The 57,671-nt window shown below is 66.8% G+C and carries 53 protein-coding genes (1 of these 53 running past the window's edge); 22 read left to right on the forward strand and 31 right to left on the reverse strand.

From position 1 onward, the window contains the following. Positions 1 to 1,772: hypothetical protein (locus VFZ97_03145; GenBank protein ID HEX6392409.1), on the reverse strand; the 1,772-nt coding region annotated here is incomplete at its 3' end. A gap of 97 nt (positions 1,773 to 1,869) precedes the next feature. Continuing rightward, positions 1,870 to 3,762, reverse strand: coding sequence for a penicillin-binding transpeptidase domain-containing protein (locus tag VFZ97_03150; GenBank protein ID HEX6392410.1), 1,893 nt, complete (start codon positions 3,760 to 3,762; stop codon positions 1,870 to 1,872). A gap of 57 nt (positions 3,763 to 3,819) precedes the next feature. Between VFZ97_03150 and VFZ97_03155 the strand changes: the two genes are divergently transcribed. From VFZ97_03155 to VFZ97_03175, 5 genes are all read left to right on the forward strand, one after another. Then, the gene (locus VFZ97_03155; protein HEX6392411.1) at positions 3,820 to 4,950 is read left to right on the forward strand and encodes an AI-2E family transporter; all 1,131 of its coding nucleotides are present in this window, start codon (positions 3,820 to 3,822) and stop codon (positions 4,948 to 4,950) included. Positions 4,951 to 4,982: 32 nt separating this feature from the next. Continuing rightward, a complete protein-coding gene (locus tag VFZ97_03160) occupies positions 4,983 to 6,053 on the forward strand; it encodes a hypothetical protein (protein ID HEX6392412.1) in 1,071 nt (356 codons plus the stop codon). Then, the gene (locus VFZ97_03165) at positions 6,050 to 6,973 is read left to right on the forward strand and encodes a histidine kinase (GenBank protein HEX6392413.1); all 924 of its coding nucleotides are present in this window, start codon (positions 6,050 to 6,052) and stop codon (positions 6,971 to 6,973) included. Before VFZ97_03160 ends, VFZ97_03165 begins: the two co-directional genes overlap by 4 nt. A 107-nt stretch (positions 6,974 to 7,080) precedes the next feature. Next, positions 7,081 to 7,320 (forward strand): hypothetical protein, encoded by a 240-nt coding sequence (locus VFZ97_03170; GenBank protein HEX6392414.1) that lies wholly within the window; start codon positions 7,081 to 7,083, stop codon positions 7,318 to 7,320. Between the two features lie 71 nt (positions 7,321 to 7,391). After that, the gene (locus VFZ97_03175) at positions 7,392 to 8,711 is read left to right on the forward strand and encodes a DUF222 domain-containing protein (protein HEX6392415.1); all 1,320 of its coding nucleotides are present in this window, start codon (positions 7,392 to 7,394) and stop codon (positions 8,709 to 8,711) included. 27 nt (positions 8,712 to 8,738) lie between these two features. On the opposite strand, the gene VFZ97_03180 is transcribed toward VFZ97_03175, so the two are convergent. Next, on the reverse strand, positions 8,739 to 8,969 hold the full coding sequence (locus VFZ97_03180) for a tautomerase family protein (GenBank protein ID HEX6392416.1): 231 nt from the start codon (positions 8,967 to 8,969) through the stop codon (positions 8,739 to 8,741). 202 nt (positions 8,970 to 9,171) lie between these two features. Between VFZ97_03180 and VFZ97_03185 the strand changes: the two genes are divergently transcribed. The 5 genes from VFZ97_03185 (at position 9,172) to VFZ97_03205 (ending at position 14,201) form a co-directional block, all read left to right on the forward strand. After that, complete coding sequence (locus VFZ97_03185; GenBank protein ID HEX6392417.1) at positions 9,172 to 9,864, forward strand: TIGR03086 family metal-binding protein; 693 nt, start codon at positions 9,172 to 9,174, stop codon at positions 9,862 to 9,864. 98 nt (positions 9,865 to 9,962) lie between these two features. Further along, complete coding sequence (locus tag VFZ97_03190; GenBank protein HEX6392418.1) at positions 9,963 to 11,615, forward strand: LuxR C-terminal-related transcriptional regulator; 1,653 nt, start codon at positions 9,963 to 9,965, stop codon at positions 11,613 to 11,615. Between the two features lie 268 nt (positions 11,616 to 11,883). After that, positions 11,884 to 12,552 (forward strand): response regulator transcription factor, encoded by a 669-nt coding sequence (locus VFZ97_03195; protein ID HEX6392419.1) that lies wholly within the window; start codon positions 11,884 to 11,886, stop codon positions 12,550 to 12,552. A gap of 235 nt (positions 12,553 to 12,787) precedes the next feature. Then, positions 12,788 to 13,063 carry a hypothetical protein gene (locus VFZ97_03200; protein HEX6392420.1) on the forward strand — a complete coding sequence of 92 codons (276 nt, stop codon included), beginning with the start codon at positions 12,788 to 12,790 and terminating at the stop codon, positions 13,061 to 13,063. Positions 13,064 to 13,502: 439 nt separating this feature from the next. After that, positions 13,503 to 14,201, forward strand: a complete 699-nt coding sequence (locus VFZ97_03205; protein HEX6392421.1) for a hypothetical protein — start codon at positions 13,503 to 13,505, stop codon at positions 14,199 to 14,201. 18 nt (positions 14,202 to 14,219) lie between these two features. Here VFZ97_03205 and VFZ97_03210 read toward each other — a convergent pair whose 3' ends face one another. Continuing rightward, positions 14,220 to 15,590, reverse strand: a complete 1,371-nt coding sequence (locus tag VFZ97_03210; GenBank protein ID HEX6392422.1) for a CHAP domain-containing protein — start codon at positions 15,588 to 15,590, stop codon at positions 14,220 to 14,222. A gap of 131 nt (positions 15,591 to 15,721) precedes the next feature. On the opposite strand from VFZ97_03210, the gene VFZ97_03215 reads away from it, so the two are divergent. Continuing rightward, a complete protein-coding gene (locus VFZ97_03215) occupies positions 15,722 to 16,087 on the forward strand; it encodes a VOC family protein (GenBank protein HEX6392423.1) in 366 nt (121 codons plus the stop codon). 1 nt (position 16,088) lies between these two features. Here VFZ97_03215 and VFZ97_03220 read toward each other — a convergent pair whose 3' ends face one another. Next, a complete protein-coding gene (locus tag VFZ97_03220) occupies positions 16,089 to 16,793 on the reverse strand; it encodes a class I SAM-dependent methyltransferase (protein HEX6392424.1) in 705 nt (234 codons plus the stop codon). Between the two features lie 82 nt (positions 16,794 to 16,875). Between VFZ97_03220 and VFZ97_03225 the strand changes: the two genes are divergently transcribed. The 3 genes from VFZ97_03225 to VFZ97_03235 all read left to right on the forward strand — a co-directional run bounded on the left by VFZ97_03225 (position 16,876) and on the right by VFZ97_03235 (position 19,278). Beyond that, a complete protein-coding gene (locus tag VFZ97_03225; GenBank protein ID HEX6392425.1) occupies positions 16,876 to 17,058 on the forward strand; it encodes a hypothetical protein in 183 nt (60 codons plus the stop codon). A 94-nt stretch (positions 17,059 to 17,152) separates the two neighbouring features. Further along, the gene (locus VFZ97_03230; GenBank protein HEX6392426.1) at positions 17,153 to 17,959 is read left to right on the forward strand and encodes a hypothetical protein; all 807 of its coding nucleotides are present in this window, start codon (positions 17,153 to 17,155) and stop codon (positions 17,957 to 17,959) included. Continuing rightward, positions 17,956 to 19,278 carry a hypothetical protein gene (locus VFZ97_03235; GenBank protein ID HEX6392427.1) on the forward strand — a complete coding sequence of 441 codons (1,323 nt, stop codon included), beginning with the start codon at positions 17,956 to 17,958 and terminating at the stop codon, positions 19,276 to 19,278. Before VFZ97_03230 ends, VFZ97_03235 begins: the two co-directional genes overlap by 4 nt. A gap of 6 nt (positions 19,279 to 19,284) precedes the next feature. On the opposite strand, the gene VFZ97_03240 is transcribed toward VFZ97_03235, so the two are convergent. Continuing rightward, complete coding sequence (locus tag VFZ97_03240) at positions 19,285 to 19,671, reverse strand: DUF732 domain-containing protein (GenBank protein HEX6392428.1); 387 nt, start codon at positions 19,669 to 19,671, stop codon at positions 19,285 to 19,287. Between the two features lie 86 nt (positions 19,672 to 19,757). Between VFZ97_03240 and VFZ97_03245 the strand changes: the two genes are divergently transcribed. Then, a complete protein-coding gene (locus VFZ97_03245) occupies positions 19,758 to 20,144 on the forward strand; it encodes a globin (GenBank protein ID HEX6392429.1) in 387 nt (128 codons plus the stop codon). Then, positions 20,141 to 20,971 carry an alpha/beta hydrolase gene (locus VFZ97_03250; protein ID HEX6392430.1) on the forward strand — a complete coding sequence of 277 codons (831 nt, stop codon included), beginning with the start codon at positions 20,141 to 20,143 and terminating at the stop codon, positions 20,969 to 20,971. The genes VFZ97_03245 and VFZ97_03250 overlap by 4 nt, the downstream gene beginning before the upstream one ends. 8 nt (positions 20,972 to 20,979) lie before the next feature. Here VFZ97_03250 and VFZ97_03255 read toward each other — a convergent pair whose 3' ends face one another. The 5 genes from VFZ97_03255 to secA form a co-directional block, all read right to left on the reverse strand. Continuing rightward, complete coding sequence (locus VFZ97_03255) at positions 20,980 to 21,588, reverse strand: hypothetical protein (GenBank protein ID HEX6392431.1); 609 nt, start codon at positions 21,586 to 21,588, stop codon at positions 20,980 to 20,982. A 391-nt stretch (positions 21,589 to 21,979) separates the two neighbouring features. Beyond that, on the reverse strand, positions 21,980 to 22,867 hold the full coding sequence (gene ftsX / locus VFZ97_03260) for a permease-like cell division protein FtsX (GenBank protein HEX6392432.1): 888 nt from the start codon (positions 22,865 to 22,867) through the stop codon (positions 21,980 to 21,982). A gap of 6 nt (positions 22,868 to 22,873) precedes the next feature. Further along, positions 22,874 to 23,560, reverse strand: coding sequence for a cell division ATP-binding protein FtsE (ftsE, locus tag VFZ97_03265; protein ID HEX6392433.1), 687 nt, complete (start codon positions 23,558 to 23,560; stop codon positions 22,874 to 22,876). A gap of 81 nt (positions 23,561 to 23,641) precedes the next feature. After that, positions 23,642 to 24,766, reverse strand: a complete 1,125-nt coding sequence (gene prfB, locus VFZ97_03270) for a peptide chain release factor 2 (GenBank protein ID HEX6392434.1) — start codon at positions 24,764 to 24,766, stop codon at positions 23,642 to 23,644. Positions 24,767 to 24,781: 15 nt separating this feature from the next. Then, complete coding sequence (gene secA / locus VFZ97_03275) at positions 24,782 to 27,586, reverse strand: preprotein translocase subunit SecA (protein ID HEX6392435.1); 2,805 nt, start codon at positions 27,584 to 27,586, stop codon at positions 24,782 to 24,784. Positions 27,587 to 27,749: 163 nt separating this feature from the next. Here secA and VFZ97_03280 point away from each other — a divergent pair, with 163 nt between their 5' ends. Continuing rightward, positions 27,750 to 29,255, forward strand: a complete 1,506-nt coding sequence (locus tag VFZ97_03280; protein HEX6392436.1) for a DUF2079 domain-containing protein — start codon at positions 27,750 to 27,752, stop codon at positions 29,253 to 29,255. A 23-nt stretch (positions 29,256 to 29,278) separates the two neighbouring features. Here the strand turns inward: VFZ97_03280 and VFZ97_03285 are convergent, their stop codons facing one another. From VFZ97_03285 to VFZ97_03310, 6 genes are all read right to left on the reverse strand, one after another. Beyond that, positions 29,279 to 29,977, reverse strand: a complete 699-nt coding sequence (locus tag VFZ97_03285) for a response regulator transcription factor (GenBank protein ID HEX6392437.1) — start codon at positions 29,975 to 29,977, stop codon at positions 29,279 to 29,281. Between the two features lie 425 nt (positions 29,978 to 30,402). Further along, positions 30,403 to 31,437 carry an SIS domain-containing protein gene (locus VFZ97_03290; GenBank protein HEX6392438.1) on the reverse strand — a complete coding sequence of 345 codons (1,035 nt, stop codon included), beginning with the start codon at positions 31,435 to 31,437 and terminating at the stop codon, positions 30,403 to 30,405. Positions 31,438 to 31,447: 10 nt separating this feature from the next. After that, the gene (locus VFZ97_03295; GenBank protein HEX6392439.1) at positions 31,448 to 31,693 is read right to left on the reverse strand and encodes a Trm112 family protein; all 246 of its coding nucleotides are present in this window, start codon (positions 31,691 to 31,693) and stop codon (positions 31,448 to 31,450) included. Between the two features lie 12 nt (positions 31,694 to 31,705). Then, complete coding sequence (locus VFZ97_03300) at positions 31,706 to 35,488, reverse strand: phosphomannomutase/phosphoglucomutase (protein HEX6392440.1); 3,783 nt, start codon at positions 35,486 to 35,488, stop codon at positions 31,706 to 31,708. 220 nt (positions 35,489 to 35,708) lie between these two features. Then, on the reverse strand, positions 35,709 to 35,876 hold the full coding sequence (locus VFZ97_03305; GenBank protein HEX6392441.1) for a hypothetical protein: 168 nt from the start codon (positions 35,874 to 35,876) through the stop codon (positions 35,709 to 35,711). A 90-nt stretch (positions 35,877 to 35,966) separates the two neighbouring features. After that, on the reverse strand, positions 35,967 to 36,542 hold the full coding sequence (locus tag VFZ97_03310) for a CPBP family intramembrane glutamic endopeptidase (GenBank protein ID HEX6392442.1): 576 nt from the start codon (positions 36,540 to 36,542) through the stop codon (positions 35,967 to 35,969). Between VFZ97_03310 and VFZ97_03315 the strand changes: the two genes are divergently transcribed. Beyond that, positions 36,532 to 36,750 (forward strand): hypothetical protein, encoded by a 219-nt coding sequence (locus VFZ97_03315; protein HEX6392443.1) that lies wholly within the window; start codon positions 36,532 to 36,534, stop codon positions 36,748 to 36,750. The two genes, VFZ97_03310 and VFZ97_03315, sit on opposite strands and share 11 nt — an antisense overlap. A 34-nt stretch (positions 36,751 to 36,784) precedes the next feature. Here the strand turns inward: VFZ97_03315 and VFZ97_03320 are convergent, their stop codons facing one another. After that, positions 36,785 to 37,027: a DUF3499 family protein gene (locus tag VFZ97_03320; GenBank protein ID HEX6392444.1), complete on the reverse strand. Its 243-nt coding sequence runs from the start codon at positions 37,025 to 37,027 to the stop codon at positions 36,785 to 36,787. Between the two features lie 44 nt (positions 37,028 to 37,071). On the opposite strand from VFZ97_03320, the gene ftsH reads away from it, so the two are divergent. Beyond that, on the forward strand, positions 37,072 to 39,015 hold the full coding sequence (gene ftsH / locus VFZ97_03325; GenBank protein ID HEX6392445.1) for an ATP-dependent zinc metalloprotease FtsH: 1,944 nt from the start codon (positions 37,072 to 37,074) through the stop codon (positions 39,013 to 39,015). A gap of 299 nt (positions 39,016 to 39,314) precedes the next feature. Here the strand turns inward: ftsH and VFZ97_03330 are convergent, their stop codons facing one another. Next, on the reverse strand, positions 39,315 to 40,919 hold the full coding sequence (locus VFZ97_03330; GenBank protein HEX6392446.1) for a DUF5719 family protein: 1,605 nt from the start codon (positions 40,917 to 40,919) through the stop codon (positions 39,315 to 39,317). Next, positions 40,912 to 44,289 (reverse strand): glycosyltransferase, encoded by a 3,378-nt coding sequence (locus tag VFZ97_03335; GenBank protein ID HEX6392447.1) that lies wholly within the window; start codon positions 44,287 to 44,289, stop codon positions 40,912 to 40,914. The genes VFZ97_03330 and VFZ97_03335 overlap by 8 nt, the downstream gene beginning before the upstream one ends. A gap of 222 nt (positions 44,290 to 44,511) precedes the next feature. Here VFZ97_03335 and VFZ97_03340 point away from each other — a divergent pair, with 222 nt between their 5' ends. After that, positions 44,512 to 45,042 (forward strand): hypothetical protein, encoded by a 531-nt coding sequence (locus VFZ97_03340; GenBank protein HEX6392448.1) that lies wholly within the window; start codon positions 44,512 to 44,514, stop codon positions 45,040 to 45,042. Between the two features lie 122 nt (positions 45,043 to 45,164). On the opposite strand, the gene VFZ97_03345 is transcribed toward VFZ97_03340, so the two are convergent. The 3 genes from VFZ97_03345 to VFZ97_03355 are packed head-to-tail and all read right to left on the reverse strand — an operon-like array spanning position 45,165 to position 48,330. Next, positions 45,165 to 46,076, reverse strand: a complete 912-nt coding sequence (locus VFZ97_03345) for a GDP-mannose 4,6-dehydratase (GenBank protein ID HEX6392449.1) — start codon at positions 46,074 to 46,076, stop codon at positions 45,165 to 45,167. Positions 46,077 to 46,087: 11 nt separating this feature from the next. Next, complete coding sequence (locus VFZ97_03350; GenBank protein HEX6392450.1) at positions 46,088 to 47,239, reverse strand: glycosyltransferase family 1 protein; 1,152 nt, start codon at positions 47,237 to 47,239, stop codon at positions 46,088 to 46,090. Next, entirely contained in the window at positions 47,236 to 48,330 is a 1,095-nt protein-coding gene (locus VFZ97_03355; GenBank protein HEX6392451.1) for a glycosyltransferase family 1 protein, read from the reverse strand. Before VFZ97_03355 ends, VFZ97_03350 begins: the two co-directional genes overlap by 4 nt. A gap of 54 nt (positions 48,331 to 48,384) precedes the next feature. On the opposite strand from VFZ97_03355, the gene cofD reads away from it, so the two are divergent. Next, positions 48,385 to 49,353, forward strand: a complete 969-nt coding sequence (gene cofD, locus VFZ97_03360) for a 2-phospho-L-lactate transferase (GenBank protein ID HEX6392452.1) — start codon at positions 48,385 to 48,387, stop codon at positions 49,351 to 49,353. Further along, on the forward strand, positions 49,340 to 50,074 hold the full coding sequence (gene cofE / locus VFZ97_03365) for a coenzyme F420-0:L-glutamate ligase (GenBank protein HEX6392453.1): 735 nt from the start codon (positions 49,340 to 49,342) through the stop codon (positions 50,072 to 50,074). The genes cofD and cofE overlap by 14 nt, the downstream gene beginning before the upstream one ends. Before the next feature lie 41 nt (positions 50,075 to 50,115). Here cofE and VFZ97_03370 read toward each other — a convergent pair whose 3' ends face one another. The 8 genes from VFZ97_03370 to rfbB all read right to left on the reverse strand — a co-directional run. Then, positions 50,116 to 51,066, reverse strand: a complete 951-nt coding sequence (locus VFZ97_03370; protein HEX6392454.1) for an NAD-dependent epimerase/dehydratase family protein — start codon at positions 51,064 to 51,066, stop codon at positions 50,116 to 50,118. Continuing rightward, on the reverse strand, positions 51,063 to 52,046 hold the full coding sequence (locus VFZ97_03375) for an NDP-sugar synthase (protein HEX6392455.1): 984 nt from the start codon (positions 52,044 to 52,046) through the stop codon (positions 51,063 to 51,065). Before VFZ97_03375 ends, VFZ97_03370 begins: the two co-directional genes overlap by 4 nt. Continuing rightward, positions 52,043 to 52,774: a hypothetical protein gene (locus VFZ97_03380; GenBank protein HEX6392456.1), complete on the reverse strand. Its 732-nt coding sequence runs from the start codon at positions 52,772 to 52,774 to the stop codon at positions 52,043 to 52,045. The genes VFZ97_03375 and VFZ97_03380 overlap by 4 nt, the downstream gene beginning before the upstream one ends. Before the next feature lie 9 nt (positions 52,775 to 52,783). Beyond that, a complete protein-coding gene (locus VFZ97_03385) occupies positions 52,784 to 53,728 on the reverse strand; it encodes a glycosyltransferase family 2 protein (GenBank protein ID HEX6392457.1) in 945 nt (314 codons plus the stop codon). Next, positions 53,725 to 54,672 (reverse strand): NAD-dependent epimerase/dehydratase family protein, encoded by a 948-nt coding sequence (locus VFZ97_03390; protein HEX6392458.1) that lies wholly within the window; start codon positions 54,670 to 54,672, stop codon positions 53,725 to 53,727. The genes VFZ97_03385 and VFZ97_03390 overlap by 4 nt, the downstream gene beginning before the upstream one ends. Continuing rightward, entirely contained in the window at positions 54,672 to 55,967 is a 1,296-nt protein-coding gene (locus VFZ97_03395; protein ID HEX6392459.1) for a UDP-glucose/GDP-mannose dehydrogenase family protein, read from the reverse strand. Before VFZ97_03395 ends, VFZ97_03390 begins: the two co-directional genes overlap by 1 nt. Then, positions 55,964 to 56,827, reverse strand: coding sequence for a dTDP-4-dehydrorhamnose reductase (gene rfbD / locus VFZ97_03400; protein HEX6392460.1), 864 nt, complete (start codon positions 56,825 to 56,827; stop codon positions 55,964 to 55,966). Before rfbD ends, VFZ97_03395 begins: the two co-directional genes overlap by 4 nt. A 114-nt stretch (positions 56,828 to 56,941) precedes the next feature. Further along, positions 56,942 to 57,671 carry the 3' portion of a dTDP-glucose 4,6-dehydratase gene (rfbB, locus tag VFZ97_03405; GenBank protein ID HEX6392461.1) on the reverse strand. Its footprint extends 257 nt past the window's final position, so the window shows 730 of its 987 coding nt (coding positions 258-987); its start codon lies off the right edge, out of view — the gene reads right to left on this strand; it ends in the stop codon at positions 56,942 to 56,944.

A 57,671-nucleotide genomic window follows, 5' to 3' on the forward strand; every position in this document is an offset into this window, starting at 1 on the left:
GACAGATCGACGTGGTACCACCCGTAGATCGCCCCGTAGTGCGCGCTGGGCCGCCCGAGCAGCCAGATGAGGAACTGCATCGCCTGATCGGGATACGGGCAGCCTGTCGGGTCGGCGAGCACCGACTGCAGATGCCAGGAGGTCCATTCGGTCGCCAGGGTCGACCTGGTCGCTTGGGTCTCGTCGGGGATATGCCCCGCCGCGAGCTGAGTGAACGCCTCACCCGTTTGAGAGTCGAAGGTGTAGCCGAGAAGTCCGCCGTACGCGACCTTGTGGGCCGGCCCCTGGGGGACGAAGAAGGATCCGCCGGGCATCTTGAAGCGGATCTCGGTGTCCGCCTGCCACATGGTGGGGTTAGGGAACGTTCCTGACGGGAACGGGAACACTGCCGCGACGCTCCCGTTCGGAAGTCCTGAGGCGACTCGGTCGAAGCCCCTCGGAGTGTTGTTGCGGTCGACGCCAGGCAGAAGCCCGATCGGCAGCAGTGGTACCAGGGCGATGACCGCGACGGCGACAGGAACGCCGACCGGCACGACAAAAGAGCGCGACCGGCCCTCCAGACGGCGGTTCAAGCGTTCCAGAAGCAACGCTCCGGTAATCGCCGCAAACAGAGCAACCTGCAGCGCGATACGTGCGGGCTCGAGGTTCTCCAGCAATGGCAGCTTCGCAAGAAGCGCCTCAGGCAAGGGGATCCGGCCGACCGCGTGACCTGCGGCGTTGAGCGACGGCGACGACCGGATGGTCATCGCCCCACCCATAGAGAGGATGAATGCTGCGATGCCGGTCAGGCCGGCCAGGAGGATCAGCTTGTCCCTTCGCTTCCACACGATCCCGGCAAGCAGAAGGGCAATCAGAGGTATGCCGAGGTACGAGCCGTTCTCGATGACGCTGCTGGCGAAGTGATCCGCGGTGGCGAGCTGGCTCGAGACCTTGATCAGCTGGAGGCTGTCGGGGACAACCGGAGACAGAAGGTTCGCCCGATACGCCTGGGCGACCAGCTGAACCGGACCGGAGATGTGGCCGGGGCCCTTGGCCAGGAACCACGCAGGCCACACCAGCAGGACTGCGGCGGTGATGACTCCGACCCCCAACGCTCGGAGCGCGTACGGCGCGACCGCCGCGATCTGGCGACGCCAAAACAACGCTCCGATGATCAGCGCGATCGCCGACACGAGCACGGTTTCGAAGAGGATCTCGGTCGAGACGAAGAACTGCGCGGTTACCGCCAGCCCGAGCAGGATGCCGACGACCCAAAAGCGCCACCGTTGGCGCACAACTGCTTCGTATATGAATAGGACGATGAGGGGGACGAAGGGCGCGAAGGCAATGTTCACGTGCCCGCCGACACCGTGGACGACCTCCTGGGGGCAGAACCCGTAGAGCAGTCCTCCGAAGAACGCGGCCGGTTTCCACGAGACGATTCGCCGGATCAGCAAGTACGCCGTCATCGCCGAAAGAGGCAGAGCGAGTGTCGACGCCACGTTGAACGTCGCGATCGGACCCCAGATGACGGTAACCGGACTGAACAGAACCCCGAGCAGCGGTGCGCCTGCATTGATGAGAACGTTGACGCCGCCCGGGTAGTTGGCCGCATTCGAAAACAACGGATTGTGTCCGTGGGCAAGCGAATTCAGCGTCCATTGCGCGAACCAAACGTTGCGCCACTGGTCGCCGCCGACCTGCATGTGGGTGGCCGCGCCGGCGCGCCACACCGGCCAGAACAGGACGACGCCGATCACCAGATAGACGAAGACGGCTAGGGCATCGGGCACCCACCCTGGCAACGCAGGCCATGCCCTCCGCCGCGCATGAGCGACGCGATAGCCGACCCGGTCCCCCAAGTGCGGGGCCGGCGAAGGTGCGACCTTCTCAGCCAAGGGCCTTCAGAAAACGAGCCACCACTGGCCCGTCCGTAGGCCCCCCATTTCCCGTGCCCTGCTCCACCATGGCGAAGGCGATGTCGCCGCGATAACCGATCAACCAGGCGTCGGTCGGCTGAGGCGTTCCGCTGCCGTACTCGGCCGTGCCCGTCTTGGCGTGCGTGCCCGCCGGCAGTCCCGTTCCAGCGGCAGTACCGCTCACCACCACGTCGGTCATCATCGACTGGAGGTCGGCCACCACGTCAGCGGGTAACGGCTTCGGCGTCGCGGTGTCGTCGCCCGCGCCGGCGATCAAGCGGGGCGCTCGCACGGAGCCTGTATCGATTGCTGCGGCGACTGTCGCCATGTCGAGCGGCGACACGACCACGCCGGCCTGTCCGATCGCCGTCGCAGCCAACGCAGCCTTGTCCGATGGAACCGGTACCGAGCCCGCAAACGCGTCCAGCCCGGGCTGGATGAGGCTTCCCAGCCCGAACTGCGCGGCCACCGTCGGGAGGCTCGCCGCCTGCAGGTGGTCGACGGCAAGGTTGATGAAGGCAGTGTTGCACGACTCGGCGAACGCGGCGCGGACTGTTGGCGCCGGCGAGTCCCCTTCGGCGTTGTGGAACGGTTTTCCGTCGATCGTCACGTTCGGCGGGCAGCTGGCGGGTGACGCCGGCGTCAAACCACTCTCGAACAACGCCGACGCGGTGATCACCTTGAACGTCGACCCCGGCGGGTAGCGGCCCTGCAACGCCGCATCGAACTGGCTGCTCGCCGGCGTGCCGACCGCGGCCAGGACCTCGCCCGTCGACGCCCTCATGGCGACGAAAGCGCCGGGCTGCGTGATTCCGCCGAGCGCCTGCTCCGCCGCCGCTTGCACCTTGGGGTCGATGCTCGTCGTCACCGCTGTCCCGGGCTTCGAGGAAAAAGATGCCAACGTCGCGCCGTCCGATCCGTCCTTGTGCACCACTCGGATCGTGGCCCCCGGGCTACCGGCAAGCTGCTTCTCGTAAGCCTGCTCGATCCCGGTCTGCCCGACCGTGCTGTCCGACCCGTACGCGGGCCCGAGTCGCGCCAGCTCCTCGGCAGTTACCGGACCAACCGATCCCACCAGCTGTGCGCCCAGCGCCGGCGTGATCGCCGCCCGCTGAGTCGTCCGCTTGAAAACACTCCCCGCCGTCTTATACAGCGCGCTCCCGTTCCCTCCCATCTGGTCGTACTGCGCCTGGGTCAGGGTCAGCACCGGTTCGAAGAAGTTCGGGTGCGCGCTCGCCGCGCCCAAAGCCGCGGACACCGTCTGCTGGCTGGCACCTGCCGCGACCAATGCCGACGTCAGGGCCACCGGATCCTTGACCCGCGACCCCTCGATCCCGACTTCGACCACCGGGGCGTCACTGACCAACTGCGCGCCGCCGGCACCCAGGATCGCCGCCCGCGGCGCCCACGATCGCGACATCACCACGCGATCGCCTTCGACCAGTCCCGAAGCAACGGTGGAGGGCGACCAGTCGACCAGCCACCGCCCGGACTTGTTGACGAGGCTGATGGTCGAGGATGTCTGCCACGTTCCTATGCCACCCGGGAGTGTGTAGATGCTGGATAGACCAGTCGACGCCGTCGAACCTTTTTCAAGAGGGCGGTCGGCCGCGCGCGTAACTGAGCTTGCCGGAACACCCTCCAGGATCGACCGGGGTGAGTCCGCGGCCTCCGGAGGCCTGACCATTAGCTTGTACATCGACGCCCAATCGGACCGGTTCCAGGCCGCCAGGAACTCCGAAACCGTCGCCTGCGGCGTGCTCGACGAACCCCCGCAAGCCGCAACACCCACGGACATGGTGAGGGTGGTGACGGCGAGAAGGACCGGCCGCCGGGCACGGTAGGAAGCACCGACGACGGGCATCCGATTAACCGTAGAGGATCCGCGGTTGGCCCGGGGTGCGTCGGGCAGGCTGTGTTGGTGGCCAGCTCAACTCAGGACGGCGCCGTCCCTGCGGCCAGCTGGCGCAACCTGCCTGGTCCGCTACTGCGCACGGCGGGCGATTACGCCTGGCGGCTGATTGCGGTTGGCTTCGTCTTCTATTGGGCGGTAATCCTCGCCCACCGGCTGACCCTGGTGGTGGTCCCGTTCCTGATCTCGTTGATGGTCGCCGCGCTGTTGAGACCGGGCTTCAACTTCTTGCGGAGGCGGGGCATCGGACGGGGACTCGCGACGCTGGCGACAGTTGTCGGGGCGTTCGTCATCCTCGGCGGTCTGATCACCCTCGTCGTGGTCCGCGCAGCCGAGCAGGCGCCTCAGCTCGGCAACGAGATCAACAACCTCCTTCCGCACATCAAACGCTGGCTCATCAGGGGCCCGCTGCACCTCAACGCCAAGTCGGTCAACAACCTCTCGACGACGATCACCAACTCGGTCACCAAGAACAGCTCGAAGATCGCGTCGACCGCTCTGTCGACGGGCAAGGAAGCCCTCAACTTCGTGGGCGGGTTCCTTCTGGTGGTCTTTTCGACGATCTTCCTTCAATACGACGGGGAAAAAGTATGGGACTACGCGCTTAAGGCCGTCCCTGCAGTCGGGCGTGATCGTGTCGACGTGGCAGGCAAGGCGGCGTGGACCACCCTCAGCCACTACGTGCGCGGGACGCTGGTCGTCGCCGCCTTCCACGGCATCGTCATGGCGATCACCCTCACGTTGCTGGGCGTTCCGCTCGCCTTCCCTCTCGCAGTGGTAATCGCGCTCGGGAGCTTCATCCCTCTCGTCGGGGCGATCGTCACCGGCGTCCTCGCCGTGGGCGTGGCCGGGTTGAGCCAGGGGCTGGTGGCCGCGGTGATCGTCGTCGCGGTGCTGATCGTGGACGGGCAGATCGAGGGCCATCTTCTGCAGCCGTTCGTGGTCGGCCGGTACGTCCGGATACACCCGCTCGGCGTGGTCCTGTCCCTGGCCGCGGGCGGGCTCCTGTTCGGGATATTCGGTGCGTTCGCGGCCGTGCCGACCGTCGCGTGTATCAACAGCGGGATCCGCGCGGCCAAGAGCTACACCCGCGCTCCTACGCCCCACGAAGGAGGCGAGATTCCAACCGCAGGTGGATGACCCGCGGGTACGTCCCGCCGTACCCTCGAAGCGTGGCCCGGGATGACGAACTGCGGAAGGTCGCTGAGGACATCCGGGCCCTCGCGCGGTCCCTTGCGCGTGACTTCCGCGAGGCCGTCGACCAGCAGCGGGCCGGCGGCCACCCGCCCGGCGAGGCGGTCAAGCGTGGCCTGAAAGACGTCGCCCACGAGGCAAAGCGCGGGGTAAAGGACACCTGGGCCGACCTAGGACCCTCCAACGACCCGCACTGGCACAAGCACTGGCAGCGGGAATGGGCCCGCCACAACCGTTACAAGGCCCGCTACGGGAAGTACTCCGACTATTGGGTCCCCCCGGCTCCACCGCCCGGCGTCCCCGGTTCGCCCCCCGGGGAGCCGGCCGGTGGGGTTCCCCAGCAGGGCGCGCCTCCGCCGGCTCCTCCATGGAACCGGCCTCCGCACCGCCGCCACCGCGGATCCTCGCTGCCCCCCATCAGGAAGAAGTGGGACGGGACGACCGTGCTCGGGATCCTGGCGGTCCTTTTCGGGTTCGCCTGGCTCCTGTCCGCGGTTCACGCCATCCACGTTTCCTTCGAGGGGGTCGTGGCCGTCGGGCTCATGCTTCTGGGGGCGGCGATGATCGTCACCGGCCGAACCGACTGGAGCCTCAGCCGGCGCTCCTGGCCGGTGTGGCTGGGGCTTGGGCTGGTGCTTTTGCTGATCGCCACCTCGAGCTCGTTCGGAATCGGCTCGGGCGTCCACGACGTTTCCTTCGGCGACAAGACCGTCTTGGCACACGATGGCCAGAACATCAACGGCGGTTTCGGCACCCTCACCGTTGACGCGCACAACCTGACTAACGGCGGGCATCTGAAGGTGGCGAACGTCGCCGGCACCGTTCGGATCATCAACCTCCCCTCGAACGTCCAGACCAACCTCGACGCGAACATGGCCGCCGGCCAGATTTGCGCGGCTGGACGCCATCGGAGCGACGGGGTCAGCGCTTCCACCCACGTTCAGATCCCCCCTAACCCGCCCGGCACCGCCACACCCCCTGTCCTCTTCCTCAACGTGCACGAATCCTTCGGCCAGATCACCGTCGGCGACCCGGGGTGCGCACGATGACGACGCCCATGACTGTTCAAGCGGCACCGATGGCCACCTACCAGTACCGGACCAAGCGCGTCGCGTTCGGGATGTTCTTCCTGCTGCTAGGAGCGGCGTTCCTGGCGGACAGCATGGGCATTTTCCGGGTGACAGCGGCGCTGTTCTGGCCTTTGCTGATCATCTCGGTCGGGAGCGGGATGCTGCTCCACCGGGCGCGCCGTTTGCAGGTGGAAGAGGACCGGAGCGCGCAGCTCGCGGTAGCCGAAGAGCGGGTCAGGATCGCCCGAGAACTGCACGACATCGTCGCCCACGGCGTGTCCCTGATGACCATTCAGATCGCGGCCGCCCGCAGGGTCGGCGCAACCAAACCAGATTCGGCCACCGAATCCCTGGAAGCCGCCGAGCAGACCGGACGCCAGACGCTCAGCGAGCTCGAGGGCATGCTCGCCGCGCTGCGCGGAGCCGACGCGTCCATCGGCGCGGCCGCCGGCGGACCCGGCGAGCTCGCCCTAGGCGCGTCCCGTAGCCCGCTTCCGCGGATCGCCGACATCGAGCCGCTCGTCGATGCGATCCGCCAGGCAGGCAGGACCGTCACCTTCAACGTCCTCGGGGACGCCTCCCACCTCCCTGCGAGCGTCGAGATGGTCGTCTACCGGGTCGCTCAGGAGGCGCTGACCAACGCGGTCCGTTACGCCGGCGACGCCCCGATCGACGTGCAGCTGATCGTCGGCCCCACCTCGGTCACCGTCTTCGTCGACGACGAAGGACCCGGCACCGGGGCACCATCCCGACAGTCGGTGGGCGGTAGCGGTCACGGGATCGCCGGCATGCGGGAGCGCCTGGCCACCGCCGGCGGCACCCTCGAGGCGGGCCCCCGCAACCCTGGCCCCGGATGGCGGGTGTACGCCACGATCCCCGTGCTCCCCGCCGTCTCATAGGCCAGGAATCGCCCCTATGTATCCAAACATTGCACCATCCGACAAAGAGTGCAATCTAATTCACTGATATATACACACAGGCTATCGTTGGTGTAGTATCAAGTTCGATGGGTAATGGTCCTTATCTGCTGCAACACCAGAACCTTGGAGCCGGATCCCCCGCCGCCTGGTCCACGAGCTACTCGACGTTCGACGAGGCCCGCCGCGTCGCCGACGAGCAAATGTGGACCGCCGGCCCTAGAGCCATCCGGCAATCGATCTCGGACACTTCAACCGGCGAAGAGTTCGTTCGCCGCTCGGACGGTGCTTGGATAAGCGCCGGCCGTCCGGCTCACTCCTGGAGGTAGCTTCTCCAGGTCCATTCAAGCATTTCCATCATTTTCGGGTACTGTCACACCCTCTTTGTAGGGTTGATGCCATGCAGTTGTCCGAGGTGATCGAGCGCTTGGCCGAGGCGGTGGACGGGCTCGAACCCGGCCGCCTCACCGGCGCTGACGCCTCGAAGCTGCTCGAACTGTTCGAGCGCGGCTCGAGGCTGTGCGACGCCGGCAAGACGCTGGTCGCCGGCCGCGCCGCGGAGTGCCGGGAGTGGGCTCGTACGGGTGCCCGCTCGCCCCGGGATTGGCTGTCCGGCGTTTCGGGGACGAGCCCCGGCCAAGCTCAGCGCACACTCGACACCGCCGGCCGGCTCGGCGACCAACCCGAGTTGGCCGACGCCCTCAAATCCGGTGAGATCTCATCCGACCAAGCCGACGAGATCTCCCGGGTCACCACTGAGCATCCGGATGCGACTCGATTCCTCATCGACCAGGCCAAGCAGCGCGGCCACAAAGGTTTCAAGCGCGCCTGCAGGCAGGTAGCCCTCTCGTCCCACAGCCGCGAGGAGGATCAGGCAAAGGCCCGCCGCCAGCGCGAGTCCCAGTACTGCCGCGACTGGATCGACCAGGACGGGATGGGGCACATCGACGCGCGCCTCGCGCCGATCGAGTTCGCCACTTGGAAGTCCTTCTTCCATCCGTTCGAACAAGAGGCCTTCGACAAGGCCCGCAAGGCCGGCCTGCGCGATAACCCAGACCGCTACCGCGCCGACGCGCTCGTGGCCATGACCCAAGCCGCGCGCCACACCACCGATACCCCAGCCGGCGATCCGCTGGACCAGCTCCTTCAAGATCCCGACGACAGCGCCGGCGACACACCCAAACGGAAGCTTCCAGTGATGGTGATCGCCGTAGTCGACCACGCCGTCTTCCAACGTGGCTACGCGCTCCCCGGCGAACGTCATTACATCGAAGGAATCGGGCCCGTTCCGGTATCCCATCTGGAAGAGCTGATGAAGGACGCTTTAATCGCCGCGATCGTGATGAAAGGAAGCGATGTTGGCAGAGCGGTCCACCTGGGCAGATACCCCACTGCCCTCCAGAAAACGGCCCTTCACATCCGAGATCCCGAATGCGTGGTTCCCGGCTGCGAACAGGACCAGCATCTAGAGGTAGACCACCTTCCGGAGTTCAATCAGACCCACCACACCACCCTGCCCGAGCTCGCCCGCGAGTGCCCCGATCACCACGACGACCGCACGTACAAAGGCGCGGTCCTCACAGGCGGGCCCGGCAACTGGCAGTGGCAACCACCGCCGTTCGAAGGCCAGTTCGATAAACCGCCCCCCGGCTGGGTCGGCGGACCTTTCGACGACCAACCCGGAGCGGCACTGCGTCCGTCGCCCGACCCCGACCCATAGCCATCGGGCCCCCCGGAACTGGGCGGGCTACACCTTGGCGGCTTGGCCGTGCAGCATTTCCTTCACGCCCTCGGCAGTGATGACGTCGCCGCCCATGGTCCACTGGCCGCTCGAGACGTCCTGGATGACCACCCACGTAACCGGCCGGGCCGCAGCGCCGACCACATCGGCGAACACATCTGTGATCCCTTTGGCGATCGTCTGCTTCTGCTCGGTGGAGAGCACCTCTTCCATTACCTTCACATCGATGAACGGCATCGTCCTGGCTCCTTCCACCGCGGGTCTGTCCCCCGGTAGAAGCTCATCGTCGGTGATGCTGGGCCGACGTTGCATCGGGCGGAAACCGCATTGCTGATCCAGGCGGCCCAGTGCCGAGTGGGGTATTTGCCCCATCGCATCAAAGCGCGGCTGGGGCGAACGTCCGATTTCATGAGGACCATCGATCGGTGAAGATGACGCCATGCAGCAATCGCGTCGGTCGGACAACACCTCGAGTCGCGTCGCCGAGCTCATCGAGATGGGCCGCGACCGCGAAGCAGCCGAACTCGCCGTCGCTCGGAGCCGCTCGATCGACGAAACTCGATCCATGACCCAAGGAGGGGCGATGGATGTCCTAGACCAGTTTGACCAGCTCGGCCCGCTGCTCGGCGAAGTCGTCGGCGGGATTCGACCCGATCAGCTCGACAATCCGACGCCGTGTGCCAAGTTCACGGTCCGCGGCATACTCGAGCACATGATTGGTGGGGCAACCGTTTTCACGGCCGCGTTTCGTGGTGTCGAGCCAAACCAGCCCGACACGAGCGATGTTTTGGTCAGCTTTGGCCCGACTCTGCAGGGCCTTGCCGATTCCGTTCACAGCGCCGGCGCCCTCGAGCGCACCATCCAAGCCCCGTTCGGCGAGCTGCCCGGGACTACGTTCGCACGGTTCGTGGTCCTGGACGGCCTGATCCACGGCTGGGATCTGGCCACCTCCACCGGCCAGACCTACCAACCAGCGGACCCGCTAGTCCTGGAGGTCGAAGCCTTCGCCCGCGACGCCGTCGAACCGATGCGCGACGGCGACACCTTCGCAGCGGCTGTTGTGCCGCCGCCATCGGCCACACCAATCCAGCGACTCGCGGCCTTCACCGGACGACAGCTGGAGGGCGGCTGAGCGACCGCGCGGTCGGATAAGACAGTTCAGGCGGAGGCTGGCTCGGGCGTCGCTAGCCTCCAGGCCGTGGCTGACGCGGGTCGCAGGAGGGGCACTGGATGATCGCCGCACTCGCCACACTGACCGCGGCTCGTGACGCGCTCGCCCGCCACGACTGGGAAGCCTGCCATGACCTCGTCAAGGAACTGTCCCTTGAGGAACCAATGGCCGAAGCGGAGCGCCTCGACCTTCTGGCGGACGCATCGTGGTGGCTGGGGCGGCTGGAGGAGAGCATCGAAGCTCGGCAAGCCGCCCACCGGATCTTCGAATCGCTCGGAGATCACCGCCGAGCCGGCATGTGCGCGGTCTGGCTGTACCAGGATCATTGCCTGCGGGCCCGCCCCGCCGCAGCTTCAGCGTGGCTCCAGCGGGCACGGCGCAGTCTCGACGGTGACATCAACTGCGTCGAGTACGGCTCCCTGCTGTTGCGTGAGGCTGAGGCCGCTCACGGCGGACTGCGCCTCGATCACGCCGCCGAGCTAGCCGAAGAGGCCCGCGCACTCGGCCGGCAACTGACCTCGGCCGACCTCGAAGCCGAGGCTCTGCAGACCCTCGGCCGCGTCCTGATCGACGCCGGCAAGCCCACCGCTGGTGTCGCCCATCTCGACGAAGCCATGCTCCTTGCCGTCGAAGGGAGGCTCAGCCCGTACGCGACCGGCAAGGTCTACTGCAGCCTCATCAGCGCCTGCGAAGAGCTCGGAGACTTGCGCAGAGCAGCTGAATGGACAGAGGCCACCGCGACCTGGGCGGCGCAATATCCGTTCGCGATCTTCCCCGGGATCTGCCGGGTTCATCACGCCGTAGTTCTCGAGCGCCAAGGCGCTCTGGAAGACGCCGAGCGGGAGGCGACCCGTGCGTGCACCGAGCTGCTCGGTAGTCACCTCCCCAATGCAGCGGCCGCTTATGCCGAAGTCGGCGACATCCGCCGCCGCCTCGGGCAGCTGGAGCGAGCCGAGGAGGCATTCTCCCAAGCGAAGGAACTGTGCGGGCGGGCCTGCGCCGGCGCTGCTCTTCTCCGGCTTGCCCAAGGTCGCCCGGAGGAGGCGCGCACGATCATCGCCGGCTGCCTGGCGGACGAGCCCGCTGGTCGGCTCGGCCGAGCGCGACTCCTCCCCGCCGCCGTACAAGTCGCGGTGGCGGCCGACGATATGGTCCGGGCCCATGCGGGCGTAGAAGAACTGGAGTCGATCGCCGACCGGTTCGACACCCCCATGCTTCACGCTCAAGCTGCTCTGGCCCGAGGCCGGGTTCAGCTTGCCGAGGGCGACCCGGCCGGCGCCGGCGAGACCCTCCAGGGGGCCCTACGTCGATGGCAGGAACTCGAGGTGCCCTACGAGGTCGCCACCGCCAGCACCCTCCTCGGCGAAGCGCAACGAGAGGCCGGAGACGAGGACGCAGCGATTGCGTCCTTCGCAAAAGCCCGAGCACTCTTCGAACAGATCGGTGCACACCTGGACGCGCGCGGAATCGACGCGGCACCGCGAACCCCTCGACCGGCCGGGCTCACCGAACGTGAAGTCGAGGTGCTGTGCCTTGTCGCCGCGGGCCGGTCCAACAAGGAGATAGCAGCCCGGCTGCACCTGAGCGTCAAAACCGTTTCCCGGCACCTGACCAACATCTTCAACAAGACCGATGTGTCCTCACGAGCTGCCGCCACGGCGTTCGCTTTCGAGCACCGCCTGATCGCAAAAGTGAGAAGAAACGAACTCTGAAGAGGATCGCTGCCGGAATTGAGCACACCGCCCCCTGGCCTTCCTGACCGCCAAGAACTTGCCGGGGAAGGGCCTGGGGTCAAGGGACGGCCCGGAGGGGCCGAGCGAGGACACGTAGCGAGCGGAGCGAGCGAAGGCCCGCAGCGACCCTTGTACGCCGGCCCTTCCCCGGCTTACCATCCCGGCGGCGAAGGCCAGGAGCCCGACCTCTTCCACGAACGACGGTCCGATCCCTGCATCGGATGGCGATACCGGAGAGACTGTTCAGGTGATTCGCCTGCTGATCGCCGACGACGAAGCGATGGTTCGCAAGGGGCTCCGCCTCGTGCTCGAGACGGAGGACGATCTGCAGGTCATCGGCGAGGCGGCCGATGGGTACGAAGCCATCGAGGAGACGAAGCGCCTCCGCCCCGACGTGGTCCTCATGGACGTGCGGATGCCCCGGCTGGACGGGGTCGAGGCCTGCCGCCAGATCGTCGAGGACAGCGAAACCAAGGTGGTGGTGCTGACCACCTTCGACCTCGACGAGCACCTGTTCGCGGCGATCCGGGCCGGCGCGAGTGGCTTCCTCCTCAAGGCCTCGCCCCCCGAGGAGCTCGTGTCAGCGATCAGGGCAGCCCAGGCGGGCAACGCGCTGGTCGAGCCCAAAATGACCAAGCGGCTCCTCGACGAGTTCGCCCGCCGGCCCGGCACCCCAACGACCGGAGAGATTCCCGATCGGTTCGCCGAGCTCACCGACCGGGAGGTTGACGTCCTCAGGGAGGTCGTCCGAGGGGCGAGCAACGCCGAGATCGCCGAACGCCTCTACATCAGCGAGACCACCGTCAAGACCCACGTGAACCACATCCTCACCAAGCTCGGGGTCCGCGACCGGATCCAGGCGGTCGTGCTCGCCTACGACTACGGCCTCGTGGAGCCCGGCGGCACCCGCACCTGACCCGCACCTGACCCCCCACCCTGACCCCCCACCCTGACCCGCACCTGACCGGCATTATCTGACCGGCGCAATCTGACCGGCGCAATCTGACCGGCGCAATCTGACCCGCCGTATCTCGAGACCGACTGTGAAATCTCGAAGGGAAATCAGCCGGAGGGTGGAGACCCAAATCGCCCCCTCGGACGATGCCCCGGGAGCACCGACTTCGTACCCTGATTCTTGAAGGAGGAAGACGATGCACAGCTATGAGACCGGCCCTTACGGAGCCGGCCCCACATATCGAGTGGTCGGGAACGACGAGGACGAGCACAGGCGCCCAAGCGTGTTCAGCCTGGTAGCCCTAATTGCCGTGATTGCGATCGCGGCGGCTCTGGTTCTGGGCCTGGTGTTCTTGATCCTCGGGACTCTTTTCAGCCTCGCCGGGGCGATCCTGAAGGTGGCGATCCTGGTCGCCGTGGCCGCCTTGATCTGGCGACGGGTGATGCGCCGGCGCTGCTCCAACCGCATCTAGCGATTAGTCCGGAAGGACCAGAAATAAAGCCGCGTGAGACCCTTGACACACCTCTGCGCAGCGCCGTTGAATGTGTCAACGCATCAACGGGTGCCGGCGCCGTGACGTGGCCGGCGGCACAGGAAAGGAGGGCCCGTGGGAACATGGAGCTCGCCCGAGGAGGACGGTCCGCCCCGTTAGGACCGGGCTCACGCCGGCAACCGGCCTGAGCCCCAAGTGGTCCGTAGCGGCTGTGGACCCTCGAACTGGCCGGCCCTATGGCCGGGTGTCGTCGCGACGCCACCCGGGACGAGGCGGTCCCAAAACAGAGAGCGGCAACCGCAGTCACTGACGGAACGGAAGCAGGCGCAGGGAGAGCTCAAGGTGGGCTTCTCTGCGCCGCTTTCGCGTCTGGGCCGCGCATGGCCCACCGACGGTGCGCCGTGCGACGATTGAGACCGTGACCGATCCAGCCGGCTACCCGCCCGAACCCGCCGGCTACCTTCAACCCCCCGTCCCGAACGGCGACCTCCATTCGAACGGCGACGTCCATTCGAACGGCGCCGGTTCAGGACTCGAACGCCGCCGCCCCGCGGAGCTCACCCCCGCCGAACGAGTGCAGCGGAGACGCAACCGCCGCATCCTGTTGACGGTCGCGTTGCCGGCTCTGCTGCTCGGCGCCGCGGCACTCCTTGCGTCGATCCTCGCCGACAAGGGGACTCCGAGCGCCCACCCACTGTTCGTTCCGCCCGGCTACCACGGGGTGACCGACGGAGTCTTCTCCTACGCGGTCCCGAACTCGTGGTCGAAGAACGACGCCTTCTCCGATGACGCAGGAGACCTCGAGACATCCGGCGTCAGCGGATGGGTCGGCGACCATCTGACCGCCCGGCCGGCAGCGCCGGCGGCCGGGGAGACGCCCCCGCAGGTCTTCCAGTCCTTCGGCATCGGGCGCCCCACCCCATTCGACACGAGCACGGCGATCAACGTCGCGGTGCGAAACGCGACCGTCGCCTACCGCTATCAGATCACCCGGCCCGGCGGGTTCAGCGCGACGGCTATCGACGCGTGGGAATCGTCCTCCGGCGCGGAGCTTTGGCTGATGATCAACGCCAACCCCGAGACCACTGCCGAGATCATCTCGACCCTCAACGGCTAGAACGCCGGCGCGCCCTCGTCACGGGACGGCGAACCCGAAAATCGGCATGCCGTTGTACTCCATCGAATGGCTCGGGAGGAACGGCCCGTTGATGATCACGTTGAAATAACCCGAGGGGCCCGGGCCGGCATCGCCCTCGATCGTGTCGATCGATCCGTCCGGCCAGACCTGGGCGACGATGCCAGTGTGCACGGCGGTGTAGATGCTCTGCGGCCCGGTGCCGTAAAGGATGATGTCACCCGGCGCGGGCCTGCCCGTCGGCGGGATGACCCGGGTGAACCGTGCCGCCCAGTTGTAGATGTCGCCGACGAACGCAAAACGGGGAATCGGGATGCCTGCGTTCTCCCACGCCCAGGTGGCAAACAGCGCGCACCACGCCTCGCACGGGCCGTACGGGTTGCAGAAGTACCCGCTGACCGGGTCCCCCTGGATCTGGCTCGCCGCGCCCTTGACGATCGCTCCCCCGCCGCCCGGATGAGAGAACGCCGTCTCGAACGCGTCGGGCTCGAGAAGGAAGTACCCCTTTCCACTGTTGGTCCGGGCGATCGCGGCGATCGGCTCGGTCCGCGGGGTGTCGAGGTTGTTGCCGTAGGTGATGGCGTCGCCTTCGTAGTAGACCGCGCCGTTCGCATTCGAGATCCAGTAACCCTTGCCGTCCTTGGTCGCGGCCATGCCGCTCGCCCAGGCGGCGATCCCGTGAGAGGCGGGGGTCCCGAAGAATCCTGCGTCGCCGAAGTTGAATATGCCGGCGTCACCGGCGACCATCCAGTAGCCCTTCCCCGTCGGCGAGGCTGCTATCCCGACGACGGGCGAGTTGAGCTTGATAGCCCCCATCGACCCGTAGAAGGGGGCGTCACCGAAGGTAAAAATGCCTCCGTCGGCGGCTGCCAGCCAGTACCCATGACCGCTCGGCGTCGCGGCCATCCCGACCACCGGCGAGTTGAGCTTCGTAGCCCCCATCGATCCGTAGAACGGGGCGTCACCGAACGTGAAAACCCCGCCGTCCGCGGCGACCAACCAGTAACCTCGGCCATCGGGCGTTGCTGCCATCCCGACCACGGGCGAGTACAGGTTGATCGAGCCGCCGGATCCGTAATAGGGGGCTCCGCCGTAAGTGAACACTCCCCCGTCAGCCGCCACTACCCAGTAGCCGTTGTTCACCGGATCGACTGCCATGCCGACGACCGGAGATGAGAGAGAAGGCGAAGGTGCCCCGCCGGCGAAGACCGCGTCACCCAATGCGATGACACCAGGGTCGGAATACGCGGCGAGCGATGCCTTCAGTGCGACACGGTTTGTCGACACCGTGGTCATGAGCGCGGCCGCGCAGGCGACGACCATTGCCCCGCCGATCAAACGTCGCCACCCCGCCCTACTACCTGCCGCCACCGGGCGGGGACATTAGCCGTGCGATATCAGCAATAGTCGGGTTCAAACACTATGGTTCCCCAATTTCTCCTGTGAGCAGTGCTAGTGCTCGCTACCGTCGATGGCAAAGACTGCATCCATCGGGAGTGGATATGGCGAAGCTCGATCATCTCGGCCTGTTCGTCACTGATCTCGGAGCGTGCCGCGACTGGTATACCTCAGTGATCGGGATGACCGTCGAGTTCGAGAGTGCAGATCCGCCGGCGATCGGCCTCCAAGACGACAACGACTTCACCCTGATCCTCTCCGCAGCGGGCACGGAGAAGTCGAGCTGCAGCATTTTCTTTCAGGTCGACGACGTGATGAAGACCTGCGACGACCTTCGTTCGCGTGGAGTCGAGTTCCTCCATCAACCTCAGAGAAACGCCTGGGGGTTCGGCGCAGAACTCCTCGATCCCGACAGCCGTCTTGTGGGGTTGTGGGACGAGAAGTCGATGAAGGAGAACGCCCCGCAGTAGCTCACCGCGTGAGCACTGCTGCGATGTGCAAGAACATCGGGATGCGCGCCCACCGATCGTTCGGGTCATCGACCGTGACCTCTCGGATGTCGTCGATCGAGAAGCCCGCCGTACGCGACGCGGCGATGTAGGACTCGAGGGGACGGTGCTCGCTGTGAAACGTCATCGGCATGCCGTCGCGTTCGATGTCCTCAACGACGCGGTACTGAACGAGGTACGAGTCGCGGATCACAAACGGGGCTTCGCGATCGTCGCGCTCACCCTCGAAGGTGCCGGCGGAGTTGATCGGGTGAACGATCGCGATAAGGAAGCGGCCGCCAGGAATGAGGAGTCGCGCTGCCTCCCCGATCGCGCCTTCCCAGTCGTCGACGTCCTGGAGCGACATGAACGCGACGACAAGGTCGGCGCAACCGGCCCGGAACGGCGTCGCTGCCGCGTCGGCCAGCAAAGTGGGAATCGCCTCGGGTGAGGCAGCGCAGGCACGAGCCAGGCTTGGTGAGGCGTCGAGCGCGATGACTCGGTGGCCGAGCGCTACCAGGTCCCGGGCGAGCCGACCCTCGCCTGCTCCCAGGTCGATCGTCAGCCGGCCCGGCGCGGGCACGATCCCGAGAAAACGCCTGCCGTGAAACTGGTGATAAGAGTCGAACCCCGGCCGGCGAGCCCAGCCGATCCATTTCTCGGCATTGGACTCCCACGCCTCGCGCATCGACACGGCGCACATTTTCATCGCCCTAGCGGGCACTGACCATTGCGAGTATCGTCAGCGGGTCTCGACGAAACGGGATGCCATGACCGCCGACGATCTCCACGACTCACTTCTCGCGTCTGATTCGGACCAGCGAAGCCGGGCGCTGAACCTGCTCCGCGAAGCGACGTTCCTCGTCGATTGGCTCCTCTCTCACGAGACGGCCCTCGACCTGGCAGAGGCGAGCCAGGCAATGCACCGGGCGATGGTGGCGCTGACGGCCTGACGAGCACACTCCGGTATCGCCTTTTTCATGAGTTTTCATGGTGTGAGTCCTGAACCGACCGGGTGCTGGTGTCCGGTTACGCTCAGGTTCGGCGATGGAGATGACGTTGAGGTCAGCGCTCGCGGACTACGAGCTCGTCGAGGCGGTCGGCCCCGGCTGTTTCCGGGCGACCGCACCTAAGCGGCTGGGGCTCCCCCTCGAAACCACCGTCCTCGTGTGGGAGCTGCTCGTCGACGCCGCAGGTTGGCCGGAACTGAGCGCCGACCTGTCCCTGTTCGCCGCGGTCGGCTCTCCCGACCTGCTGCGCCTCTTCGAGACCGGGCCGGATCTCGATCGGGCCGGCACCGGCGGCTACCTGGTCTCGGAGGACCCTGACGGCGGCAGCCTCGAGTCCCCCACCCGATCGTTGCGGATGGGCAAGAAGGTCCTAGCCGTAGCCGGCGCAGCCCGCGGTGCCCACGCTCTCCATGAGACGGGACTCGCCCACGGCTCCATCCAGCCCGCCTCAATCTTCATCGCCGACGGCGGCGGTTTGCTGGGCCCTCCGAGGCCCGCGGGTCCGTCCGGGGCGATCGCTCGCCCGGACGGCTGGCAGAGCGTCGATGTCCTCGATCCGGAGTTGCTGCGCGGCGGTGAGCCGAACCGAGGCTCGGATGTGTGGGCCCTTGCGGCAACCCTTCATCGGGCCTGCTCCCGCGCCTCTCTGTACCCGGGCCTCGACAACGAGTCACCGGTAACCGCGGTGCAGAAAGTGCTCTTCGGCACGCCGGTAGTTCACGAATCGATTCCGAGCGATGTCGCAGAGATCCTCGATGCCTGCTTCGACCGCGATCCCTCTAATCGCCCGGCAACGGCCCTCGAACTGGCCGAACGGCTCGAGTCGGCCGAGGTGCGATCGTGATCGAAAGGGTGGAGGTTGTCACCGGTCCGGGGACGGTGATCCGTTACGGGGCGGTCGTGGGCTGGGCGGCGCCATCTGCGTCACCCGCGCTGATCAGTTTCCTCGCTCAATCTGCACGGAACCTTTCGGGCTCTGCACGCGGAGGACGGCAGATGGCCGACCACATCGCCGGAGTCTTGCGAGAGCGCGATCCGGAACCGCACGTTGCGTTCGCGGTGGTGGGGCCGGATTCGCTGGGGTGGGCGTCGTTGTTGCACGGCCCGGTGCAGGCGTGGGACGGGCAACGTTGGCTCGCGCCGAGCCCTTCGCCCGGCTGGCTTCAAGCGATCATCACGCCGCAGCCGTCGGTGATGGTGAACGCTGCGGGGAGCCCCCTCCCCGTGGTGACGCCGGACAGCATGTGGGACCTGGAGGCAGGGGTGGTACCGGGATCTGGGTTGGTGCTGTTCCCGTCCCCCATGCGGAAGCCGGACAGCGGTCTGGGGACCGTCTCCGTACCGTCGGCGTCGGTGGAGCCCGGGAGCTTCGACGGCGAGGAAACCGCCACTCTCGAATCGTCGCCGCCGACCGAAGTGCTCGAAGCACCCGAAGCCGAGATGTCCTCCGAGGCTGCGCTCGACCCGACCCTTTCTTCAAATGCCGCGCTAGGGGAAGCCCCCGAGACTCTGGTGCTCGAGACGCCTGCAGAGATCCCGCCGGAACCGGCAGAACCGCCACGAACCCCCGGGCCTCCCGGCTCGATCGATCTTCGCCGCCCTTCCGCGACGGACCCGCGCCCTCCGCTTCCGGGGGTCGGCGGGCCCGACCGTTCCGTACCGGGAGCGCCGGTCGTCGGCGGCCTCCTCTGCGAACATCAGCACCTCAACCGGCCGGGTATGAGGACGTGCGCCCGGTGCGGAGCCCCGGTCAGAAACGATGCCACCTACACGGTCAGCGGCACCCGTCCGCCCCTCGGGTGCCTGGTCGGCGACGACGGCATCATCTGGCGGCTCGACAGCAGTTACCTCGCCGGCTCCAACCCGGGCGGCGATCCCACCGTCAGGGGCGGACTGGCCAGACCGCTCGCTCTCGAAGGAACGGAGATGGCGGCCGCCCACGCGGAGATCCGTCTGGCCGGCTGGGACGTGGAGGTCCTCGACCGTTCCTCCCCCGCCGGAACTTTTATCTTCGAGCCCGGGTCGAGGGACTGGATGCGACTCAGGCCGTACGAGCCGCGGGCGCTTCGCCCAGGAACGCACGTGGCCTTCGCTCAGCGCGTCCTCACGTTCATCACGCCGTGGATTGTCCCGTCGGACACCACCGCGGCTACGGGGTCTTAGGTTTCCTTAGACGCGCGAGCGGAACTGTGGGCAGTAGGCGTCTACCGCCGAAGTCACGACAACACCGAAATCCTGCGACGGCAAAGGATTTCTTCCTTCAAGCAGGCTCATCCGATCGGCGAGCTGCTCGTACGAGGCGCCCGCCCTGAAACCGTCGCATGCAGCGTGTCCTAAGCGGATCAGCTGCATGTTGCTCCGGAACGACGCGATGCCCGGGGCGCCGAGGTGAACCGCGGCGACGAAGGCCTGGTCCGCGGTGCTGTTCCCGCCGCCTCGCGAGCCGCACGCGCCGAGAAGCCCGGCCGCCGCTAGGACGGCAGCGACGATCCCAGCAGGCCACGCTGTGACCGCCGAGCATTCCGCAACCACTCCGCCGGAGCGAACCGCTCTCACCGATCCGAGTGTACGAAGCTCGCGCCGTCACCCGAGTGATGTCCCGGCTTGCCGGTTCCCCGCCCTGATCGACCAAGCTGGCGACGATGACCGCCGGATCCACCATGTACGAGCGCGTCGGAGGGGAGGCCTTTTTCGAAGACCTGACCGTCCGCTTCTACAGCGCAGTCAAGGACGATGCGGTCCTGCGTCGCGTATATCCCAAGGACGATGAGAGCTTCGAGCAGGCTCGACGCCACCTGCGCGACTTCCTCGTGCAGTACTGGGGCGGACCCGACACCTACAACCAGACCAGGGGAGCTCCCCGCCTCAGGCAACGGCATTTTCCGTTCGCCATTGGCCCGGCCGAACGAGACGCATGGCTCGCCCACATGACCGAAGCAGTGCGCGCCTCGAATCTGCGCCCTCTCGACGAGGCCCAGATGATCGGTTACTTCAATTCGGCCGCCGCCGCTCTGACCAACCAGCCATGATCGTTCCGGAAGGGGCACGGGACTCAGCGACGCCTCTGGCGGTTGACACCTGCGGATCCGGGCCGGCAGTCGTGCTCCTTCACGGCCAGCCTGGTTCGGGGGGCGACTGGAGCCGGGTGGTTCCGTTGTTGAGCGGCGACCACCGGGTTATCGTCCCGGACCGCCCCGGTTACGGGCGAACCGCCGGCGCCGCGACCGGATTCGCCGGCAACGCCGCCGCTATCGCTCAATTGCTCGACCAGCTTGGCGAAGCCGATGCGGTGCTCGTCGGGCACAGCTGGGCGGGAGGCGTCGCCCTCGCCGCGGCGGTCCAAAGCCCAAGTCTGGTGCGGGGTTTGGTGCTCGTCGCGTCCGTCCGGCCGGGTGAACAGCTCGGCTGGGTGGACCGCATGCTGGCTGCGCGAGGCATCGGGGACGCCCTCTCAGCGACAACGATAGGCGCGACCGGTCTGGTACTCCGAACCCGGAAGGTTCGCGAATTGGTGGAACGCCGGCTCAACGGCCGGGCGCGGGACGTAGTGCGCGCGCTCGAAGCAGTGACCGGAGCTCGCACGAAGGCTCCGGTATGGCGGTCGTTCGTGTCGGAGCAGCGGCGTCTCTTCGACGAGCTGGGCGAACTGGCGCCGGCGTTGAACACGATCTCAGTCCCGACCGTCGTCCTGTCGGGCGGCTCGGATCGCATCGTGCCGGCGCCGGTCGGCGAACGCCTCGCGGCAGAGATTCCCGGCGCCGTCCACAAGGTCATTCCGGGCGCACGACATCTCTTGCCCATCGATCAACCCGAAGTAATCGCGGGAGCCGTGCGAGACGTGGAAGGTTGGGCGTAGTTGGTTCCCTAGGCCTCAATCGACCCTTGGGTCGCCTCTGATTCTTCTGATTCTTCTCGGACATAAGGGATCGCGTACCGGGACAGCGTCGCAGCCAAGCCATTGACCATCACTGCGGCCAAGCCAGCCGCCACATTCAAGCTGTCCACAGGGTTTCGCTGTGGTGGCCCCCAGATAGCGTTTCCGATCCCCACCAGCGCAGCGACCGTCGCCAGAGAAGCCACGCCACATATGCCAACCGCAACTTTGGCTGCTACACCTGGCCATTTATCGCTCGGCGGGACGTCCCAAACGATGCGCGGAAGCGCCAAAACTGCGAGCGCGGCCAGCAAAAGCAAAGCCGTTGTGAGGTTGGCCCAGACGGTGGCCGAGAAAAGCCGCGAGTACAGCGGTATTGAAGTTGGACCGGCGAAGTCGGACGAAGGGAACCCCGCGCCCGAGATTGCGCTGCCAACTATCTCAACCACGACGGATGCGAGCAGCACAATAGCCACCAGGTCGAACAGCTTGATTAGCGGCCAGCGCTCTCCGGAGCTATCCGCTTCTTGAGTTGCGTCATCGCTCGATTCCACGCCCGAATCATCCCACGCCGCCGGCGCGCTTCCGGGGACAAGCACCGGGGTTCATTTCCCGTCAAGCCCGTAGCGATTCCGGCGAGGCGAAGTCATACTTAATTCGTGCAGGAGGTCAGGACTCGCAGCTTGGTGGTGCCAGACATCCGAGGCGAGGATCGTTATTTGCGCATCACGTGGCACCCTACGACTTCGACAGTCGTGTTCAGCCACTGGACCGGTTCGGTTTGTACGGCTTCAACACCAGTCAGCCTTCCGGAGGCGTCCCGAGTGATCGACCTCCTGGTGGGCGCGCTTCGAGGCTCGGCCTCAGATGCATCTCCAAAGCGGGTAACAGGTCAAGCCGACGGAACTCGGGTTTCCCGTCTTTTCGAACTGCGCCGGCGGCTGCAGGACGAGTGGCGGCGTCGACTAGCCCGCTAAACGAAGGAGACGGCTAAACCGCCAAGAACCGGCGGATTGCGAACGCGGATCCGAGCGCGCCCACGCCGGCGCCGATCACCAGCAGCAATATCCCGGTGATCACCGCCTCATGCGGTGTAACGAACAGCGTCCGTGTGCCCAGGACCGTCTCATTGCCGACAAAGGACGCGATCGTGTTGCGCACCCCATACGTGACGCCGAACGCGATGATGCCGCCAGCGACCCCGTGCAGAAGTCCTTCGAACATGAACGGGAGCCTGATGAACCAGTTGGTAGCACCGACCAGCTTCATGACCGCGACCTCACGGCGTCGAGCGAAGATCGCTAGCTGGATCGTGTTCACGATAAGAGCGACCGCTCCGATCATCACGCCGACCGCGAGGAAGAGTCCCAACGCCCTCAACTGCTTGAACTGATGAAGCAGCTGGTCGATCTCCTGCTTTGCGTACGACACCTGTAGAACACCCGGTTGGCCGACGAACTGCTTCCCTAACTGAGAGATGTCCTGCGCCCTGCTCGGAACGACCCTGTATGAGGGTGGCATGTCGTTGACACTGAGGACGCTGACGATGTCGTTGTTGCCGCCGAAGATCTGCCGGAACTCCTGGTACGCCTGCGGCTTGTCGACGAAGTGGTATTTCTTGACGCCGGGCATCGTTGCGAGCTCCCGCTCGATCGCCTGGGTCTCGTTGTTGGTGACCCCCGGCTGAAGAAAGATCGCCATCTCCACTCCGCCGCGCCACTGGATCGACGCCTTGTTGATCGCCTGGCGCATGATCAGCACCCCGCCGAGCGCCGACAACGACACCGCCATCGTCAGCACCGCCGACAGTGTCATGACTAGGTTCCGTCGCAGGTTGCTCGCGGTCTCGCGCGCGACATAACCGGTGGACATCGCCATCCGGTGCTAAGCCCCCATTCCGTAGACGCCGCGAGCCTGGTCCCTGATGACCGTTCCCCGGTCGAGCTCGATGACCCGCCGGCGCATCGAGTCGACTATCCCGTTGTCGTGGGTGGCCATGAGAACCGTCGTGCCCGTCCGGTTGATCCGGTCGAGGAGCCGCATGATGCCGGCGGTGGTGGACGGGTCGAGGTTTCCGGTCGGCTCGTCGGCAAGGAGGATAAGAGGACGGTTCACGAACGCGCGGGCGATTGCCACGCGTTGCTGCTCGCCGCCGGAGAGCTCGTGGGGGAGGTTCTGCAGCTTCTTACCGAGGCCGACCAGGTCGAGGATCTGCGGCACCTGCTGGCGCACCACCGTGCGCGGCCGCCCGATCACCTCCAACGCGAACGCGACGTTCTCGTAAACCGACTTGGTCGGCAGGAGCCGGAAGTCCTGGAACACGCACCCGATGTTCCGTCGCAGGTAAGGAACCTTCCAGGACGAGAGCGCTCCTACTTCCTTGCCCGCGACCCACACCCTGCCGTTCTCGGCCTGCTCCTCCTTGGTGACCAGCCGCAGAAAGGTCGACTTACCAGAGCCGGACGGTCCGACCAGAAAGACGAACTCACCCTTCTGGATGTCGACGCTGACGTCTCGAAGTGCGACGGTGGTGCCCTTGTAGGCCTTGGTTACGTTCTCGAGCTTGATCATGCGGAAAGGTGACGGGACTCGTCCGCGCGGCAGTCCCACCCGTGCGAAATCCCGGTTTGCGAGCGTACTAGACGAGCCCGATCAGCTGGCGTCAGCAGGCTTCAACGAGTTCTCCCGGCGCCAGCGGAGGTAGGCCTCCATGAACTGGTCGAGGTCCCCGTCGAGCACCGCTTGGACGTTGCCGGTCTCGTAGTCGGTCCTCAGGTCCTTGACCTGCTGGTATGGCGCCAGGACGTACGAGCGGATCTGGGCGCCCCACCCGACCTGCGCCTTCGGACCGGCCAGCGCGGACAGCTGAGCCTCGCGCTCCTCGCGCTGCTGTTCGGCAAGTTTGGAAGCGAGGATTTGCATCGCCTTTGCCCTGTTCTGGTGCTGGGATCTCTCGTTCTGGACGGCGACGACCGTTCCGGTCGGTATGTGCGTTATGCGGACAGCGGAATCGGTGACGTTGACGTGCTGACCGCCCGCGCCGGACGAGCGGTACGTGTCGATACGGAGGTCTTTTTCGTCGATTTCGACCTCGTCCGAGCTGTCCTCCAGAAACGGCACCACGGTCATCGACGCGAAGCTGGTGTGCCGGCGTGCCTGCGAATCGAACGGCGAGATCCGAACCAGCCGGTGGACGCCGCGCTCGGAGGTTAAGAGTCCCATGGCGTAGCGACCGCGGATGATGAAGCTTGCCGAGAGGATCCCGGCTTCCTGACCGGGGCTGACGTCCTCGATCTCCAACTCGAACCCGCGCCGCTCCGCCCATCGCTGGTACATGCGCACCATCATCTCCGCCCAGTCCTGGGCGTCGGTGCCGCCGTCCTTGGCGTGGATTTCGCAGGCCGCGTCCAACTCGTCGTGCTCGCCGGTGAACAAGGATCTCAATTCGAGCTCGTCGAGTTGGCTGGCGAGGGTTGTCACCTGCTGGGTCAGTTCAGGTTCGACGCTGTCATCGCCTTCCTCGACCGCGAGCTCATAGAGCGTCTCCGCGTCCGACAGGCGCCGGTCGAGGCCGCCCAGCAGGTCGACGTCGGCCTTCGTCCTGCCGTACTCCCTGGTTACCTTCTGCCCCACCTCGGTGTCGTCCCACAGGTCCGGACGGCTGAGCTCGGCCTCGAGCTCAGCGAGGCGGGTTCGAAGCCGGTCGAGGCCCAAGTACTTGTTGGCCTCGTCGAGCCTTCGTCTCAGCGCGGAGAGATCGTCCTTGAAGTCGCGCATCGCGATGGAGGGCGTTCAGCGCCCGTGGCAGAACTTGAACTTCTTGCCGCTTCCGCAGGGGCAGGGATCGTTGCGCCCCGCGCGCTCGAAGTCCGAGTCCCTGACGATCGGCTTCTCGATCTCAGGAGCAGCGCCTCCCATCTGCTGGGCTGCCGCGGCGGCGGCTTGATCGTTACCGGCGCCTGCGGGCTCCGGCGCGAACACGACTTCCTCACCCGGGGCCGGTCCTGTCCTCGCCGCCTGCCACATGGCTCCGGTGCCTTGCACCGGGTCCTCTGCGGCCTCGTACTGCGCGCCTGCGAGCGAAGGCTGCTCCGGCTGCTGCTCGAGAACCTGGACCTGCGCGTGCATGACGATCTTCACGTAGTCGTCGTCGATGCTGGCCATCATCTGGCCGAACATCTCGAAGCCATCGCGTTGCCATTCGACCAGGGGATCCTTCTGGCCCATCGCCCGCAGGTTGATTCCCTCTCTGAGGTAGTCCATCTCCGAGAGGTGCTCGCGCCACTTCTGGTCGATCAGCTGCAGCATCACCTCGCGCTCGAGGGCTCGCATCGTTTCGGCCGCCTCGCCGCCTTCAGGTGCCGGCATCGAAGCTTCGCGCTGCTCGTAGTAGGCGATCGCCTCGCCGGCGAGCAGCTCGTAGACCTCGTTCGAGTCCGGGAGCGCGGCGATCTGCTCCTTCGTGGCCTCGGTCGGGAAGTACTGGCGAGTCTCGCTGAGCAGACCTTCGATGTTCCAGTCCTCGGCGAACTCGGAGTTTCCGCAGTTGGCGGTGACGATGCTGTCGATGGCGGACGAGATGACCTCGATCGTGCGGGATCGGAGATCCTCCCCTTCGAGGATCTGCAAGCGCCGCGCGTAGATCACCTTGCGCTGCTCGTTCATCACCTCGTCGTACTTGAGGACGTCCTTGCGGATCTCGGCGTTGCGCGCTTCGACCGTGTTCTGCGCCCTCTCGATCGCGCGGGACACCATGCGCGACTCGATCGGCACGTCCTCGGGGAGCGCCTGGCCCATCACCCAGTTCATCGCGCCGGTCGCGAACAGGCGCATCAGCTCGTCTTCGAGCGACAGGAAGAAGCGTGACTCCCCGGGGTCACCCTGACGTCCGGAGCGGCCGCGGAGCTGGTTGTCGATTCGGCGCGACTCGTGCCGTTCGGAGCCGAGCACGTAGAGGCCACCAAGTTCGACGACCTTGACGCCTTCGGTGCGGCACTCCTCCTCATACTTGGCGAGCAGCTCCTTGTAACGGGCCTCGCCGTCCTCGGCCTCAGGGTCGAGACCGCTCGCCCTCACCTCCTGAGCGGCGAGGAGCTCCGGATTCCCTCCGAGGAGGATGTCGACTCCGCGGCCCGCCATATTGGTCGCGACGGTGACCGCGTGCAGGCGACCGGCCTGCGCGACTATCTGCGCCTCACGGGTGTGCTGCTTCGCGTTCAGGACGTGATGAGCGATGCCCTTCTTGGCGAGCAGGCCCGACAACACTTCGGACTTCTCCACCGAAGCCGTGCCGACCAGCACCGGCTGCCCTTTGTCGAACCGATCGATGATGTCCTCGACGACCGCATTGAACTTGGCCTGCTCGGTCTTGTAGATCAGGTCCTGCTGGTCGTCGCGGACCATCGGCATGTTCGTCGGGATCGGCACGACGGGCAGGTCGTAGGTGCTGGCAAACTCGGACGCTTCCGTCTCGGCGGTTCCGGTCATGCCGGCGAGCTTCTCGTAGAGCCGGAAGTAGTTCTGCAGTGTGACGGTCGCCCAGGTGTGGTTCTCCTCTTTGATCCGCACCCGTTCCTTCGCCTCGACCGCTTGGTGCAAGCCGTCGGACCAGCGCCGGCCTTCGAGGATGCGGCCGGTGAACTCGTCGACGATCTTCACCTCGCCGTCGGAGACGATGTAGTCCTTGTCGCGCTTGTAGAGCTCCTTGCCCTTGAGAGCCTGGGTGAGCTGGTGGACGTAGTTGGAGGAGACCAGGTCGTAGAGGTTGTCGATCCCGAGGGCCCTCTCGACCTTTTCGATTCCCTCCTCGGTGGGGGCGACGGTGCGCTTCTCCTCGTCGACCTCGTAGTCGACACCAGCGGTGAGGGACCTCGCGATACCGGCGAACTGGTAATAGAGCCGGGCGGACTCGCTCGACGGACCCGAGATGATCAGCGGGGTCCTCGCCTCGTCGATGAGGATCGAGTCCACCTCGTCGACGATCCCGTAGTGATGGCCGCGCTGGACCATGTGCTCGAGAGCGCGCGCCATGTTGTCGCGGAGGTAGTCGAAACCGAACTCCGTGTTGGTGCCGTAGGTGACGTCGCAGTTGTAGGCATCCTTCTTCGCCTGCCAGTCGTCGATGTCTGGAGACACCCGGCCGACGGTGATCCCGAGGAATCGGTGGATCTGGCCCATCCACTCGGCGTCGCGCTTGGCCAGGTAGTCGTTGACCGTGACCACGTGCACGCCGTTGCCGGCGAGAGCGTTCAGATAGACCGGCAGGGTCGAAACGAGCGTCTTGCCCTCACCGGTCTTCATCTCGGCGATCCAGCCGAAGTGGAGTGCGGCGCCGCCCATCAGCTGGACGTCGAAATGCCTCTGGCCGATCGTCCGGCGGGCCGCCTCCCGAACCGTGGCGAACGCCTCGATCAGGAGGTCGTTGAGGTCCTCACCGTTGGCGAGCCGCTCCCTGAACTGGACGGTCCGGTGGGCGAGCTGCTCGTCCGTCAGCGCCTTCGTATCGTCCTCGAGCGCGTTGATGTCGGGCACCAGCGCCTGAAGGGCGCGCACCTTCTTCCCTTCGCCGGCGCGCAGGATCTTCGAGAACACGCTCATGGATCACCCATGCTACCGGTACCCCCCGGCGCCCGGGGACTGCCACACAGGCCCGCTCGGGGCCCCAACGCCAAGCCCCTCCAGAGGGTGGGGCCCCTGCCCCACCCCTGTCCGTAGCCCGCGCCGGGGCGCGGACGCCGCACGTCACTACCCTGGTGTGCCGGTGGCTCAGGTAATTGGGGTAGAAGCGCCTCGGGCTGTCGACCTTGCCGCTGTCCGACAGGGCGCGCTCCGGATCGCGCCTCACCTGCCCGTGCTCGGCCTGGTCATTGCGTACGCGATGCGCTTCAGCCTCCTATCGGTGGCGGTGCACGACGGTTACGACACTCCGGCCTACGACATGGGCCTGTTCGACCAGGGCATCTGGCTGCTGAGCCGGTTCCATGCACCATTCGTGACCGTCATGGGGCGCAACCTGTTCGGCGACCACACCTGCTTCATCCTCCTGCTCGTCGTCCCTTTGTTCTGGGTCTACCCGCACGCCCAGGCACTGCTCGTGCTGCAGTCCTGGGCGCTGGCCGCGGCAGCCATCCCGATCTACCTGCTGGGCCGTCGGCTGCTCGGCCGCGGCGCCCTGGGCACGACGCTGGCGACGGCCCTGGCTGCCTCCTACCTGCTGAACCCCGCGCTTCAGAACGGGAACCTGGAGCAGTTCCACCCCGAGTGCCTCATGGTGCTCGCGCTCGCGATCGCCGTCTACGCCGCGGTCGACTGGCACCCGCGCTTGCTCGTCGTCGCGGCGGTCGCGGCACTGCTGTGCAAGCAGGACACCGCGTTGATGGTCATCCCGCTCGGCCTTTGGGTCGCCTGGCGACGGGACCGCAAGCTCGGGCTGATAATCGCCGGCGGTGCAGCAGCGTGGATGGCGATCGCCTTCCTCGTCATCATCAACCTGCTCCTCGGAACGACGTCGTTCAACATGGCCAGGGTTCCGTTCGGAGGATTCACCGGGTTCGTCTCGTCCATCTTCACCAAGCCCCGCCAGGTCTGGGACTACGTGACCAGCCAGGGCCGGCCGTTCTACCTGTGGCAGATGGGCTCGTCCGTCGGATGGATGTTCCTGCTGGCTCCGTCCGTTGCTGCGATCGCAGCGCTGACCTTCCTCGAAAACGAGCTAGCCGACTTCGGCTACATGCACGAGATCCAGTACCACTACTCGATGCCGCTCGTTCCGGTTCTGGTGATCGGGACGGTTTGGGCGGTCAGCCGGATCCAGCCTGTCCGTTTACGTGCCGCGGCAGTCGGCGTGGCTACCTTTTCCGCTTTCGCCGGCTGCGTCGTATGGGGGTTGGCCCCCTTCTCCATTCACGACTATCCGCATCAAAGCTCTTCCGCGCCGGCGGTGCGCGACGCCAACCAGGTGATCAAGGCGCTGCCGCCGAACGCCGTCGTGTCGGCCTGGTATCCGTACATCTCCCACATCGACCACCGGACCCGCGTGTACATGTGGCCGACGCCGTTTTCCGCGCAGTACTGGGGGACCTACCACACCGAAGGTCAGCGACTCCCGTTCGCCGACCAGATCCAGTACATACTGTTGCCCACCGGCCTCGCCCCCGACGACAAGCCGGTGTTCGATTCGATCGAGTCGCAATACCGCGCCGTCGACCAGGTAGGCAGCGTGGTCCTCTACGAGAAGCTCTCCTTCCTACAGTCGACAAACGGCTAGAAGGGTGAAAGGGTCAGCAGCCCTCAGCCTTCGCTGTGAGGATCGAGCAAGCGCTTCCGAACCGCGTACATGACCGCCTCCATGCGGGAGTGCAGGTGCAGCTTCTCGAGAATGTTTCGGACGTGGTTCTTCACGGTGTTCTCCGAGATGTACAGCTGGTCGGCCACGTCTCGGTTGCTCATGCCCCGGGCGACCAGCTTGAGGACCTCGAGCTCACGGGCGGTCAACACCGGCGCCGGCAGCTGCTCGCGACGGTCCGCCGCCTGGCGGGCCAGCGAGTTGAATTCGTTGAGAAGCTTCGAGGCCATCGACGGAGAGATCAGGCTCTGGCCCTGGACCACGGCCCGGATCGCGCTGGCCACCTCCTCCACCGAGATCTCCTTGAGCAGGTAGCCGTTGGCCCCGGCTTTGATCGCCTCGTAGAGGTCGTCCTCCTCGTCCGAGACGGTGAGCATGAGGATCTTCGTCGACGGGAGGGTCTCGCGGATCCGGCTTGCCGCCTCGATCCCGTTGACGCGGGGCATCCGGACGTCCATGAGAACCACGTCGGGGGCCATCTCTTCCGCCTTGAGGATCGCCTGCTCCCCGTCCTCGGCCTCGGCGACCACTTCGATGTTCTCCTCGGTGCCGAGAACCACGTAGAGCCCCCGGCGGAACAACGCCTGGTCGTCGGCTATGAGAACCCGAATGACCTCGTCCTCGAGGGTGGCCTGATCACTCATTTCTGATCACTCATTAAAGGGGTTCCCGAAACTAGCTGCAAAGAAAGGCCCCGGCCGTTCCGTCGCGGTCTAGCCCTCTTAGGCATTCTGTCTCCTTGGGAACGGAACGGGCCGGCGCCTTTCACGCCGCGGGTTTCGGGAAACCCTTTAGCTAACGACACGGTAGTAGACCGCGACGTCCAATCTGGGTTAGACCTCAGCGGCTGACCTGGTCTTTGACCCCACACTTGCCTGGTCACCCCGGCACCCCGGTGGTCCCGACGGCTCCCAGGACTTACTCCTAAGCCGCACCATGATCAGCAGCCGCAGCTGCCTTACGTGGGTCGTTTTGCCTGCGACTGGCATCGACTTTCAACCACAGACCCGCTGAGGTCTGATCCAAACAGTAGCTAGAAGAGTGGTCCGGCCGGGGGCCGCCGTTGGGACTAGGACCCAAGCTTCTGCTTCAGCTCCACGAGCGCTGGCACCGGGCCTGGGTCGATGCCCGCGAACGCCGCCATCCATAGTGATACGTAGTCCCCGAAGATGATCAGGTCGAGCAGCTGGGCGAGGTCGCCGTCGCCCTGCGCCTGGATCTCGATCTCGCAGGCGACGACCTCCTGCATCAACTCGCCGACCAGCTCGAACCGCCTGCCGATCTGTGGATGCTCGCCGTCGTGGCGAAGGAAGACGGCGGTGATCAGCTGGCGGGTCACGTCGCCGAGCTGACCCCACCCGGCGATCTCGTTGTGGCAGAGCTCGGGTTGCACCGACCAGAACGCCGGTGCCTTGGCGTTCTCGTTGATCTGGGTCTTCAACCTCTGCGCCGCCGCCGCCCCCAGCAGGCCCCCGCCGTGCACGAGCGCGATGGTCGAACCGATCCTTCTGGCTATGTCCGCGGCTGCGCTCGACTCGCCGGCGCCGGCCAGCTCGTCGCGCCGACGCGACAACTGATCCACCGCGTCGTCGATCCACCTCTGCGCGCCCCGGTACAGGCCCAGCTCGTCAAGGACGACCAGAGGCGGGATCGACATCGCGCCGAGCGCGGCCCGGGGTTGCGGGATGTCGGAAGGAACATCGACCACCGGGACGTCCCAGCCGCGTGCCAGTTCGCCGAGCTTGCCGCCCCCGCTTACGACGACCAGATGCGCCCCCGCGACTGCAGCGTCGGTCGCCGCCTGCACGGTCTCCTCGGTGTTGCCCGACGCCGAGATCGCGAACACGAGCGTTCCGCTCCCCACGAACGCCGGGCACTCGTACGACTTGCTGATCACCAGTGGAAGCGGGAGCAGGGGACCGGCCGCGGCGGCGACCACCTCGCCCGCCATGCCGCTCCCGCCCATGCCCAGGATCACGACCTGCTCGATTCGCGAGGGATCGGGTAGCCGGTCGAGCCCCTTCGAACGGAGCGCGGCGTCGCGTACTTGGTCCGGCAGCGCGGCCGCGGCTTCGAACATTCCTTGACTGTCAAGAACGGCCACGAGCCGAGCCTTATCCAGCGTCCGGATCGAACGTCGGTTTGATCCCGTCAGCCTTCGCTTTCGCGATGAGCCGCTCGTGCTCGGCATCGTCGACCGTCTCGGCCTCGTCGATGAGCATCACCGGAATGCCTTCGGTGATCCGGTAACGCATGTGCAGCCTCGGGTTGTAAAGCGAGTCCTCGGTTTCGAAGTAGAGGAGCGGTCCTTTGTCCTTTGGACAAGCGAGGATCTCCAGCAGCCTCGGGTCTAACGCCACGTTCGTCTCCTCTCAGCGACTGGCGCCGGCCAGCTCTTTGATGATGGCAAGAACCTCGGCCGTGTGAGCTTCGCTGCTTGCCCGGTCGCGAGCCTCCAGGTTGAGCCGCAACAGAGGCTCGGTATTCGACGGGCGCAGGTTGAACCACCAGTCGCCCAAGTCGACGGTCAATCCGTCCAAGCGGTCCTGCTTGTAACCGGCGAAACGTTCGGCGACACCGTCGATCACCGCGTTCGGGTCCGAAACCTCGGTGTTTATCTCGCCGGAGTCCGAGTAGCGCTCGAACCGTTTCCGGATCTCCGACAACGGACGCCCCGCCTTGCTCAACACCTCGAGCACAACCAGCGCGGCGACCGTTCCGGAGTCCGCCCGGTAATTTTCCCGGAAGTAGTAGTGACCCGAGTGCTCGCCTCCGAAGAGCGCGTCGGTGTCGGCCATCACCGCCTTTATGTACGAGTGGCCGACGCGCGTGCGAACAGGCACACCGCCCAGCTCACGGACGATCTCGGGAACCGCCTTGGAGCAGATCAGGTTGTGCAGGATCGTCGCGCCGGGGTGTTTGTCGAGAAGCGCGGCGGCGACCAGCGCGGTGGTGGTCGAACCGGAGACCGGCTCTCCGCGGTCGTCAACAAGGAAGCACCTGTCGGCGTCCCCGTCGAACGCCAGCCCGACGTCGGCGCCGGTTTCGAGGATGCGTCGCTGCAACGACACGAGGTTCTCCGCCTGGATCGGGTCGGCCGGGTGGTTCGGGAAGGTTCCGTCGAGCTCTCCGAAGAGCACTTCAAGGGAAAAAGGAAGGCCGTCGAAGACAGCAGGCACCACCAGCCCGCCCATGCCGTTCGCGGTGTCGGCGACAACCTTCAGCGGGCGGAGGGCCGAGAGGTCAACAAAGGAGCGCACCTTCGCGACGTAGTCGGCCAGAACGTCGCGGCTGGTGACCTTCCCCGGCGCCGCGCCGTTGCCGTCGAAGAAGTCGCCGCGCGCCACAGCCAGCTTGATCTCCCTCAGACCGGTGTCGGCTCCGACCGGTCGCGCGCCGGCGAGGCAGAGCTTGATGCCGTTGTAATTGGCGGGGTTGTGTGAGGCGGTGAACATCGCACCCGGTGCGTTCAACGACCCGGACGCGAAGTAGAGCTCGTCCGTGGAAGTCAGCCCGAGGTCGATCACGTCGCTCCCGACCGACGTGGCCCCCTCGGCAAACGCGTGCGCGAGCTCGACACCAGATGGTCTCATGTCCCGCGCGACCAGTACCGTTCGGGCCTCGGCGAACCGGGCGAACGAAGCTCCGACGGCCCTTGCGAGAGCGGGGTTCATCTGGTTGGGAACGGTGCCCCTTATGTCGTACGCCTTGAAAACGGTGTCGAGTATCTCGGTATCGGTCGGCGCCATTCCGTCTCGCACCTTACCCGGCGGGCCGAACAGCCCCCGAGCCGAGGCGAACCGGCCGCCGAGGTAGTGACGCGGCACCGGGTAGTCGACCGGACGCATCCGCCACAGGACTACAACAGCCGCGACCCCGAGGAGCGACAGGATGAACCCGAACCAGTCGAGACCTGTGTATCCGTAGTTGAGGGTGACGTGATTGGAGGTCGGTATAACGACCATCAGGTTGGGCGTCGCCCGGTAGGGGCCCTTGCCCCCGCTGACTTGCCAGTTCGGGAAGTAGGAGGTCCTCACCACGACGGGGACGCCGGTCTGGTCGACGTCGAAGGAGATCGACTCGTTGCTCTGATGGATGTTGGACACCTCGACCGGCGGGAGGGTGATCAACGGGGGGGAGGTGTCGTTCGGCGTCACCCGGGTCCAGCTCTTTGGGCCGGACGCGGCTTCGTAGACGTTCCAGCGGTTGGGGTCGAGGTACCAAGCCTGGGAGGCGTTGAGCCACGTCTTGCCGGCGCTCGAAACGCCGGTCATCACCGCCGGTTGGTAAAGCAGCGGGCTCACCAGGTCGGAGTTGGCGACCTCGTAGATCTTCCATGTGCGCTGCTGAACCGACGAGCTCCCGCCGCTCGTGTAGGTGACCGGGTACGGGCCGACGGTGGCGACGAGTTGCAAGTTGCTGTCCTGATCCGCCTGGGACTGAACGTCGGGCGTCAATGCCATGAAGTACTTGACCCCGAGTATCTGGAGATGCTGCACGCCTTCGGCGACGTTCGGCGCGGCGGGGTAGTTGAGTCCCCGGACGGGATTGGAAGGATGGTCGGACAGCTCCGCCGCGTTGAGGAAGTGGTAAGGGGTGGTCGCCGACGACTCGTAATAGAGGCCCTCTTGCGAACCGATGCATCCGTGGGTCCAGAACGGAAGCAACATCAGCGCGTCGGGCGTTCCCATCTGGTCGAGTTCCGGTTCGTACTCCCACATCGCGCGGCCGCATCCGTACGAGGGGTCCTGGCCGAGCTTCTTCATCTGGTCGACGACCGCGAAGTACTCGTTCCGGCGCGCCTTGCCGGGCGACTGGTAGCCGGAGTAGTTCCAGTAGACCCAGTCCGGGTCGTAGGACGTGTCGGCGCTGGTGATGCCGAGCCAGCTGTACTTGCCCGACGCCGTGGTGTGCCCGAAAGGCAGGTTGTGCAACGGGAAGTTGACCCAAGTGAGCGCCACGAGGAAGGTGACGATCGCGACCCCGATCGTCCCTCCGGTGCTCGCCTTCGGTCGGTCGTACGAGCGAAGCGCGTCGACGATGCTCAACCCGATTTCGAGGAACGCGATCGCGGCGAGGAAGTAGAGGCACAGGTACCAGAAGGGAAGTACGCGCGCGTTCCAAAGTCGGTACTGAGGCGCGACCCGGAAGATCAGGGCGGAGAGGACCGCCATGATCGTGAAGAACACGCCGGCGCGGTTGCGCCGGGCGATGGAGAGCAGCGCGCCTGTCCCGGCGAGAAGGAAGAGCCACAGGTCCTTTGCCGGGAACAAAGTCGATATGTAGTTGGTGACCTTCTCGTAGCCCATGTCCGTCGCGTAGGGGAGGCGAAGCTCGAACGGCAGGGCCCAGAAGGCGATCAGCGCTGCCCCGACGACGAGCACGGGGAGGATCCACTTCAGCCGGTGGCGGTCGAACCGCATGATGGTGAGGACGATCGCACCGAGGACCGCGAAGAGAAGGGGGAGGATGTGGCTGACTCCGACGGCGGCGAGGACGACGGCGGCGAGCGCGCGGTGGCGTCCGTTTTCGAGACCTCTGGCGACCAGGCCCAGGAACACGAGCGCGAGGGCGAGCGCGATCGAGAAGGCGAACTCCCCCGCCATGGTCGACGCGATGTTGCCCCCGTAGATCGTGTAGTCGCGGGCGAACAAGTAAGGGAGTGCCGCCACCGCGAGGATCACCGCCCCCGGATAGCGCATGCGGGCCAGCCGCCCGAACGCCCACGCCGCGACAGGAAGAGCGATCAAGCCGACGACGGTGACCAGCTTGAAGGCGATGTTGTACGGGAGGACGTAGGAGATGAGCGCGATCGCGACGATCGGGCCGGGGAAGTAATAGGTGAGCGCGGGGAATCCGTCGTACCAGTCGGGCGTCCAGCCGGTGATTCGCAGATGCGGGAGAAGGCCCCTCTTCACGAAGTCGGGCAGCCAGACGTGCGCGCCCATGTCCCCGCCGGCGGGTGTCGTGTTTCGCAGCACCTGTGACGGTTGCAGCTGGGTGACCACAAAAGCGACCGACGCGGCGACGATGAAGAACCCGGCTATGGCTTCGGGCCGGCGGAGATTGTCCAGGACCCTGCGCCAGCGAGGATCCTCGGGAACGACGACCGGATACTCGGCCCGGGCGCGTTCGGTCGTGTCGGTCGCGGTCATCAGATCGCGTGTGTCCCCGTCATTCGGTCCCTATGTTGCCTGTCTGGACGGCGCGAATGGGGTCAACTCCGCCTGGGGAGGGGTTCTGCGTCTCCAGCGCTTGTGGCTCGGCGACGAATCCACGTGCGGGACGTCGAGGGCGGCCGCTAAATCGCGTTCAGTCCGAGCAGGGGCTTAGGCCCGACCGGCCGGTTCGGCCCAGTCGGCCCGGTGGGCTCAGCTAGTTGGAGCCGGCGAGGCTGAGAACGGACCCGAGCGTTAGCATCCCGTCGAGTCCCTCCCACCAACGCTGATCGCAGTGGGAGCAGCTGTGCATCCTGACCGGCTCTCCACCGACGCGGATCTCGATCACCACCAGTTCACGGGTTCGGCAGGTAGGGCACTTCATCACTGAGAGTGTCGGCTCGCGCGGTAGGCGTCTTTAGTTTTCCGTGCTGTCCGGTTGGTCCGGCCCGTGACGAGTGTCCATCGAAGAGTGTCAATGGAAGTGGACGACGGAGAGGACGGCGGCCGCGTTGAACGCGATGTGCGCCCCTATCGAGGGGCCCAGCCTCCCGGTTCTCCACGCCAGGTAACCGAGCACCGCCCCGAACACGGCCAGGCCGGCGAACTGGACGGCCTCGAAATGGGCCAGCGCGAAAAGAAGGGAGCTGATGACGATCGCTCCGGCGGCGGGTATCCGGCCGAGAAGGGAGCGGAGCAGGAGTCCACGGAAGAACAGCTCTTCGACCAGCGGTGCGCCGGCGGCGAGAACGAGAAGCACCACTATCGCGGCCGCGGCGGTGTGGACCGAGCCGGTGTCCTGATGAACCGGTTTGCTCAACTGCTGGCTGAGGGACCGGTCGAATCTCTGGAACGGCAGGTACAAGGCCGGTATCAACCCGTACTGGCAGGCCAGGCCGACCGCCGCCCCGAGGGGCAGGTCCCACCAGGTCGCGACCCGGAAACCGAAGTCCTTGCTGACGTCGCCGGTCCCGTGCCGCCGGCTGGCGAGCACCGCGGCGCCCACCAGCCCTATCCACAGTCCGCCGACGTTGGCGGCGATGACCGCCACCGGTATCGGTCCGCTCGACCCGACCCGGTACCCGGTCGCCGACTCCGCTATTCCCGCGGTCAGAAGGGAGATGATCAGGCCGGCGGCGAACCCGATGATCGCTTCGGGGAGCCCCCAACCGTTGCCACGCGCCCGTTTCGGACGTGCGGACCGGGACGCGGGCGGGCGGTTGGAAGGTTCAGCCGGCGGGCCCTGTGCCGGTCGATGACGTGCCGTTGGATGTTGTGGTGTCGACTCCGGGTTCAGGACACCAGAGTGGCAGGTGGCTCGTACCGAGACGGACGGGTCACCCTGCGGTCAACCTGGGTCCAGCCCTGCGGAACCCGCAGTCGGCCCGCGTGGCCGGCGCACAGCGCCCACTGATCGCCGCCGTCAGGCGCGGGAGAGTCGTCCAGCCAGACTCGCTGCCCTTGGTAGTCGTAGGTAAGCCAGGCTGCGGTGCTGCCTTGGCATCCAGGCCTGGCACATAGGGGGCGGCGGTCCATGGGAGACCAGCGTAATCGTAGGCCACCGGCCTACCATGGACCCCATGAGCAGGCAACCCGGCGACATGCGGCCCGGGGGTGGCCCTGGGCTTCCCGGGGGGTCTAACCAGGTAAACAGCAACTGGCGGTGGGTGGCCGTGGTCCTCGTGACCGTGGTGATCCTCGCGGTTGTGCTGTCCAACATGCGGACCAACAGCAACCCGCCAACCCAGAGCTACGGCGCCTTCTACCAGACGTTGACCTCCGGGCAGGTGAAGTCGGCCACCATCAACAAGGACTCTGGTCACATCACCTACACCAACACCAATGGCCAGGAGTTCTCCGTCCAGGGGCCCAGCGTCAACACCAACTCCCAGGCCCTGCTGGACTACCAGAAGAACATCAAGGACCTGAAGTTCAACAATTCGACCACCAGCGCCTGGGCGGTGGTCATCCCATACCTGCTGTACGGGGCCGTGATCATCCTGCTGTTCGTCTGGCTGTCGCGGCGCGCCCAAGGGCAGATGAGCGGGATCATGTCGATCGGCCGCTCCAAAGCCAAGGTGTACACGACCGAACGCCCGAGGACCACGTTCGCTGACGTCGCCGGCTACGAGGGCGTCAAGCTGGAGATCCGCGAGGTCGTCGACTTCCTCAGGTCCGCCAACCGCTTCAAGGAGATCGGGGCGAAGATCCCCAAGGGCGTGCTTCTCGTCGGCCCGCCGGGTACCGGCAAGACGCTGCTGGCCCGGGCCGTCGCCGGCGAGGCCGGCGTACCGTTCCTGTCGGTTACCGGTTCCGACTTCATGGAGATGTTCGTCGGAGTGGGTGCGTCGCGGGTGCGGGATCTGTTCCAGACGGCCCGGAAGCAGGCGCCGGCGATCATTTTCATTGACGAGATCGACTCGATCGGCCGCAAGCGCGGCGCCGGTCTGGGCGGCGGTCACGACGAGCGCGAGCAGACCCTCAACCAGATGCTCGCCGAGATGGACGGGTTCGAGACGACCGAGGGCGTCGTCATGATGGCCGCGACCAACCGGCCGGACATCCTCGATCCCGCCCTGCTCCGACCCGGACGCTTCGACCGCCAGATCGTGGTGCCTCTCCCCGACCTCGAGGAACGTCTGCCGATCCTCCAGGTGCACTGCAAAGACAAGCGGATCGCGCCCGACGTCGATCTCCACGTGGTCGCTCGTGGGACACCGGGCATGAGCGGCGCCGACCTGGCGAACCTGGTCAACGAGGCCGCGCTTCACGCCGTTCGCCGCGGTGCGACTGCGATCGCGATGGAGGACTTCGAAGCCGCGCGCGACCGGGTGCTGATGGGCCAAAGGCGCGAAACGACCGTGCTCTCCGACAAGGAGAAGGAAGCGACCGCCTACCACGAGGGCGGCCACGCGGTCCTCGCCTATGTGCTGCCCGACGCCGACCCCGTCCACAAGGTGACCATCCTCCCCACCGGCATGGCTCTCGGCGTCACCCAGCAGCTGCCGATCGAGGAGCGCCACACGTATTGGCGGGAGTACATCGAGGACGCGATCTGCGTGATGATGGGCGGCCGTTGCGCCGAGCAGACGATCCTCGGGAGCATCTCGACCGGTGGTTCCAACGACCTGCAGAGGGCGACCGAGATGGCCCGGAAGATGGTCCGCGAGTTCGGCATGAGCGAGCGGATCGGGCCGATGGCATGGGGCCAGGAAGGGCAGGTCTTCCTCGGTGAGGACCTCATGCACGCCGCCCGTGACTACAGCGACGTGACCTCCCGGGTCATCGACGAGGAGGTCGAGCGGATCCTGCGTGAACAAGAGGCCCGCGCGGTCCGCCTGCTGCAGGAGCACCGCCGCGGCCTCGCCGCAGTCGCCGCCTCCCTCCTCGAGAAGGAGACCATCGACGGCGCCGAGGTCGGCCGCCTGGTCGACCAGGCCTTCGGGCGGCCGGTTCACGAGATCGGGGCGCCGGTGGTTCCCAGGTTCTCGGAGGTCGGTGCCGCCGGCGACGGAGGGGCCTAGGCGCCTTCCGCCGGCGGGTTGGGGCGGCGGCGGGTTGAGGTGGCGTACATGAGGGTCTTTTGGCCGCCCATTTCTGGGCGGCGCCGGCGTCTGGGCAGAGCCCGGCCAGTTTGGGCGTGAGAATCGACCGTCCGCCGTCGAATTCCACTCCCGAACGCGAAACTTACGCCCAAACTCTCCTGCTGGCCGCCCCGCCCACGCCCTGCCCTCGCCACCCCGCGCCCATCCGGCCCCCCACGCCCCTCGATGTCGTAACCCAACAGGGCAGAGTTATCGGTCGGAACGAGCGGGGAACCCGCCTAGGAAAGCGGCACACCCGACCCCAAGCCGACACCAGGGGTGCCGATTCCGTAGATGTCGTACTCGGCATAGATCGGCATCGGAGATTTCACGACGAGCGCTACTTCCAGCGCCGAACGTCCCTGGTTGATGTGCACCGCCACTCGCCGGCCGGGAGCAAGCGAAACGGGTGTCTGGCCGGCGAGCGCCACTTCGGATCCGCTGCTGAGCATGTCGATGGTCACTTGAACCGCCTGGTTGGTCGGGTTGTAGAGGACGACCCAACCGTCGTGGCTCGAGTCGGCGTAGCTCGCCCCGAGCAGCCAGCGCTGCGCGGGAACGCGCGCTCCGAGCATGTCGCCGAGTCCGCTCCAAGACGACGGGCTGGAGGCGGCCACGACCCTTTCCGCCACAACCGCGACTCCGTTGGTCGACTGCAATACGGCGGCGTGGGTGACACCGGCCGGTATCCGGGCCTGCTGGTCCGACTCGATCGGGATCACCTGGTCCGGCGGCACCGAGAGCTCGAAGGGCTCGGCGATTCCCTGGTCGAGCTGGACGGAAAGGCGGACGTCGGCAGTGACCGGGCCGGGGTTGTAGATGACGTACTGCTCGCCGACGCCGTTGCCGGCCTGACCGTCGGCCCAGACCCAGTTCGTGGACGGGGACGGCGCCCCGAGGGTGACGGTGACCCCAGGGATCGGGGTCGCCGGGTCGGCCAGGGGGTTCGAGGCTGCCGGCGTCCCGAGGATGGCGGCGCCAGAGGGAGGAGAGGTCACCCACTGGGTCTTCCATGCGACGACTCGGCCGGTGCGCGCGGTGACCGTAGTAGCGATCTCCTGGCGCCGGCGGAGGTGATCGCCGAGGTTGACGGCAAGCATGCCGCCGCGGGGCACGATCAGGCCCTGGTCCTCGACCGGCATCTCGATCCCCTGGTCCGTCGTGAAGGACAGGTCGACCACGCTGTCCGAGGGATACGGGTTGACGAGGGTGAGCTCGACCCCGGCATTCACGAGGGTCTGGCCGGCGGCGAAATACCAGTGCGACGAGCCAGAAGTCCCGCACGGGGTTGCGGTGACTCCTCCCGGCCCGTTGACGAACTGTTCGACGGAGGTGGCTCCCGAGTCGACATCGACGCTCGCGCCGATCCAGGGGGCGCCCCCGGGAACGTCTTCTGTGACTGCCTGCCGGGACTTCGGGCCGACGGTGACGGTCACCTGGTGGCGCTGGCCGTTGCTCGTAATCAGGTCCACGACGGCATTCGTGGCCGTGTTCCCGCTGTTGGCGATGACCACAGAAGCTGGGGCGTAACCGCCCGACGTGTCGGTTGCGCCGCCGCAGAACCACGACGAGGAGAGCGCCTTCGCCGGCGCGGCCACGGGCACCTGCTGAGCTGCTGGCACGCTGGCCGGCGAGGCGGTCGTCTGCGGGGACGCCGCCTTGTCGATCAGGGCCCCGGCGACGAGAGCGGCGACGACTGCGCCGACGATCGGCGCGCGTGCCACCCCGCCTCCGAGACGGTGTCGTCCGGTCGGGCGATCTGCGCTCTCCGGGCCGTCAGCGTTTGCCGAGGCGACCCCTTCATGGCGTGCCCCGGGCGAGTGCGGCGGCACCTGGTCAGACATCGGCCCACACCTCGTCGCCCTTCATGTCCTCGGCCCCCAGGCTCGACGATGACGGCCCCGACCGCCAGTTCCTTCTGTCGGCAGCCGGGCTCACCGGGACGAACCATTCGGGCCGGACGACCTCGGGGTCGACGTCCTCGTTGCGGCGCTTGCGGATGTCGAGCGTGACGAATCCCAGTGCGAGCAGCCATAACGCGATCTCGACCACTTGGGCGGCACGGATCCCCAACGGGGACGGCGCGTGCAGGGTCGCCCGGACCAGACGGGGCGCTCCGCCCGACGCCGCCGTTCCCGCGCCACCGCCGCCCGCACTCCCACCGCCCGGGCTCCCACCACCACCCGGCACCTTGAAGCGCATGCCCCACCCGAAGCCCGGCCTGGGCGACAACGAGGACGACCCGACCTGGAGGTTCCAACCCCCGTCGCGGGTCGACGCCACGTACACCGTGGAGCCCGCCGCGACCCGACCGCTAGTCACGTTCCCGGGGCCGGTAAGCACGGGAACGGCACCACTTAGATCCAGCTGCTGCAGCTCGACCCTTCCGGCGGCGCCGGCACGTGCCACCGCGAGAGCCGACTCGGGCAGGGCGGCCTTGACGGGCATCCACGCCGCGTTTCGGTAGACCGTGTAGTTGGAGTCGACCTGGTCGACTACCTGCATGTCTGTCTGCAGCGACAGTCCCTGCAAAAGCGAAGCGGGAGGCGGGGTGGCAAACCCGCCGGCGCCGGCGGGCGCGGTGTGGTTGGGAACGACCACGAACAGGACCCCGGCGGGAGCGAGAAGGTGCCCGAGCTTGGTGGTCAGCCTTCCTTCCACCAGGCGGACGTCGGAGGCAAGTTGACCGGCCGCACCGCGCCGTCCGGTGACCCACAGGTCCCCGAGGTTCGGCGGGCCGTCGTAAGAGGTTCCGTAGGCAACCCCGGTCGAAAGCTGGTAGCCAGCCAACGGGAGGGCATCTGGAGAACCGACCCACAGAACCCGGTAGTCGCCATGGGCGGTGTCGGGAAGGAAGGGCAGCTCCGAGGCCGGATCAGCCGACGGGACTTGCCAGCGACCGGTTTTCGTCGCAGCCAAGAGCGGGACCGCGGCGAGGGCCACGGCGACGGCCGCGATCCCGGCGGCCAGCTGCCGCCAACCGAACCGGTAGCCGGGAAGGTCGAGCTCGAACGCCGCCGCCCCCAGCGCCGCGGAGCCTGCCAGAGCGGCCGCTGCAGGCGCCAGCACCACGTCGGGGGGCAACGCCGGCACCCACCCTCGCGACCCGGCCCACGCCGCCGCGAAACAGAGCACCGCCACCGACCACAGCCGGGCGGCCCAAGCGAGACGCCACCCTCGCCCTATGAAAAGCGGGAGCGCCGCCACGACCAAGAGCGCCCATCCCAGGACCCCGTGGCCGAACGGACCGGTCTGGAACCGGAGCACCGCGCCGAACCCGAGCCGCCCTCCCGCACCCAGGGACGGCCCCGCAGTCGACACCCTGCTGCCCAGAACCGTTCCCGACCAGGGCAGCAAAAGCACCACCGCGCCGAACGCCGTCGCCAACCCGAGCAGGAACATCCGGAGCCCCCCGCCCGGCATTCCTGCCAGGGCCGACCCGGCGAGTAATCCGAGTGCCACCAGCGGAACCACGAACAACCACGACGGGGCGACCGCCCCGACCACCGCCACCAGGACCGCTAGAGCAGCCGCCCTCGCGTAGATCCTCGAGACGGGGGTAACCGGGAACGGAACCTGCCCGGACAGCCGGCCCAACCACCCGATCACCCACGGCGCTGCCCCGAAGGCGAGCAGGGCACCCCAGTGCCCTCGGGCCAGGGCGTTGTACGGAAGGGGACAAACCGCGTACACCACGGCCGCTGCCACCTTGCCTCTTCGCGACCCCCACCATCTCGCCGCCCGGTAGGCGCCGAGCGGTCCGAGCACCAGCGGCCCCAGGACCACGACGTGCTGCAGCACGCCGACCGCGCCGAACAGCACGGTTCCGAGGAGCGCGAGGAGACCCACGGCCGGAGCGCTCGGTGTAGCCGCTCCGAGCCCGGCCGTCTGCCAGGTGGACCACCACTGGCTCCACATCGGGCCGATCCCCGTCGACGTGTTCGGAATGTGGCCGACCGCCGGGATCTCCCGTCCGAGGAGGCTTCGAGAGCCGACCAGCAACACGATCGCCACGACCAGCAGGATCAGCATCGCAAGCCGCCGGTCGGCCGAAACGGGCGTCGTCTCCGGGTCGGTTTCCGGCGTCGCGTAGACCGGCACCTCGGTGGGCTCCTCGTAGCCCGTCGGCTGGACCCGCTTGACCACTGGCGCGGGCGGGAGGCCCTCCCGGACCCCTTCGATCCTGGCTCTGATGAAGCCGCGCAGGCGGGCGTTTCCGCGGCTCTGCAGCTTGCGGATGGCAGCGTCGCCAACCCGACGGTGCCGTTGCAGCGCATGCCTCGCCTTCCAAAGCCTCCCAGGCTCCCGCAACCCGCCGAAGAACGATGAAAGCGTCCGACCCGCCTCACCCGGGCGCCCCTGCACCAGGCGGGTGGCGGCTTCACCGAGGATCCATGCCACCGACAGCGGGAAGATCCACGCGACGTCGAACCACCGGTAACAGGTGAGGAGGGTCCTCAAGCGGTTGCCTTCGGCGGCCGCCGCGGCCCGCCGGCGCCCCTGCAGGGTCCCCCATCCCGCCCGGACGCCGCGCTTCACCGCCTGAAGGTGCATGACTCGGGCGGCCGGAACCACCGTGATCCTGCCGCCGACCACCCGTGCCCTCCAGCACAGGTCCAGGTCCTCGCCGAACTGGTCGATGGTCTCGTCGAATCCACCCAGGGCTTCGAACAGGTCGGCACGGACGAGGCTCACCCCCGCCGGAGCGACCAGCACTTCCCGGACGCCATCGTGCTGCGCCTGATCCAACTCGCCCGGATCAACCAGGTCCTGCAACACCCCGACCTTGTCCGCGGTCGCGCCGACGGCGAGCAGGCGCTCGGGGTCCTCCCACTCGAGGTACTTGGGGGAGGTGATCGCCGAGTTGGACCTGAACGCCTCCTCCAAAAGGAGTCGGACCGCGTCGGGGGCGAGTATGACATCGTCGTGGCAGAAGAGGTAGTGCGACGCCCCCTCCACGAGTTGGCGCACCTGGTTCGCGGCGCGTCCGAACCCGACCCGCTTCTCGAGTCGCCAAACGAAGGCGCCCGGAAGCACGGAGTCCACCAGCGGGGTCGGGTCGACGGCGCTTGCGGAGTCGACCACGACGACCGACACGTTGGGGTAATCCTGAGCCGCCAGCGACGAGAGCGCCTGCTCGAGCCAGGGCCCTGAATCGCATGTAACAACGACCGCCACCACGGCTGGTGCGGGCGGCTGAGAATCCGGCTGCATTTTGGCGGGCCAGCCTAGTTGGCGGGTATATGACTATGGCTGCAGGCGAGGGCGGTATCACGCCCGCTACACCGCCGCAGTCTGTGACAAACGACACGACGTTGGGTGCTTGCAGAGTGCTTGCAACTGTTATACATTCGGTACTGACAGCAAGCATTAGCAAGCCGCCAGCAAGCATCCGCCCCCCGGCGAGAATGCCGAGGTGGCAGCCCAGGAGGACGAATGCCTGACATCACCTTCCCGACCTTCCCGCAAGTCGACATCAACAAGGCCGCGACCGACGTGAACAACGCGTTGAAGGACACCGCGTACGTTGCCGTCGGGCTCGGGGTTCTCGGCTTCCAGCGGGCGCAGGTCCGCCGGGTCGAGCTGACCAAGCAGATCGACGAGTTCGGCAAGCAGTTCGAAGCTCAGCTCGCCAACATCGGCGACCTGCCCACCACCATCAGCAAGCAGATCGAGACCTACCGCAAGCAGGCGATCAGCCAGTACGGGCAGTTCGGCGAGCAGGTCAGCGAGAACTTCTCGTCCGCCGGCAAGGTCCTCGAAGGACAGGCGGAAGCAATCCGCCTGCAACTGACCGGGCTGGTGAAGACCCTCGACGAGCGGCTCCAGCCGGTCCGTCGCCAGGTCGACGAGCAGTTCGACCGCCTCGAGGAGCGCCTGCCCGAGAGCGCCAAGTCGGTCGTCCAGACCGTCCGGGCCGCGGCTACTACGCCGGAGCAGCTCTTCCGCACCGCCGTCGGCCTGTAACACCGGCCCGGCTGGGGCCCCAACCCCAGCCTCCTCCGGAGCACGGGGACCCCAACCCCGTCCCCGGCCGTAACAACCGGCACGGCTGGGCCCCGGCCCAGTCCCGCTTATCCCCCCGCTGGCTAGCGGCCGGCCGCCGAAGCGGCCGGCCGTTTCCAGTACCCGACAACATCGGCGAGGGTCTGATCCAGGTCGACCTCGGGTCTCCACCCGGTGGCGGCGTGCAGCTTGGAAGGATCCCCGCGCAGTTCCGGGATCTCCACCGGACGGACCCGCTCCTGGTCGACGATGACCGGGAGATCGAGACCGGCGACGCGCAGCAATCGCCCCGCCACCTCCCGGATGCTCACCGCTGTCCCGCTGCAAACGTTGTAGGCCTGGCCCGGCTCGCCCGCATCGAGGAGCATCCGGTAGGCGCGCACCACGTCCCGCACATCGGTGATGTCCCTTCGGGCATCGAGGTTCCCGGTATAGAGAGCGTCCGCACCCGATGCCATGGCTTCGGCGACCTGCTTGGCCAGCGCCGGCACGACGAAGTCGGGCCTCTGCCCGGGCCCGGTGTGGTTAAACGGACGCACCCTCACGACCTCCAGCCCCTCCCCCAACCAGGCCTGGATGCCGGCCAGCTCCGCCGCCGCCTTGCTCGCCGCGTAAGGGCTTACCGGGGCGAAGGGCGCATCCTCTCCGACCGGAAGCTCGGAAGGGCGCACCCGCCCGTAAACCTCGGAGGAGCTCACCAGCAGCACCCGGGGGCGCCGGGCACAGCCGAGGGCTGCCGCCATCACATTGACCGCCCCGATCGTGTTGACCGTGTAAGTCGCAGGCTGGTCGACCCACGACGCCGAAACGCTCGCCTGCGCCGCCAGGTGGCAGATCGCGTCTGGTTCGGCCCGCACGACGGCCCTGGCTATAGCGGGTGCGTCGGTGACGTCGGCTTCGACGTCGAGCCCCACGGCCTCGTCGCCGTTCGACTCGAGATGGTCGAGAAGCCAGTGGCCGACAAAGCCCTTGCTGCCGGTGACGAGTACCCGCACGACAACCGACGCTAGTGCCCCGCGACTTCCGCGTAGACGGCCCGGATACCGCGAAGGGTGCTTTCGAGGGTGAGCTCTCGGCTGCGCGCCACACCCGCCTGGGCGAGACGCGTGCGCGCACCGTCGTCGTCGAGCAGCTCCTCGATGGCGTCCACCCAGGCTTGCGGCGAGGACGGCGACACCAACTTGGCTGCCCCGGCGGACACCTCGCGCATCGCCGGGATGTCCGAGGCGACTACGGGGGTTCCCTGGCTCATCGCCTCCACCACCGGAAGGCCGAAACCCTCGTACCTGCTGGGAAACGTGAACAGCGCGGCGCCGCCGTAAAGCGCCCACAGCTCCTCCTCGTTGACCCGGCCGATCTGGCGCAGCGAGTCCCCGAGCGCGGCCCGGTCGGCCGGGTCCACCAACCCGTCCTCCAGCCAACCCGCATACCCGGCCACAACCAGATGCACATCAGGGTTGGCCCGTCTTCGGCGCAGCTCGGCCATCGCGGCGAGGATCGTGCCGACGCCCTTCCTGGGCTCGAAACTCCCCAACCACAGGACGTACATGCGGTCGGTCAGCCCGAGCGCACGCAGGATTCGGGCCCGGTGCTCCTGTTCGAGTGGCATCGGCTCGACACCGTTGTGAACCACGCGGATCCGCTCCGGCTCGATCGACGTGTGCTCGGCGATGTCGGCCGCCGAGGCGTCGCTGACCGTGAGGACGATGTCCGCCCTCCGCTCCGCGGCGCGCAACCCGAGACGGTGGAAGTGCCGCCCGCGCCGAGGAAAGCTCTCCGGAAAAAGCTCCGAGGCGACGTCGTGAACGGTCACCACGAGAGGAACCTGGGGATGCGGCGGAACCGCGACGGACGGTGCGTGCACGAGGTCGGTATCCAACGAGCTCGGCAGGCGCGGGCGCCCAAAACGCAGCCAGCTCTCGTACAGGACCGGTCTGGTGAGACCAAGAATTGTCGCCGGGCCGGCCGTCGCCTGATCGCTGACACCCGCGGCCCGCAGAGCTGCGTTGACCGTTCGGCGAGGGTGCCGCGCGGTGAACGCGACTACCTGATCGTCAGGGAACAGCCGCGGAAGGCCGCTCAGGATCTGGGCGGTGTAGCGACCTATCCCTCCTGGAGAGTGGTAAAGCAGCTGCTCGGCGTTGACCGCGACTTTCACCGGGAGCCCGCGATCTCTTCGTAAAGCGCGCGAGTTGCACTCGCTGCCGCGTCCCACGTGAAGCGCGCGACCCTGTTCTTCCCCTTCTCGACGAGTTGTTGCCGCAGCCCCTCGTCACCGAGAACCCGAGCGAGCGCGCCCGCCAAAGCATCGGTATCTCCCGGCTCGACCATGACTACTGCGTCGCCGGCGACCTCCGGCAAGGCGCCCGCTGAAGTCGCAACGACAGGGACGCCGAACGACATCGCTTCGAGCGGCGGGTAGCCGAAACCCTCGTATATCGACGGGTATGCGAAGACCTCCGCTCGGGAGACAAGAGTGCTCGCATCGCTCACCCAGCCGAGGCGTTTGATCTTCGCGCGGTTTGGGGATGATCGGATCGCCGCGTCGAGGTCATCCTCGCCCCACCCCGCGGGACCGGCGATCCACAGCTGTAGATCCGGATGGGACGACGCGATCCGGTCGAACGCGGAGACCAGGCCGGGGAAGTCCTTCCTCGGCTCCGTCCTACCAAGGCCGAGTATGTACGGCGGGCCGCCTTGGCCGCCCGTCGAGACAGCGGCGGGCGGGTCGAGCCCGGGCGGGATCACCCGGACTCTCGACGGCTCGACACCGAAATGGTCGACGATCTCCCGCGCGACCGAGCAGGCCCCGGTATGAACCCACGCGCCTTGCCCGATCGCCCGCTCCACCAGCTGGGGATACCGACGGCTGGTGGCGGTGCAGAGCTCCGGATAGCGCACCGCGGTCAGGTCCCACACGCTCACCAGCCGGGCGGCGTTCCGGGCTGGCGGCACGACATAGTTCGTGCCGTGCACCACGTCGATGTCGCCGGTCCACAACTCGACGGGTGGCATGTCAGCCCGGGCCCAGACCCGGAGAAGCGCCGCGGCGGGCATCGGCCCACGCGCGGGCTTGGACCCTTCGGGCAGGGCTTCGCGAACGCGGTGCCAGCCGCCGGCGGTGAGCCCGTAGCCGACGAGGGTCAGGTCGTCCCGTGCCGCGAGCTTGCGAACCAGCCCGCTGACTGCTCGTCCGATGCCGGTTCGGTCGCCGGCAAGCGGCGTGGCGTCGACGGCGACGGTCAACACGGCCCCGAAAACTAGCCCGCCGGCGCAGCCTGACCGTCGGGATAGGGTTTCCCGGTGATAGTGGCGCTGGCCGGAGGTGTTGGTGCAGCCCGGATGCTGCGGGGCCTGGTGTCGGTTGTCGAGCCCGGGAGCGTCACCGCGATCGTGAATACGGGCGACGACACGGTGATGCACGGCCTGCACGTCAGCCCTGACCTCGACACGGTGACATACACCCTCGCCGGCATGATCAACCCGGATACGGGCTGGGGTCTGGTAGGGGAGACCTGGTCGGCGATGGAGCAGCTTCGGGCCTATAGCGCCGGACGGCTGAGCTGGTTCAACCTCGGCGACAACGATCTCGGTACCCACCTTTACCGCACCGCCAGGCTGGCCGAGGGCGCCACGCTCTCGCAGGTCACGAGCGAGATCGCCCGGCGCTGGGGTGTGGAGGTACGGCTGGTTCCGATGTCCGACGACAGGGTCGAGACCCGAGTCGTCGTCGCTGACGGCGATGCTGAAGGGGAATCAGAGAGCGAGATCGGGTTCCAGGAGTACTTCGTGGGCCGCCGCCATGACGTGCCGGTCAGGTCGATTCGCCTGGCCGGCGTCGAAACCGCGTCAGCCGCACCCGGCGTTCTCGACGCGATCGCCGAAGCCAGCCTGCTGGTCATCTGCCCTTCCAACCCGATCGTGTCCATCGGTCCGGTGCTCGCCACGGGAGGCATCGGGGACGCGGTGAGGGCGAGACGCGAAGCCTGCGTCGCCGTCTCGCCGATCATCGCAGGGCGGGCGTTGAAGGGCCCGGCCGACCGGATGCTCGAGGAGCTCGGCCATGAAGCCTCCGTGGTGGGAGTGGCCCGCGTGTGGGCGCCGTACGCGTCGACGTTGGTGATCGACGAAGCGGACTCGCATCTGGCAGACGGCGTGGAAAGTGCGGGGATGCGAGTCGTCGTCACCCCGACGGTCATGACCGGTCCGAGCGAAGCGGCAGCTCTGGCTCGAGTCGTCGTCGGTGAGGCACTCGCCAGTGGCGGTCGCTGACTTGCTTCAAGAAGGGCGGACGCCTCGGGGCTTGACGATCACGCCTGTTGCCGGGCTCCCCGAGATTCGCCCGGGGGATGAGCTGGCGGCGCTCATCCTCGAAGCCGTCAGGCTCGAATCAGGTGACGTCGTGGTCGTCACCCAAAAAGTGGTGTCCAAGGCCGAGGGTCGCCTCGTCGGGATCGACCCCGACGACCCGGTGGCTCACAAGGACCTGGTACGCAAAGAAGCGGTGAGAATCCTCCGCCAGCGCGGGGACCTTCTCGTGACCGAGACCAAGCAGGGCTTCGTGTGCGCCAACTCGGGCGTCGATCTGTCCAACGTCGAGCGAGGCTGGGCGGCCCTCCTGCCGGTCGATCCCGATCGTTCGGCCCGGCGGATCAGAGACGGGATACGCGCCCGCTCGGGCGTGGAGGTCGGCGTGATCGTTTCCGACACGTTCGGCCGCACGTGGCGGCAGGGCCTGACGGACGTTGCTATCGGCACCGCCGGAGTCGCGGCAGTCGTCGATTTACGCGGCAGTCCCGACGCGCTGGGCAGGGAGCTCGCCGTGACCGAGGTATGCGTCGCGGACGAGCTGGCCGGTGCCGCGGAGCTGGTGATGGGGAAGTCGAGCGGCGTGCCCGTGGCAGTGGTACGGGGGGTCGACCCTGCCTGGCTGCGCGAATCGTCGGTTCGCGCCGAGATCGTGCGCCCGTACAGCGAGGACCTGTTCCGTTAGGGCGCCGGCCGAGTCAGTCCGGCCGAGTCAGCCCGGCCGAGTCAGTCCGGCTGCGCTCGGAACCAATCGATCACCGACGCTGCGCCTTCTTCGAGAGACGTCCACGGCGACCACCCGAGATGGATCCGCGCGCGCGAAGGATCGAGGCAGCTGCGCTCGAGCTCACCGGGTCGGGCTGGAGCACGGACAGGAGCCGAAGTGACTCCGGCGTAAGAAGCCATCGCTTGGTACAAACGGTTGACGCTTGTTTCGGAGCCGGTTCCGATGTTGAGGACAAGCCCACCGCCGCGTTCGGCGGCACGGGCGAAAGCGTCGACGACATCGTCGACATAAACGAAGTCGCGCGTCTGCTTCCCGTCGCCGTAGATGGTGCAGGGATGTCCTGACAGCATCCGGCCGGCGAAGATCGCGACAACGCCGGCCTCGCCGTGAGGATCCTGTCGGGGTCCGTAAACGTTGGCGAGAGCCAGCGAGGTGAACTCGAGATTGTGCAGCTCCCGGTACGCGTAGAGATAGTCGCTGACCGCCTTTTTCGCCACGCCGTAGGGGGAGATCGGGGTCTGCGCATGGGACTCTTTGACAGGGAGATCCGACGGGTCGGGATCGCCATAGATCGTCCCACCGCTCGACGCGAACACGACCTTCTGCGCACCCGAGGAGCGCGCTCCTTCGAGCATCCGCAGCGATCCGATGATGTTCACGTCGGCATCGAACGCTGGATCCGCAACCGAAACCCGAACGTCCGCTTGAGCGGCGAGGTGAAACACGACGTCCGGGCGGCACCGGTTCATGAGCTCGATCAGATCGGGCGAGCGAACGTCGAGCTGATGAAAGCTCAACCGGCCGAGCTTGGCTTTGCGCGCGTCCGAGAGGTTGGCGAGCGAACCGGTCGAAAGGTTGTCGACGACATCGACGGTGTTGCCCTCGGCGAGCAACCTGTCCACCAAGTTGGACCCGATGAACCCGGCCCCGCCGGTAACCAAAGCTCTCATTCGTTTGAAGAAGGCAGGCGACCACCGACGATCTGATCGTTCGCCGGCACGACCGCTTCGTCTCCGATGACGGACAGGTCGGCGACAACGGCGTCTTTTTCCACCACAGCGCCTCGACCGAGGATCGACGACGTTACCTCGGCGCCCGCGCCCACGACCGCTCGATCGAACAGGACCGATTCGTGCACCACGGCGCCGGCTCCGACCTTCACGCCGTCGCCGATCACGCTCGAGGTGACCTTCGCTCCGTCTTCGATGTCGACGGCCGGACCCGGAGGGGCCACGTAGCGCAGATTCGCAGCCAGGTACGTCGCAGGCGTCCCCGCGTCGACCCAGTAGGCGTCGGACGCCAGGGCGTACAGGGCGCCGTCCTTGGCGATCGCCGGGAACGTCTCCCTCTCGATCGAAACCCGCCGCCCGGTCGGAATGCGCTCGATGACCGAGGGCTCGAGGACGTAGGTGCCGGCGTTGATCAGGTTGGTGGGTGCCTCGTCGCGAGCGGGTTTCTCGATGAACTCGATGACCCGCCCCTCGCGGTCGGTGGGCACCACCCCAAACCTGGAGGGGTCCTCGACCGGGGTGAGCGCGATCGTGGCTTCGGCTTCCCGGTCCTTGTGGAACCGGATCAGCTCACCGACGTCGAGGCAGGTAAGAACGTCGCCGTTCAGGACGGCGAACGTATCGTCGATGCCTGCTTCGCGCGCGGCGAACGCGATGGCTCCTGCGGTGTCGAGCGGCTCCGCTTCGACGGCGTACTCGATCGCGAGGCCGGCGCATCGGCCGTCGGGATAGGCCTTCAGGAACGCGTCCGGCTTGTAGCCGAGCGAAAGGACCACGCCGGTGATCCCGTACGACCCGAGCCTGCCGATGACCCGCTCGATCATCGGCTTCCCGCCGACCGGCAGCATTTGCTTGGGCGTGGTGAAGGTGAGGGGTCGGAGACGGGTGCCCTCGCCCCCTACGAGGACTACGGCCTTCACTTCTTCGTGGTGGTCGGCGTCGTAGTGGTTGCCGGGGTGGTCGACGACGAGGAGGCCGAGTTGTTCAGGTTGGTGTTGACGTAATCCGGCGGCGGCGGGATCTTCGACGCGTCCGCAGCAGGAACGAACGCGATCGTGATCAGGATCTGATCGTTGAGGGGAACGTCGCGCGGGTCGAGCTTCGGCAGCTGTCCCTTTTTACCGTTGTAGAGCTGCCCCACCGTCGCGCCGGCGTAGGCAAACTGCTTTACGTACACGTGCCCGGGCTGGGCACCGCACTTGCTGCCGTCCTGGTAGAGGGTTCCGCCGGGCACCTGGAGCTCGGCTGCGTTGAGCCTCATACCGACTGCCGAAGCGAACTTGCCCAGGGTTGCGTTCTTCCCGGCGGCCGCCTTGACCTTCGGCTGGATGAGGATCACGCCCGGTGCGGAAGGCGCGGTCGTGATCCCTTGCGGGTTACCGGTCCTGGTTATCGCGTCGACGAACTTCCCGCATTCGTAGACGCCGTAACCCTCGTGCCAGGTGGTGCCGACGGTAGGCGGAGTCCCTCCCTTCTGGTTGATTTGGGAGAGGCGCCGGTCACGGCTGGTGACGGTGCCGACCACGCCGAGGACGACGATCAGGGCGATCACCCCGAAGTAGGTCCAGGGGGTGCGTCCGCGGTACGTGCGCCCGCCACCGATTCCCGCCGCGCGCGCGACTTTCTTGTTCGAGGAAGCCTTGCCCATAGCGTCGCGTCAGGGTAGCGGCCGCGGCGCAGCCCCACCGGTCGGCGGAGAAGCAGGGGGTGTGCGGGACGCGGTGGGTCCGCCGACCCGGTGGAGGGCAGCGGCCACCGCCAGCCGGGCCAGCAGGCCGACCCCTACTGCGGGAAGCGCGACCCGCCTCGACCCCTCGGTGGTCCGCCACGCGAAACGCCAGAGCGAGCGATGGTGGGCAGCGAGCATCCGGTACGGGTGACGGTCCGCGGAAACCCCCTGCACGTGGAGCACCTTCGCCGCCGGTTCGTAGGCGACGTCCCAGCCGGCGCGACCGATCCGCCAGCAGAGGTCAACGTCTTCCATGTACATGAAGTAGTCGGGATCGAAACCGCCGACCGAATCCCAGGCGGTGTGTCGCACCACGAAGCACGCTCCGGAAACCCAGTCCACCTTGGCCAGCTCCCGGTGGTCCCAGTCCAGCAGGCGGTAACGGCGGGTGAACCGGTTCCTGGGCGCCACCAGGCCCAGGAGCCCGTGACCGATCGCGTCGACCATGTCAGGGAAGGTCCGGGCCGAGGGGTAAAGGGTGCCGTCCGGATTGGTGATCGCCGGACCGACGAGGCCGACGGAGGGGTCGTTCTCGAGGACCTCCACCAGCTTTTCAACCGCACCCGGGAAGATCTCGACGTCGGGGTTGCAGATCAGCAGGTACTCCGCTGATTTGGCGACCGGAGACTGGGCTCCCAGGTTGGCGGCGCGTCCGTACCCGAGGTTCGAGCCGGCCGGCAGCCAAACAGCGTCCTCCGTGTCGACGATGGCGCGAGAGTCGTCGGTCGAGTTGTTGTCTACGACGACCGCTTCGCTTATGCCGCTTTCGGCAATTGACCGAAGGCAGCCGGTCAAGTGGCCGGCCGCGTTGTAGTTGACGACGACCGCGGCCATCCCGGTTTTGGGGCCGGCCGGGCCTGGGCCCGGCGTCACGACGTAGGGTCGAAGGCGAGCCGGCACTTGAACCAGTCGACGGTTGCGACGAGCCCGTCGCGAACCGGCATGCTGGGCTTCCATCCGATTTCGCGTTCGGCGATAGTCAGGTCGGGCCGGCGCTGGGCGGGGTCGTTTTCCGGACGCGGGGAATAGGTGATCTCGGACTCGGAGCCGGTCAGCTCGATCACCAATTCAGCGATCTCCTTCACGGTCCGCTCGTCGTCGCTGCCGACATTCACGGGCGATCCATACCCACTTGCCAGCAGCGCCAGCAACCCGTCGACCTCGTCTTCGACGAAGCACAGGCTGCGCGTCTGCGAGCCATCCCCGTAAACGGTGAGCGGCATACCGCGCAGGGCCTGGGTGACAAAGTTCGACACGACCCGCCCGTCGTCCAGTCGCATTCCGGGACCGTAGGTGTTGAAGATCCGGGCGATCCGAACTTCGAGTCCGTACCTCCGGTGGTACGCCATCGTGAGTGCCTCTCCAAACCGCTTCGCCTCGTCGTACACCGACCTGGGGCCGATCGGGTTGACGTTGCCCCAGTAGCTCTCCGGTTGAGGATGGATCGCGGGATCGCCGTACACCTCGCTCGTCGACGCTTGAAGAAACCGCGCATGATGCTGCCGGGCCAGCTCCAAGAGGTTGGCCACCCCGCTGCTGCCGACGCGGAGGATCTCCAGCGACAGCGGTCCGAAGTCGGCAGGTGAGGCGGGCGACGCGAGGTTGATCACCGCGTCCAATGGACCTGCAATATCCACGCCGGCGCTGACGTCGGTTTCGATGAACGAGAACGCAGCGTGCACAGACAGTTCCTTGACGTGCTCGGTGGAGCCGGTCACGAGGTTGTCGATGCAGATCACTTCGTCACCGCGGTCGAGAAGCTTCAGGCACATCGTCCGCCCGATGAAACCGGCCCCTCCGGCGACAGCTACGCGCACTACGAACGTCCCATGCCGGCGTACGAGCAGCCGGCAGCACGAGCATCGTGCGGTTCGATGACGTTGCGCGCGTCCACGATCGCAGGCGTGGTCATCGCGGCCGCGACCTTTCGAAGATCCATGTCTTTGAACTCGGGCCACTCAGTAAGCACGACCAGGACTCGCGCGCCTTCGCACGCCGAATAGGGGTCGTCTGTGACGTCGATGCGCAACGACTTGAGGCTGGGGTTGTCCGGATCGGGCAGGGTCGGATCGTACGCGCGGATCGACGCGCCTTTGGCCGCAACGTGGCGCAGAACAGAAAGCGCCGGCGACTCACGGAGGTCGTCGGTCGCAGCCTTGAAGGTGAGGCCCCACACCGCGACCGTCGAGCCTTGGAGGTCGCCTCCGGCTGCTTCCTCGACCTTGTTGGCCACCCGTAGGAACTGCTCGTCGTTGGCGGCGATCGCCTCCTTCAGAAGGCCGAAGTCGTAACCGTGATCCTCCGCGATCCTGATCAGTGCATTCGTGTCCTTCGGGAAGCACGAGCCCCCCCAGCCGGGACCGGGGGAAAGGTGGTCTGCCCCGATCCGGCGGTCGTAGCTCATCCCCCTGATGACGTCGACTGCATCGGCTCCGACCGCGCCGCAGAGGTTGGCAATTGCATTCACAAAAGACACCTTCGCGGCGAGGAACGCGTTGCACGCGTACTTGATTGTCTCGGAGGACGCCGCATCGGTGATAAGGATCGGGGCGGCGAGCGGCTCGTACAGAGTTGCCACCCGTTCCGCGGCCGCCCGGTCGTCACTGCCGATCACCACCCTGTCGGGGTTCAGCCAGTCGTGAACCGCGCGGCCTTCGCGCAGAAACTCGGGGTTGGAGACGACGGCCGTATCGGGCCGATTAAGCGCTGCCACGACGACGCCCACCGAACCCACCGGCACGGTCGACTTGGTGACCACCACCGCCCCAGGTTTGAGCCGCGGCGCGATCGCCTTGGCGGCGTCCTGGACGAAGCTCAGATCCGCGGAGCCGTCCGCTCCCTGCGGGGTCGGCACACACAGGAACACGAAGTCTGCTCCGTCAGCCGCTTGGGTGGTGTCGGTCGTGAACGAGAGCCTCCCGGAGCCGACACCCTCCGCGAGGAGCTCCGGAAGGCCCTCTTCGAGGATCGTCGGCAAGGAGTTGCTAAGCATGTCGACCTTGCGCGGATCGATATCAGAGGCGATAACCCGGTGACCGAGATGCGCCAGGCACACCGCGGTCGTCAGACCGACGTACCCGGTGCCCACAACAGCGATTCTGGCCGGGCTCATGACGCGACGAGTGCCTTCACTGTCCGCTCGAGCGGTTCTCGGTAGTCGGGCAGGAGCGGTATACCGCTTGATCGGAGGGCCGTGTTGTCGAGCACGGAGTTCGGTGGTCTCCTCGCGGGTCGTGGCGGATCGAGCTGGTCGGTCCTGATCGGTTCCACGCGGGAAGCTTCAAGTCCTGCAGCCCGGATCACATCCCGCGCGAACCCGAACCAGGTGGTTGGACCCTGGTTGGTGACGTGGAAGATCCCCGGCAGCTTGGCGACGCCCAGCCTGGCCAGCATGGTCGCCAGGTCCTCGGTGAAGGTCGGGCAGCCACGCTGGTCGTCGACGAAACGCAGCGGGGCTTCGCTGGAGGCTGCAAGCCGAAGGACGGTCTTCAGCATGTTCGAGCCGTTGGCCCCAACCACCCACGAGGTTCGCACGATCGTCGCCCCTGGGAGGAGCCCTTGTATCTCCTGCTCGCCGCCGAGCTTCGACCGTCCGTACATCGAGATCGGATTGGTCCGGTCCCACTCGGTATACGGGGCCGGCGAGGTTCCGTCGAACACGTAGTCGGTCGAGACGGCGACGAGATGCGCCCCGGTCAGCGCGGCGGCCTCGGCCACGTGCCGGCAGCCGAGGGCGTTCACCCGCCACGCCCTGTCGGGATCCGACTCGCAGGCATCGACGGCGGTCCAGGCGGCCGCGTGGATGACGAGTTGAGGGTCCACGGTGGTGACCGCAGAAAGAACCTGGTCCCGGTCGCCAACGTCGATCATCTGATGGGTCGCGGCGATGACCTCGTGGTGTCGCTGGCTCCCGAGCAGCCGGACCAGCTCGGTCCCGAGTTGCCCGCCGGCGCCGGTGACCAGGATCCTCATTCGAGGTGGCTCGCGTTCGCCCCTGTCGGCGACGGCGTCAACTTCAAGGGCTGGAACTTCAAGGGCTGGAACTTCAAGAGCTGGAACTTCAAAGGTTGGGCCGTCAAGGTGCGGTCACGCCCTCGACCCGACCGGAGCGCCGGCGGCCTTGAGCGGCTCCCACCACCACCGGTTGTCGCGGTACCAGGCGAAGGTCTCCTCGAGGGCGTCGTCGAGCTTGCGGGACGGCTCCCAGCCGAGACCCTGGACCTTGGTGATGTCGACCGAGTACCGACGGTCATGTCCCAGCCGGTCCTCGACGTAGAGGATCGACTCCTCGCCGGCGCCGGCCAGGGCGAGCAGCCGCTCGGTGAGCTCGCGGTTGGTCAGCTCGTTGCCCGCCCCGATGTTGTAGGTCTCGCCGGGTTCGCCGGACCGCAGGACGGCGTCGATCGCGGAGCAGTTGTCGTCCACGAACAGCCAGTCCCGCCTGTTGAGGCCGTCTCCGTACAGGGGTACCTGCTTCCCGTCGAGGAGGTTGGTGACGAACAGAGGGATGACCTTCTCCGGGTACTGCCAGGGTCCGTAGTTGTTCGACGAGCGGGTGATGACCACGGGCAGCTCGTAAGTCGAGAAGTACGACCGGGCGATGAGGTCCGAACCGGCCTTCGACGCGCTGTACGGCGAACGGGGGTCGAGCGGGTCGCTCTCCAGGCTGTGGCCCTCAGGTACCGAGCCGTAGACCTCGTCGGTCGACACGTGAATGACGCGAGATGTGCCGGCGTTCCGGCAGGCGTACATGACCGCGTTCGTCCCCACGCAGTTGGTGACCACGAAATCCTCGGGCCCGGTGATCGACCGGTCC

This window comes from Acidimicrobiales bacterium (genome assembly GCA_036378675.1).
Lineage (GTDB): Bacteria > Actinomycetota > Acidimicrobiia > Acidimicrobiales > Palsa-688 > DASUWA01.

Bases quoted from the DNA above. Each gene is read 5' to 3' on its own strand.
- VFZ97_03150 (HEX6392410.1), bottom strand. From the start codon at position 3,762: ATGCCCGTCGTCGGTGCTTCCTACCGTGCCCGGCGGCCGGTCCTTCTC.
- VFZ97_03165 (HEX6392413.1), top strand. From the start codon at position 6,050: ATGACGACGCCCATGACTGTTCAAGCGGCACCGATGGCCACCTACCAG.
- VFZ97_03170 (HEX6392414.1), top strand. From the start codon at position 7,081: ATGGGTAATGGTCCTTATCTGCTGCAACACCAGAACCTTGGAGCCGGA.
- VFZ97_03175 (HEX6392415.1), top strand. From the start codon at position 7,392: ATGCAGTTGTCCGAGGTGATCGAGCGCTTGGCCGAGGCGGTGGACGGG.
- VFZ97_03180 (HEX6392416.1), bottom strand. From the start codon at position 8,969: ATGCCGTTCATCGATGTGAAGGTAATGGAAGAGGTGCTCTCCACCGAG.
- VFZ97_03185 (HEX6392417.1), top strand. From the start codon at position 9,172: ATGCAGCAATCGCGTCGGTCGGACAACACCTCGAGTCGCGTCGCCGAG.
- VFZ97_03190 (HEX6392418.1), top strand. From the start codon at position 9,963: ATGATCGCCGCACTCGCCACACTGACCGCGGCTCGTGACGCGCTCGCC.
- VFZ97_03200 (HEX6392420.1), top strand. From the start codon at position 12,788: ATGCACAGCTATGAGACCGGCCCTTACGGAGCCGGCCCCACATATCGA.
- VFZ97_03215 (HEX6392423.1), top strand. From the start codon at position 15,722: ATGGCGAAGCTCGATCATCTCGGCCTGTTCGTCACTGATCTCGGAGCG.
- VFZ97_03220 (HEX6392424.1), bottom strand. From the start codon at position 16,793: ATGCGCGAGGCGTGGGAGTCCAATGCCGAGAAATGGATCGGCTGGGCT.
- VFZ97_03225 (HEX6392425.1), top strand. From the start codon at position 16,876: ATGACCGCCGACGATCTCCACGACTCACTTCTCGCGTCTGATTCGGAC.
- VFZ97_03230 (HEX6392426.1), top strand. From the start codon at position 17,153: ATGGAGATGACGTTGAGGTCAGCGCTCGCGGACTACGAGCTCGTCGAG.
- VFZ97_03245 (HEX6392429.1), top strand. From the start codon at position 19,758: ATGACCGCCGGATCCACCATGTACGAGCGCGTCGGAGGGGAGGCCTTT.
- VFZ97_03250 (HEX6392430.1), top strand. From the start codon at position 20,141: ATGATCGTTCCGGAAGGGGCACGGGACTCAGCGACGCCTCTGGCGGTT.
- ftsX (HEX6392432.1), bottom strand. From the start codon at position 22,867: ATGGCGATGTCCACCGGTTATGTCGCGCGCGAGACCGCGAGCAACCTG.
- ftsE (HEX6392433.1), bottom strand. From the start codon at position 23,560: ATGATCAAGCTCGAGAACGTAACCAAGGCCTACAAGGGCACCACCGTC.
- prfB (HEX6392434.1), bottom strand. From the start codon at position 24,766: ATGCGCGACTTCAAGGACGATCTCTCCGCGCTGAGACGAAGGCTCGAC.
- secA (HEX6392435.1), bottom strand. From the start codon at position 27,586: ATGAGCGTGTTCTCGAAGATCCTGCGCGCCGGCGAAGGGAAGAAGGTG.
- VFZ97_03285 (HEX6392437.1), bottom strand. From the start codon at position 29,977: ATGAGTGATCAGGCCACCCTCGAGGACGAGGTCATTCGGGTTCTCATA.
- VFZ97_03300 (HEX6392440.1), bottom strand. From the start codon at position 35,488: ATGACCGCGACCGACACGACCGAACGCGCCCGGGCCGAGTATCCGGTC.
- VFZ97_03305 (HEX6392441.1), bottom strand. From the start codon at position 35,876: ATGAAGTGCCCTACCTGCCGAACCCGTGAACTGGTGGTGATCGAGATC.
- VFZ97_03315 (HEX6392443.1), top strand. From the start codon at position 36,532: ATGACCGCCACCGGTATCGGTCCGCTCGACCCGACCCGGTACCCGGTC.
- VFZ97_03320 (HEX6392444.1), bottom strand. From the start codon at position 37,027: ATGGACCGCCGCCCCCTATGTGCCAGGCCTGGATGCCAAGGCAGCACC.
- ftsH (HEX6392445.1), top strand. From the start codon at position 37,072: ATGAGCAGGCAACCCGGCGACATGCGGCCCGGGGGTGGCCCTGGGCTT.
- VFZ97_03330 (HEX6392446.1), bottom strand. From the start codon at position 40,919: ATGTCTGACCAGGTGCCGCCGCACTCGCCCGGGGCACGCCATGAAGGG.
- VFZ97_03335 (HEX6392447.1), bottom strand. From the start codon at position 44,289: ATGCAGCCGGATTCTCAGCCGCCCGCACCAGCCGTGGTGGCGGTCGTT.
- VFZ97_03340 (HEX6392448.1), top strand. From the start codon at position 44,512: ATGCCTGACATCACCTTCCCGACCTTCCCGCAAGTCGACATCAACAAG.
- VFZ97_03370 (HEX6392454.1), bottom strand. From the start codon at position 51,066: ATGAGAGCTTTGGTTACCGGCGGGGCCGGGTTCATCGGGTCCAACTTG.
- VFZ97_03380 (HEX6392456.1), bottom strand. From the start codon at position 52,774: ATGGGCAAGGCTTCCTCGAACAAGAAAGTCGCGCGCGCGGCGGGAATC.
- VFZ97_03395 (HEX6392459.1), bottom strand. From the start codon at position 55,967: ATGAGCCCGGCCAGAATCGCTGTTGTGGGCACCGGGTACGTCGGTCTG.
- rfbD (HEX6392460.1), bottom strand. From the start codon at position 56,827: ATGAGGATCCTGGTCACCGGCGCCGGCGGGCAACTCGGGACCGAGCTG.